A 54,685-nucleotide genomic window follows, 5' to 3' on the forward strand; every position below is an offset into this window, starting at 1 on the left:
GGTGGCGCCGCCCGACTGGGACCTGCCCGCCGTACGGCTCCTCAGCGTGCTGGTCGGCGGAGGGATCGGCGCGGTGGCGAGTCTGCTCGCCTGGCCCCGGGGAGCGGCCGGACAACTCCGGCACGACATCGCCGACTCCCTGACCCGGGCCGCCGCGGCGTGCCCGGCCGTGACCGCCCGGCTGGTCCGCCCGCACGACGGCGGCGTGGAGGAACTGGCGGCGGCGCGGCGGGCCTTGTTCCTCGTGCAGGGGACCTACCTCCAGTACCGCATGGAGGCCGCCTCGCGGGACGGGCGGGGGGACCCTCCCTGGGAGGCTTTCATGCTGCCCGGGTACGCGGCGGCCGGTGGCGGCGCCATGATCCTCGCCCGCCGCCGGGATGGCGACCGCCCGCCACTGCCGGCCGCCGCCGGCGAGGAGCTGACCGGGCTGGCCGGGCTGGCGGCCGCCGGATGCCTGGCGGCGGCGGAGACCCTCCGCTCGGGGCGGGCCCCCGGACGGGACTCCGGCGGTGCCCCGCCCGCCGAGGCGTCCGGCGCTCTGCGCTGGGCGGCCGGCCACGCGGCGTCGGCCTCGGTGGCCGACGTTCTGCTGGTCGCCGAGGTGGAGGCTTGGCTGGCGGGGGTGGTACGGGACGCGGGCGCGGCCCGGGGGTGAGGGTGCCCCGGTCCCGCCCTGTGAAAGAACCCCCGCCTGAGCCTGGCGGGGGCCGGGTACCTGCCTCGACTGCGGACCGTCCTCACAAGGGTGCGATCGAGGCAGGGGCTTGCGGGGGCTTGCTCACCTCATGAGGATTGCCCTCCAGAAGCGGTGGATGATCTCTCGGTAGCCGGTGTGGGAGGGGTTGCGTCCGGTGTGCCGAAAGGCCCAGTCTCGTGTCTCTTCGAAGTCCTCGTCGGCACCGGAGAGGTGTCCGCAGGTAGTGCATTCCATTTCGTGGAGAATGGGCGGAGCCTCTGCTGTCGTGTCCGGGGTGATGGCCCAGTCGGCGTACCGGACCACGGTGTGTGCTCACTGGCCCCACCTCGGTCGGTTGTTCGCGGCCTTCACCTTGGCGCTCAGGACTTCCGCAAGGGTTGCCGGGCGCACGGTGTTCGGTTTGGCGTCCAACTCCAACCCGCCGTTGACCGGTCGGAGTTGGATGAGGTCTCGGTCACTGGCCATGACTTGGCCGATCTCGTTTCGTTCGATGTCGGCGACGTACGAGCCGATCACGGGGGGTTTGGTCACCGGTCCGTCTCCCCGGCCTGTGACTGGCGGACGATGTTGATTCCGTGGACGGAGGGCAGGAGGACGTAGCCGTCACCGGTCGGCGTGGGGACGAGTTGCCCGCAGCCGCAGCGGAGCTTGGGGGTGCGCACGGGGGGCTTGTGCGCGGCGGGCGGGGGCGGGGCGATGGTCCGCCGGCTGGGGGTGTCGAGGGGCTGGACGTCGAGGAAGAGGGCGTCCCTCAGTCGCCGGAGCCCTCGGCGGATAGAGTTGAGCATGTCGGCGCTCCTTGTCAGCGTTGACCGTGCCCCGGGACCGGTAGGACGGTCGCCGGGGTTTTTCGCACCTGCGTACGATCAAGTTCCGGGCATAGGTGGCCCGTTGAGCGGACTCAAGATCACTGAAAGCGACCCTTGAGACCACTCCGCGTAGCATCCACCGCACAGAACGCGCCGCGCAACCTGAACGCACGGAACATGTTCCAAGATTTTTTAGGAGCGGTAGCCTGTCCCAACTCCTCAGCCGGCGAAGGGACCCCGATGCCAGAGACACGCCCGACCGTGCGTCAACGCCGACTCGCGAAGATGCTCGCCAAGCTGCGCGAGGAGGCGGGGAAGACGCCCGAGGAGGCAGCGGAGCGCATCGGATGCCACCGCTCCAAGATCAGCCGGGTGGAGAACGCACGGCTCGGGATCTCCGTCGGGGAGGTGCGGGACCTCCTTCATTTCTACGGCATGGACGATCCCGACTACGTCGAGGAGGTGGCGAACCTTGCCCGCCGACGCAATGAGCGTGGCTGGACGCAAAAGCTTGGGCTCAAGATCCCCTCGTACGTGGACTACATCGACTACGAAGAGACCTCCGACTACATCCGGTCGTTCGAGCCGATGATTGTCTCTGGGCTCCTGCAAACCGCCGAATACGCGAGAGCGCTCCTCAAGGCGGATCCATCGATGCTTTCCGGTGAACGCATTGAGGAGCTAGTCGAGATCCGCATGCACCGCCAAGAGATCCTCGACAGGATTTCACCGCCACGCGTGTGTGTCATCCAGGGTGAAGCGGCCTTGCGGGCAGAGGTGGGCGGTCCGGCGGTCATGGCAGACCAACTTGACCACTTGATGAAGGTCGCCGAGCGTCCAAACATTGAACTACAGGTCTTGCCCTTCAACGCTGGTGCGCATGCCGGAATTCTCGGCACATTCGTGCTGTTTTCATTCCCCACGCCTGCGTTCTCTGACATCGTGTGCGTAGAGCATCGAACGGGAACTCTCTACATGGAGACCCCGGACGACATCCATGCCTATACGATCACGTTCGACTCTTTGAGATCAACAGCCTTGAGTCCAGCGGAGAGTTTGGACATGATCAATCGAGTCAAGCGGGAGTTGTAAGCAGCAACGGGAGAGGTAGCGATGCTTGCCCAGGCGACACACGAACTTCAATGGCAAAAGAGTACATACAGCGGCAACTCGGGCCAATGCATAGAAATCTCAATAGGCCACGGCGACCGTGTGCTCGTGCGGGATTCCAAGTGCCCACACAGATCAAGGATAATGGTCAACGCCGCTGTGTGGTGCTCCTTCGTTGGAGCTGTCAAGGCGGGACCAGAAGGGGATTTCAGGTTCCCTGTGATGGACACGATGCTACGTCTGGAGTATGTGAGCGGGATCGGTGCTCGCTAGTTCATGTCCTTTGCGGTCTGTCATCGCGTATGGGTGCAAGTCATGATGATGGACCTCATTTTGCTGGGTTTGGGCTTTCCTCCCGCAAGATAGCATCCTGGTTGCCTTTCCGAGACGACTTTGTCGCGTTGGCACCGTGGGAAGAAATGCCGCATAGGGCGTTGCCCTCAAGGGCATTGGATTCTTCACCGACTACTCTGGTGGTCGGTTAGCGGATCTCTATCCCCCCATTTCTTGCGGGGGCAAGCCCCCGCACCCCGCAACCGCGCTCCGCGCGCTCGTCCTCAGGCGCCGGACGGGCTGAATTCAGCCCGTCCGGCGCCTGAGGACGAGCGCGCGGAGCCGCGACAAGCGGGGTCTGGGGCGCAGCCCCAGGAAACTGGGGGCACCTCCCAGCGGTAGCTGGGGGAGAAAGGGAGGGACCGGGGCACCTCACACCGGTTCGGTCCCCCGCCGCCGCAGATACACCCCCCACGTGACCACCAAACACACCACGTACCACGCCAGAAAGGCCAGATACGCCGGTTCACCACTCCCACCACTCTGGAACGCCTGCCGAAACGCGACGTTGATCAGAACGCCACCGAGCGCCCCGACCGCACCCGCGACGCCCATGGCGGCATTGGCATGCTGGTGCGCCAGCCGATGCGCCGCCTCGGCCTCCGCACCGCCCGCGACCCGCCGCCGCGCCGCCGCGCGATGCAGCGCGGGAATCATCTTGTAGGTCGAGCCGTTGCCGAGTCCGCTGAGGCAGAAGAGGAGCACGAACCCGGTCAGGAACAGCGGCAGCGACCCCTCCCGCGAGGCCGCGACCACGAGGCCGGTGCTCCCGGCCATCGCGGCGAACGTCCAGAACGTGACGCGCGCCCCGCCCCACCGGTCGGCCAGGACGCCGCCCAGGGGCCGGACCAGCGAGCCCAGCAGCGGCCCCAGGAAGGTGAGGGCGGCCGCCCGGACGGGCGTCGGGAAGTCGTCCGGGAACTGGACGAGCAGCACCTGCCCGAAGGCGAAGCCGAAGCCGATGAACGAGCCGAACGTCCCGATGTAGAGCAGGGAGACGGTCCAGGTGTGCCCCTGCCGGGCCACTTCGCGCAGCGGGCGGCCGGGCGGGCGGGGGCCGGCGAGGTCGTCCATGCGCAGGGCGGCGGCGAGGGCGGCGAGCACGATGAGCGGGATGTAGACGAGGACGATCAGCCGGGGGTGCCCGGCACCCGCCGTGCCGAGCACCAGCAGCCCGAGCAACTGCACGGCGGGTACGCCGAGGTTGCCGCCGCCGGCGTTGACGCCGAGGGCGCGGCCCTTCAGGTGCTGGGGATAGAACGCGTTGATGTTGGCCATCGACGAAGCGAAGTTGCCGCCCCCGACCCCCGCGACGGCGGCCACCAGCACCAACGTCGAGTAGGAGACGCCCGGTTCGAGGACGGCGGCGGCGAGCACGGTGGGGACGAGGAGGACGGCGGCGCTGATCACCGTCCAGGTCCGGCCGCCGAAGACGCCCACGGCGACGGTGTACGGCAGCCGCAGCGCGCCGCCGACGAGCGTGGGCACCGCCGTGAGCAGGAACTTCCCGGCCGGGTCGATGCCGTACTCGGGGCCGAGGAAGAGGACGAGGACGGACCACAGGCTCCACACCGAGAAGCCGATGTGCTCGCAGAGGACGGAGAGGACGAGGTTCCGCCGGGCGGTGCGGGCGCCCCCGGCCGCCCAGAACGCCGGGTCGTCGGGCCGCCAGTCCTCGACGCGCCGCCGGCGGCGGGAGGCCGGGGTGGCGGGCGGTTCGTGGTCCCGTTCGACGGCGGGGATGACGGGGTTCACGGATGCTCCCGGGGCGGGGTGGACGGACGGTCGGCGGACGGGCAGTCGGCGGACGGGCGGACGGCGGACGGAGCGGTGGTCGCGCCGGCGAGACTGTGGCGGTCGTCGGAGGCACCGGCACGGCCGTCGCGGTCGTCGGATCCTTCGACCGGGCCGTCGCCGGGCGCCCCGGCGAGGCGCACCGGCCACACCGGCAGCGCGGCGGGGGCGCCGCCGGGTGCCCCGGACTCGCCGGGCTCGTCGGGGCAGGTGCCCGAGCGCAGGTCGAAGGCCCGGTGGTACATGGGCTCGACCACGACGGGCGCGCCGTCGCGGCTTCCGAGGAGGCCGCGGGAGACCACGTACGCCCCGCTGAACGGGTCCCGGTTGCCGACGGCGTAGAGCCGGCCGGCGCGGTCCCGGAAGACCGCCACCTGGTGGCCGCCGACGAGGGCGGCGACCCCGCGTCCGGGAATCAGGTCGTCGTAGGGGCAGACGGGGGTCCAGCCGGCGCCGGTGTCGACCTCGACGGCGCGGCGGGCGGTCATCGGGCCACCGCCGGGACGGCCGGGACGCTCGGCGCGGGGAGGACGGGCGGGGCGGCCGGGCGGATCCGTCCGGGTTCGCCCTCGAAGCGGACGGCCGGGTCGGGGGTGCCGGGCGCGTTGACGAACGAGACGAAGCGGCGCAGCCGTTCGGGGTCGTCGAGGGTGGCGCGCCACTCGTCCTCGTAGGTGGCGACGTGCTGGGCCATCAGGGCGTCGAGGTCGGCGCAGATGCCGAGGGAGTCGTCGACGACGACGGACCGCAGCCGGTCGAGTCCGCCCTCCATGCGCGCGATCCAGGGGGCGGTGCGCTCCAGCCGGTCGGCGGTGCGGATGTAGAACATCAGGAAGCGGTCGAGGGTGCGGACGAGGGTGTCGCAGTCGGCGTCGGCGAGGAGCAGTTCGGCGTGGCGGGGGGTCGTCCCGCCGTTGCCGCCGACGTAGAGGTTCCAGCCCGCGGCGGTGGCGATGACGCCGAAGTCCTTGCCGCGGGCCTCGGCGCATTCGCGGGCGCAGCCGCTGACGGCGGCCTTGAGCTTGTGCGGGGAGCGCAGGCCGCGGTAGCGGAGTTCGAGTTCGACGGCGAGGGCGACCGAGTCCTGGACTCCGTAGCGGCACCAGACCGAGCCGACGCAGGACTTCACCGTGCGCAGCGCCTTGCCGTAGGCGTGTCCGGACTCGAAGCCGGCGTCGACGAGCCGCCGCCAGATGTGCGGGAGCTGGTCGACGGTGGCGCCGAGCAGGTCGATGCGCTGCCCGCCGGTGATCTTCGTGTAGAGACCGAAGTCGCGGGCGACCTCGCCGATGACGATGAGCTTCTCGGGGGTGATCTCGCCGGCGGGGACGCGGGGGACGACGGAGTAGGAGCCGTTGCGCTGGAGGTTGGCGAGGAAGTGGTCGTTGGTGTCCTGGAGGGCGGCCTGTTCACCGTCGAGGATGTGGACGGAGTTGCCGAGGCGGGGGTTGAGGGTGGCGAGGATGGAGGCGACGACGGGTTTGCAGGTGTCGCAGCCGTCGCTGCCGTGGGCAGCGCTCCCGTGTTCGTCGATGAGGCGGGAGAAGGTGGTGATGCCGGTGACGCTGATGATGTCGAAGAGTTCGGCCCGGGTGTGGGTGAAGTGTTCGCAGAGGCCCTTGGGAGCGGGGGTGGCGCCGGCGGGGGTGGTCGCGCCCTCGACGAGCTTGGTCAGCAGGGAGACGCACGAGCCGCAGCCGGTGCCGGCGTGAGTCTGCCGCTGGACCGCGCGGACGTCCGCGCAGCCGTGGTCGGTGAGGGCGGCACGGATGCAGCCCTTGGTGACGTTGTGGCAGGAGCAGACGATCGTGGTGTCCGGGAGGTTCTCCGGGCCGGGCGCCGCCCCACCCGCCGCGGAGGCCGGCAGCAGGAGCCGTTCCGGAGCGGTGGTGAGCGGGGTGCCCGCCTCGGCGAGCGGCCGGAGCACGTCGTAGGCGTCCGTGTCGCCGACGAGGACGCCGCCGAGCAGCCGGCCGTCGGGGGCGACGACGAGCTTCTTGTACACGCCGTCGCGGCTGTTGGCGTAGGTGACCTCCAGGGCGCCGTCGCCGGTGGCGTGGACGTCGCCGAAGCCGGCGACGGCGACGCCGAGGAGCTTGAGGCGGGCGGCGGGTTCGGCGCCGGTGAAGCTGCCGTCGCCGCCGGTGATCCGGTCGGCGGCGGCCTCGGCCATCGCGTAGCCGGGGGCGACCAGACCGTGCACCCGGCCGTCGGGGGTCAGGGCGCACTCGCCGACGGCCCAGACGCGGGGGTCGGCCGTGCGGCAGCCGTCGTCGACGACGATGCCGCCGCGCTCGCCGACGGGCAGCCCGCAGGCGCGGGCGAGTTCGTCGCGGGGCCGGACGCCGGCGGAGAACACGACGAGCCCGCACGGGACGACCGTGCCGTCCGAGAGCGTCACGCCGGCGACGGTCCCGTCCGGCCCGGCCTCGACGGCACGGGCGCCGACGCCGGTGTGCACGACGACGCCCAGCTCCTCGACCTTGCGGCGCAGGACGGCACCACCCCCGTCGTCGACCTGGGCGGCCATCAACCGGGGCGTGAACTCGACGACATGCGTCTCCAGCCCCAGGGCCCGCAGCGCCCCCGCCGCCTCCAGCCCGAGCAGCCCGCCGCCGACGACGAGCCCGGTACGCGCGCTTCCGGCGCGGGCGCGCAGGGCCTCCAGGTCGTCGAGGGTGCGGTAGACGAAGCAGCCGGGAGTGTCCTGACCGGTGACGGGCGGGACGAAGGGGCGCGATCCGGTGGCCAGCACGAGGGTGTCGTACGCGTGCACCGCGCCCGAGCGGGTGGTGACCTCGCGGGCGGCGCGGTCGATCACCGTGACGGGGTCGTCGAGACGCAGCCTGATGCCGGGACGACGCGCGAACTCCTGTGGCCAGAGCGACAGTTCCTCCTCCGAGACGCCGGAGAGGAACGAGGTGAGCCGGACGCGGTCGTAGGCCGGGCGCGGCTCCTCGGCGAGGACGGTGACGTGCGGGGCATCCGCACCGAGCCCTTCGGCACGCCGGACGAACGCTTCGAGGAAGCGCTGGCCGACCATGCCGTGGCCGATGAGCACGAGGTGGGGCGGGGTGCGGTGGGGCGGGGTGCTGGGGGTGGTCATGCGGTCGGTCCGCCTTTCGGGAACGTCAGCGGGTGCACGGAGGCGGCGGGGGCGGCGCGGCGCGGGAAGCGCCGTCGGGCTCGCGCCCTGGGTGCACTTGCGTGACTGCGGGGCCCCGGCGCCTTCGGCGGGGAGGACGACTCGACTGGTACGACGAGGGTCGAGGGCGTCGCATGACGGGCTCGCGCCCGATGGCTCCCTCGGGTGACTGCATGTCGGTGGAGCCCGGCGCCTTCGGCGGGGAGATCGGTTCAGCTGCTGTGGCGGGCGACGGAGGGCGAACTCGCGTCCTCAGTGCACTTGACCGACCGCGGAGCCCCGGTGCCTTCGGCGGGGAGGACGACTCGACTGGTACGGCGGCGGCGCGCGGCGGGCTCGTGTCCCACGACGCCCCGGGTGTCCTCGCCGGCTCCGCGGCCCCGGTGCCGGCGGCGGGAAGGACGGGTCTCCGGCCGGTGTGGCGGGGAACGGGCGGCCCGGTCCGCGCGGTGGCGGACGACGGCAGAGGAGCCGCCCGGCCGTCGTGGCGCGGCCTCATCCGCAGCCCTCCCCCACGAGCAGGTCCAGCGCGTCCCCCGCCACGGGCTCGCCGCTCGCCACGGCGTCCCCCACGTCGCCCACGGTCGTCAGGTCGCCGACGAGGATCGCGCCGACGGGCACGCCCCCGCGCAGCACCAGCTTCCGGTAGGTGCCGCGCGTCGCGTCGGCCAGGATGACGACCTCGGTGTCGTCGCCCGAGGCCGTCGAGTCGCCGAACGCTGCCACTTCCACCGGACCCCCGCCGAGCCGCAGGAGGCGGACGGGAGGGGCGGGACGACGCGTGCCGGCGGGGGTTCCGGAAAGCTCCGCCGCAAGGGCGGCGGCCAGGGCGTCCGCCTGTTCCCAGGCGGCCTCCGCCCGGCCGTGCACGACGTTCCGGTGCTCGGCGCAGTCGCCGATCGCGTACACGTGCGGCGCGGACGCGGCGAGGGTGTCGTCCACGACGACGCCGGTGGCCACGGCGAGGCCGGCGGCCCGCGCGAGCTCCGTGCGGGGACGCACACCGCAGGCGAGGACGGCGGTCCAGGCGTCGAGCCGCGTCCCGTCCGACAACCGCAGCCCGGCGATCCGGCCGCCGTCGCCGAGCGCCGTGGCGGTGCCCGGCTCGTGGTGCACACGGACGCCGAGCGAGGCGACGGTACGGCGCACGATGGCGGCGGCGCCCGCGTCGAGGTGACGATCCATCAAGTCGGCCCGGTCATGGATCAGATGGACCGGGACTCCCGATCCGGCGAGCGCCTGCGCCGCGCCGACGCCGAGGACTCCCCCGCCGACGACGACGGCCGTCCCACCGCTCCGGACGTCCGCCGCGATCCCGGCGCGGTCGCCGAGGGTTCGCAGGGCATGGACCCCGTCCCTGAGGGCCCCGGCGGCGGTGCGCAGCCCGGGCAGGTCCGGCAGGACGGGCGCGGCGCCGGTGGCCAGGACGAGGGTGTCGTACCCGGCGGTCTCCCCGCCGGCCGTGCGCAGGGTCCGTGCTCCCGGGTCGATCGCGACGACTTCGGTGCCGGTGCGGACGGCCGCCCCGCCGGTGGGCAGGGCGACGGCGCCGGACGCGTACCGGCCGCGCAACAGGCCGGTGAGGAGGGTGCGGTTGTAGGGCGCGTACGGCTCGGCGCCGTAGAGCGTCACCCGCGCGCTCCCGCCCGGCGCGAGCGCGAGCAGTTGCCGCGCGAACCGGGCGGCGGCCATCCCCGCCCCGACGACGGCGACGCGGTGGGGGACGTGGGGACGCGGCACCTGCCGCGCGACGGACGCCGGGACGGGCGGGGGGACGGCGCGCGCTCGGCGCCCGTCCGGTCCGAGGCCGTCCCCGTCGGCGCTCAGGGGGCCCGTCCCCCGCCCTGGCGTCCCCGTCGGCTGTACGCCCGCCGCGCCTGCGGCCGATGATGCCGCGGCCGCCGACGGCTGCCTCCCGGGCGGCGTCCTGGTCCGGGCATCCGGTGCCGGCGGGACCGTGGCGGCGTCCGCGGGCCGTACGGCCCGGCTCCGCCGGCCGGCGGACACCGGGGAAGCGCCGGCGGCCACGCCCGGCCCTCGCGCCCCCGCCATGATCTCGTTCACCGCGCGGCCTCCCGCTCCGCCGCCTCCACCCGTACCGCGCACACCTTGAACTCCGGCATGCGGGAGACGGGATCGAGGGCGGGATTGGTGAGGGTGTTGGCGCGGCCGGGGCCGGGCCAGTGGAAGGGCATGAAGACGGTGTCGGGCCGGATCCGGTCGGTGACCACGGCGGGGGCGGTGACGCTCCCGCGCCGGCTGGTGACGGTCAGCGGGGCGCCGTCGGCGACGCCCAGCCGGGCCGCCAGCCGGGGGTGGACCTCGACGAAGGGGCCCGGCGCCGCCCGGTCGAGCTCCGGGGTGCGGCGCGTCTGTGCGCCGCTCTGGTAGTGGGCGAGGACCCGCCCGGTCGTGAGGCGCAGCGGATAGTCCGCGTCCGGTTCCTCGGCGGCGGGCCGGTGGGAGACGTCGGCGAACCGGGCCCGGCCGTCCGGGGTGGCGAAGCGGTCGAGGAACAGCCGCGGGGTCCCGGGGTGGTGGGGCCGGCCGGCGTCGGTGCGCGGGCAGGGCCAGAAGACGCCGTCCTCGGCCCGGATCCGGGCGTAGTCGATGCCGGAGTAGTCGGCCTGGCCGCCGGCGGACGCCTCCCGCAGCTCCTCGAAGGCTTCCTCGGCCTCCGTGGGGAACCCCTTCTCGACGCCGAGGCGTTCGGCGAGCCCGTGCAGGACGTCGAGGTCGGTCCGGACGCCGGGGGGCGGGGCGAGGGCCTGGCTACGGAGGATGACCCGGCCTTCCAGGTTGGTCATGGTGCCGGTCTCCTCGGCCCACTGGGCGGTCGGCAGGACGACGTCGGCGAGTTCGGCGGTCTCGGACCGGACGACGTCGCAGACGACGAGGCAGTCGAGGGCGCGCAGCCGCTCGGTGACGTGCGAGGCGTGCGGGGCGGAGACGACCGGGTTGGATCCCATGAGCAGCAGGGCGCGTACGCCGCCGTCGGTACCGAGCGTGTCGAGGAGTTCGTACGCGGAGCGGCCGGGGCCCGGGAGGGTGTCGGGGGCGACGCCCCACACGGCGGCGACGTGCGCGCGGGCCGCCGGGTCGGTGATCGACCGGTAGCCGGGCAACTGGTCGGCTTTCTGGCCGTGTTCGCGTCCGCCCTGGCCGTTGCCCTGCCCGGTCAGGCAGCCGTAGCCGCTGTGCGGGCGGCCGGCCCGGCCCGTCGCCAGGCACAGGTTGATCCACGCGCCGACGGTGTCCACGCCCTTGCTGTGCTGCTCGCCGCCGCGCGCGGTGAGGACCATGCCGGTGGGCGCGTCGCAGAACAGTTCCACGGCCCGGCGCATGGCGGCCACCGGGACGCCGGTGATGCGTTCGACCCGTTCCGGCCAGTGCGCCATGGCTGCTGCGCGGGCGTGCTCCCAGCCGGTGGTCCGGGCGGCCACGAACGCCTCGTCCACCCGCCCGTCCGCGACGACGAGGTGGAGCAGACCGAGGGCGAGCGCGAGGTCCGTGCCTGGGGCCGGGCGCAGGTGCAGGTCGGCGGTCTCGGCGGTCCGGGTGCGGCGCGGATCGACGACCACCAGCTTGCCGCCGGCCGCCTGTTGGGCCCGGAAGTAGCGCATGGCGGGCGGCATGGTGTCGGCGGGATTGCCGCCGACCAGGATCAGGCAGCCGGTGCGGGCGATGTCCGCGAGCGGGAAGGGCAGCCCCCGGTCGAGACCGAACGCCGCCCGCTGGGCCGCCGCGGCGGACGACATGCAGAACCGGCCGTTGTAGTCGATGTTGGCCGTGCGCAGCGCGACCCGGGCGAACTTGCCCAGCAGATAGGCCTTCTCGTTGGTGAGGCCCCCGCCGCCGAACACGCCCGCCGCGTCGCGGCCGTACCGCGCGGCGGCGTCCGCCAGCCCTCCGGCGGCCCGGTCCAGCGCCTCGTCCCAGCCGGCCTCCCGCAGCCGGCCGGTGCGCCGGTCACGCACCAGCGGCGCGGTCAGCCGGACCCCGGGCGCGAGCACGGCCGCGGCCGAACGGCCCTTGCCGCACAGCGCTCCGCGGTTGACCGGGAAGTCCGGCCGCTCCTCCACCACGACGGCGGCGCCGCCCGGCCCCGTGCCGGGAGACTCCGGGGAAACGATACGGCGCAGCCGCATGCCGCACTGCAGGGAGCAGTACGGGCAGTGGGTGTCGGCCGGCTGTGCTGCTGAGGTCATGCCGGTAAGCGTCATCCGCCCTCGTTACCACGGTGAAACAGCCGTGTTGCCGTGCGCTCACATGGCACACACCTCGGGCGCTACCCGATGTGCGTCCGCCGACACGTTCTTGTATGAAAGCATGCGGGGTCCTTACGCCCCCGTGACTGCGGCGAAATGACGGCTTAATCCCCGTCGGGGAATCTCGGCCCATGGGAACAGCCGTGCCGGGAGCGCCCGGTGAGCCGATCGGGCCGCTGACGGGCCTCACGGTGGGGGTCACCGCGGACCGGCGCCGCGACGAACTCGCCGCCCTCCTGCTCCGCCGCGGCGCCTCGGTGACCGTCGCCCCCGCCCTGCGCATGGTGCCGCTCGCCGACGACGCGCTCCTCCGCGCCGCCACCGAGGCGTGCCTTGCCCGCCCCATCGACTACGTGGTGGCCACCACGGGCGTCGGCTGGCGCGGCTGGATGAGCGCCGCCGAAGGCTGGGGCCTCGCCGATTCCCTGCTCACGGCCTGCCGGGAGGCCGCCGTCCTCAGCCGTGGCTCGAAGACGACGGGGGCGCTGCGCGCCTGCGGACTGCGCGAGGACCACGCGCCGGAGTCCGAGACCATGGACGCGGTCCTCGCCTGGCTCCTCGCCCGCGACCTGCACGGACGGCACGTCGTCGTGCAGGAACACGGCGCCCCGACCGCCGGCTTCACCGACGCGCTGCGTGCCCGGGGCGCCCACGTGACCGCACTCCCCGTCTACCGCTGGGGCCCGCCCGAGGACCCCGACGCCGTACGCCGACTCGCCGCCCGGACGGTACGTCGGGAGATCCACGCGCTGCCGTTCACGAGCGCACCGGCGATCGAGGCGTTCCTGGCCGCGGCGGGCCCGGGACGGGACGACGTCCTGGCCGCCCTCCGCCAGGACGTGGTGGCGGCCTGCATAGGCCCCCTGTGCGCCCGCCCTCTTGTGGCGGCCGGAGTCCCCTGCACCTGGCCCGACCGCGGCCGCCTCGGCTCCCTCGTCCGCCTCCTCACCGACGAACTCCCCCGCCGCCACCGCCGCGAACTCACCACCCCGGCGGGCCCCCTGACCATCCAGGGCACGGCCGTCCTGACCGGCGACACCCTCCTCCACCTCCCACCCCTGCCCGCCGCCCTGCTCACCGCTCTGGCGGAACGCCCGGGCACCGTCCTCAGCCGCGCGGAACTGGTGCGCCGGCTGTGGCCGGTGGCGGGGGGCGGTGTGCTCGGGCGGGAGTCCGAGCAACAGCAGCACGCGCTGCGCGCGTTGGAGACGACGGTGGGGCGGCTGCGGGGGGCGTTGGGGGCTTATGGGGGTGTGGTGGGGACGGTTACTAAGAGGGGGTATCGGTTGGTGGGGGCGGGGAGGTAGGGGGGAAGCCCTGCGCGCGGGGACCGCCACCAGGGCACACAGGCGGGTGCACTCGGCGAGGGACCACCCCCGCACGCGCGGGGACCACTTCTCCATCGGGTTGGGATCACACGGCGGCCGGGGACCACCCCCGCATGCGCGGGGACCACGCGGGCAACCACTCGTCGACGACACGGGCGGAGGGACCACCCCCGCACGCGCGGGGATCACTTCGCTGTTGGCTATGACGGGAGTTTCGCCCAGGGACCACCCCCGCGCGCGCGGGGACCACGACGGTGGCCCAGTGGCTCAGGACCGAGGGCAGGGACCACCCCCGCGCGCGCGGGGACCACAGGCCTCGACCTGGGACTCTACCCGGACCCACCCCCGTTTTTGCCCACTTCCACAGATCGCGACATAAGGCCTGAAAGCCACACATCACACAGCCGCAGCCCCCCGCTCCACCGCCGTGACCAGCATCGCGCCAATCGGAATCAGCCGGTGATTCAGCGCGTCGAGCGCCTGCCGTTCCGTCTCCGGGATGTGCCACTCCTCCCACCACCCGGCCTCCTCCACCGAGCAGGACTCGAAAGCTTCGGCCTCCCAGGCACGAAGGAGGTCCGCAGCGTAAGGAACAGCCGGACGGGCCTGGTGGGCGTAAGCCTCCAGCAGGGCGATCATGTGGCTGTCCGGGAGGTAGCCGCGCCAGGCGGCGAGGAGAGTGTCGACGATGCCGACGACGTCCTCCAGCCACAGCACGTGCTCGGTCACCCAGCCCTGCGGATCGGGGCAGGCGGGCATGCCGGGCAGCAGGCGCCGCTGGAGCCCTTCGCGACGGTGGAAGAAGTCCTTGCCCAGGGCCACCTCTTCACTCGTGGGCAGCCAGGCGTTCCGGCTCAGGACGGTCACGGCGGCATCGAAGGGATGGGTCGTCATTCCGCCACCCTACGCGGTGCGGAGTGCCGCTCGGGAGGGGAGGTTGTGCCTGTTCAGGGGTGGTTCGACGGCGGTGTGACGGCACGTCGCCGCACCACCCCGCCGCGGCCCGGTCAGCATGCCTCGTGGACGTCCGCGACCACGCAGCTCACATTGTCCGGAGCACCCGACGCGTGCGCCAGGGCGACCAGTTCGCGAACGGTCCGTTTCGGATCCCCGCCGGCGGACGCCACGCGTCGTACCGCCGCGTCCGGGACGACCGCCGAGAGGCCGTCGGAGCACAGCAGGTACCGGTCACCCGTCCGCACCTCGCGCAATCGGACGTCGGCGACGGCCCGTTCCCCCGCGCCCAGCGCCCTGAGCAGCAGCGCCCGTTGTGGATGGGAGGCGGCCTCCTCGGGCGTGAGGGCTCCCTGTTCGACCATCGCGTGGACGAGCGTGTGGTCGTGGGTGATCTGGAAGAACTCACCGCCGCGCAGCAGATAGGCACGGGAATCGCCGATGTGGACGAGGGCCATGCGGGAGCCGGTCACGAGCAGCGCCGTCAGGGTGGTGCCGGAAGCGGCGGAGCCGTCCGCCGTCACGCCGTCCGCCGTCACGCCGTCCGGCGCCGCGACTTCACGCACCGCCCGGTCCGCCCGCTCGACCGCCTCCTGAAGGGCGTTGAGCAGGTCACCGACGCCCGGGTCCTCGAACCCCTTCAGCGCCTCGACCGCCGCGGCGCCCGCCCGTTCGCCGTGATCGCCGCACCCGTCCGCGACGGCGAGGAGGCGGGGGCCGGCGTAGGCGGTGTCCTGGTTGCGCGTCCGGACGGACCCGGTGTCGGAGAGGGCCGCGCAGCGGATGCACGGGGACGAGCTGTCGGGCGTCGTCATCACAAAGTGGTCCTTCGACGAGAGGTGGTCGACGAGGAAGGCGGCGAGTTCGCGCCGGGTGGCGAACGCCGTCTCGGACTCGGACCAGAAGGCGCGGACCTCCTCGGCCGCCGCGGGAGGCGCCGCGTCGTGGAGTTCGCACACCCGGCGGATCCGGGCGAGCGGCATGCCGACCCGCCGCAGCCACGCCACGAGCCGGGCCCGTTGGAGCCGGCCGGGATCGTAGAAGCGGTAGCCCGTGGCCGGGTCCACGCGGGCCGGGGGCAGCAGGCCGAGGTCGTCGTACAGGCGGAGCGCCTTCGGCGGGAGCCGGGACGCCCTGGCGAACGCCCCGATGGTCAGCAGTCCCATGGCCGGTCCTTCGTCCTTCGCCCTTCCTCACGCCGGGCCCGTCGCCCGGCGCCCTCCGATGCTGGGGCTTCCCCCAGGGACAAGGTCAACCGCCGCCTTCCGGTTAGGGCCTGTCTGACGGGTCTGTCACCCCCGTCAGACTGGGCAGCTCACAGTGGTTCTCGTGCGCTCCTGAGAGGCTTCCGGGCGCCCCTTGTGGTGCCGGTGTGCGGGCCGTGGGTGGGGAATGCTGTCGGTCAACTCACCACATGTGCCGACACGCGCACGCCCTTTGGGAGGCATCTCATGAACAGTGTTCGCCGACTGGCCGCCGCTAGTGCGGCAAGTGGCCTTCTTGCGCTGGCAAGCATCGCGCTGGCCACTCCCGCTCAGGCCGCCGATGGCCACGGCGGCCACGGCCTCCTCGGCGGCCTCCTCGGTGGCCTCCTCGGCGGCCTCCTCGGTGGCCTCGGTCTCTGATCCCGACCGCGATGTGCTGAGCGGCCGGGTACGCCAGGCAGGTCACGGGCGTAGCCAGAGGCGGACCGCGGCGAGTGTGACCGTGCCCTGGAATACGTAGGCGCGCTTGTCGAACCTGATGGCTACGGCCCGGAAGCTCTTGAGGGCGTTCATGGTGCGTTCGACTTCGTTGCTGCGTGCGTACTGGGCCCGGTCGAAGCCGGTGGGTCTACCGCCCGCGCTGCCGCGGCTGCGGCGGTGGGCCCGCTGGTCGCGACACTCGGGAATGACGTGCCGGATCTGACGTCGTCGCAGGTAGCAGCGGTTGCGGCGTGACGAATACGCTTTGTCGGCGCTCAAGCACTCGGGGCGGGTACGCGGGCGCCCTCCGCCTGGGCGCGGAACGCGGATGCGGTCGAGGACCGGGATCATCTGCGGCCCGTCACCCCACTGCCCCGGAGTGAGCAGCAAGGCGAGCGGGCGACGCCCGCCCTCACCGGCCAGGTGGATCTTCCCCGACGCCGCTCCCGCGCCCTGCACCGGGCGGCCGCCGAGGGCCCGCCGCGGCTTCGTCCGGATCGCCGCCCACTACTTCGCGCACGGCGCCTGGTTGGAGGAGGGCGCCCTGCTGCGGGACGCGGGCCGGCTGGCGGGGATCCCGGGGGTGCTGCTGCACGGCCGGTTCGACGTCGCCGGGCCGTTGGTCACCGCATGGGAACCGGCCAGGGCGTGGCCGGGCGCCCGGCTGGTCGTCGTCCCCGACGCGGGCACCTGGGCAGCGAGACCTTCCGGTCCGAGGCCCGGGCGGCGCTGGACCGGTTCGCCGCCGGGGAGGGGACGGGGGCCGGAATCAGGTAACGACCACAGGGCGCCCGTGCGTTACGGCCGTCGCCCACCGCTCCCTCACCGGGACACGGGCAGCTCCCGCGGCCCCCGCACCAACAGCCCCGGCCGGTAGGGCAGAAGCGCCGGGTCGGCGGCGAGCCGCAGCCCCGGCAGCGCGTCGAAGAGCAGCGGCAGGGCGACCGTCGCCTCCAGCCGGGCCAGCCGGGCGCCGAGGCAGAAGTGCGGGCCGTGGCCGAACGCGACGTGTGCGGCGGCCCGTTCGGGGCCGGGCAGGTACCGGCCCGGACGGAAGGCGTCCGGTTCGGGGAAACGGCCGGGGTCGCGGCCGGCGGCGGCGAGGACGACGAGGACGGAGGCTCCGGCGGGTATGACCGCTCCCCCGCCGAGGTCCACCTCCTCGGTCGTCCGCCGCCAGGTGGTCCCCTCCAGCGGGCTTGCGTGCCGCAGGGCCTCCTCGGCCACGGCGTCCCAGTACCGCCCGGTGGTGTCCTGCCGGGCGGCCGCGAGCTCGTCGGGGTGGGTGAGCAGCAGCAGGGCAGCGGAGGCGAGGAGGTTCATGGTCGTCTCGTAGCCCGCGAACAGCAACAGGAAGGCCATGGCGAGGAGTTCCCCGTCCGCCAGGCCGCCCTCCCGGGCGTCGTGCACCAGGGAGCTGAAGAGGTCGTCGCCGGGTGTGCGCCGTTTGTCGGCGATGAGCGCGGTGAAGTACGCGTGGAGGGCGGTCCAGGCGTCGTCCACCGCGCCGGGGGCGAGCGCGTCGGCGGGCGATCCGACACGGTACGTCCATGTGCGCAGGTCGGCACGGTCGGCCTCGGGCACGCCGAGCACCTCGCCGATGACGAGGACGGGCAGCGGGAACGCGAACGCGTCGACGAGGTCGGCGGTGCCGTCCCGCTCCAGCCGGGCCGCGAGGTCCCCGGCCAGCCCGGTGGCCAGCCGTGCGATGCGCGGCCGGAGGGCGTCGACGCGGCGCGGGGTGAACGCGGCGGCGGTCAGCCGGCGCAGCCGGGTGTGGTCGGGGGCGTCGGAGTTGAGCATGTGCCGGGCGAGGCATGCCTGGGCGCGGCGGGCGGGCGAGTCGGGCCGGGGGCGGCCGGCGGCCCGCGGGGGCACGTTGGAGAAGCGGGGGTCGGCCAGGACGGCCCGGGCCTCCCGGTAGCCGGTGACCAGCCAGGCGTGCGTGCCGTTGGCGAGTTCCACCCGCGCCGCGGGGCCGCGGGCGCGCAGCCGGGCGTAGTACGGATAGGGGTCGCGCGCGAAGGCGGGGTCCGCCGGGTTGAGGAGATCGGCCACCCGCTCATCCTCACCGACGGAGGGGCCCGGGCACCGGTGCGGCAAGGGTCAGGGCGGACGGGTCCGCCCTGTGGGATCCCTACAACAAGACGGCTGTTGTCAGACCCTGCTGCCATGCTGTCGACATGATCCTTCAAGCGTGTCTCAACGGTCCCCGCGCCCGGCGGGAACATCCGGATCTGCCCGTCACCGCCGCCGAACTGGCGGAGGCGGCCCGGGAAGCGGTCGCCGCCGGGGCGGTGGATCTCCATGTGCATCCGAAGGACGCCACCGGTGCCGACACCCTCGACCCCGCGGCCGTCGCGGAAACCGTGTCGCGCGTACGGGCCGCGGTGCCGGGGGTCCCGGTCGGGGTCACCACCGGCGCGTGGGCGATGCCCGACCCGCGGATACGCGCCGGGCTGGTCCGCTCGTGGACCGTCCTGCCGGACCACGCGTCCGTCAACTGGCACGAGGACGGCGCCGACCTGGTCGCCGCCGCCCTGACCGAGCGCGGCGTCGCCGTCGAGGCGGGCCTGTTCTCCGGCACGGACGCGGTGACCCGCTTCCGCGCCTCCCCCTTCGCGGGCACGGTGCTCCGGATCCTGGCCGAGGTCATGGACACCGGCCCGGCCACCGCCGAGGCGACGGCCGGTGCCCTGCTGGACGAGCTCGGCACGGACCTCCCCGCCCCGGTGCTCCTCCACGGCCAGGACGGCAGCGCCTGGCCCGTACTCCGGCTGGCCCTGCGCCGGGGCCTGTCGACCCGCGTCGGGCTGGAGGACGTCCTCCACCTCCCGGACGGCTCCCGGGCCCCGGGGAACGCGGCGCTCATACGGGCGGCAGCGGCCCTGCGGGTTCCAGCGGCGGGGCAGGGGCCGGGGAGCTCGGGTGGGGCCGACGTCGGACCATCCGCGTGAGTCCGGCGGCATCCGGCGGTCCGCCGGCCGGGTGAGGGCGTAGCGGCCCACATCGGGGACGCCGGCGGCGACCCGCGGCGAGGCGCGCCCGCTCCGCACCGAAGCCGTCGCCCGGGGGAACGCGCGGAGCGTCAGTTACTGCCGGCTCGCTCCCCCGCGAGCTTGGCGTGGAGGTCGGCGCTCGGAGCGTTCAGGCCGGTGATCTCGACGGTCTTGCCGCGCTGGGCGTACCGCGTCTCGACCGCTCCAGCGCGGCCGCCGAGGAGGCGCGAGGCCGCCGCCGAACAGGTGGAGTAGTTGCGCGTCCAGCCGGCCCGCGCCGAGGACTGCGCCGCCGCGCTGGATGCCCGCCTGAACCGGTACGCCCAGGACGCCCCGGCCGCCCGGCCGTAGACCGACGGTCTCACGGCCGGGGCCGCCCTCGCCCGCTCGCGGGCCGGTCCTTGGCGGCGGCCCGCGTCGTGGGCCACAGCAGCCGGGTCGCGAGGAGGGCGACGCAGCCGCCGGCCAGATTCAGGGCGACGCGCACCGCCGTCGCGTACCAGGGCACCGGTTCGTCGAAGTCGCTGAGCAGGAGCAGCAGCACGGGTGAGGCGAGCGCCCAGTACACGTAGTTGGCGGGGCGGAAGGCGTAGGCCGCCGCGCCGACGACGCCGACGAGCGCCGCCACCGCGTACGGGCCCGGCCCGCAGAGCAGGATCAGGGCGGCGGCCACCCCTCCGAGACTGTTGCCCACCAGACGCTTGGCGAACTTCGTCCGGGTCTTTTCGGGTGTGGGGCGCAACGTCAGGAGCAGTGACGTCACGAACCAGTGCCCCTCACCCCAGAGCCCGCCCTGGGCTCCGGTGGCGGCCACGGCCGCGGCGGTGAGCGCGCCGAGGCGGGTGGCGTGCCGCACCCGGTCGGCGGCCGCCCGCGGGGGCGGGGACGCGGGCGGTGGCCGCGGCCCCGCCTCACCGGCCGACTGCCCGCTCCCGGCCGGCGGCGGCTCCGCCGTCCCGGCGTGTTGCGGCCGTCGTGTGCCGCGTGGTTTCCCTTCCGGCCCGTGGCACTCCCCCACGTCGCCGGAAGGTGATCGTGCCGCTCCCTGACGCGGTCCCGCCCCGGGGGCGGAGCCCTCCGTGGCGGGCGGCGGGCGTTCCGGGCCGCCGCCGGACACCGGCCCCGTACCGCCGGACACCGGCCCGGTGCCGCCGGCCCTCGGCCCGGAGCCGGACATCGGCCCGTCCCCGACCCGGTCCCTGTCGGCAGGTGGCCCCTGCCGCAGGGGCAACAGAAGCGCCGACGTCCAGGCGCAGCCCACCAGTTGTGCGAGGCCCGGGACCGGCAGGTCCTCCGGTGGGGCCCCATGGGCGCCGGTGACACCGGTGATGCCGGTGAGGAGGACGGCGAGGGCCGCCGTGGTGCCCACGCGGGGGAAGAGGGCCCCGGTGAAGGCGGTGACGCCCACGCCCAGGGCCAGGGCGAGTACGCCGCTGCCCGTGAGGCCGGTGTAGACGCCGGCGGCGGTCGTCCAGGCGGCGCGCACGGCGAGGCAGCGGGCGCGTTCGGCCCGGCCCGCGCCTTCGGGGAAGGGCATGGCGAGCAGGACCGCCGGCAGGGCGACGGCCGCGCCCGTGCCGGGGTGGCCGGTCGCGGCGCCGACGGCGAACGGTACGGCGAGCGCGCCCCCGGCGGCGGCGCCGTCGGCGTAACGCGGCCGGCCCTCGGGCCGAAGGAGACCGGACCACAGAAGACGGGACCGGAGAAGACCGGACCGCAGGAGACCAGACCGCAGAAGACCGGGCAGCCGGGACGCACCGGAGCGCGGTCCGGTCATGGAGCGGCGGCCGGGACGGCGGGCGGCGGGGGCCCGGGCGCCGCCGAGGGCAGCCGGACCTCGATCGTCGTGCCGGCGCCGGGCGCACTGTCCGCCGTGAACCGCCCGCCCGCACTCTCGACTCGTACGTAGTGGCTGGCCAGGCCGATGTGTCCGGCGCGCAGCCGGTCCTGGACGATCCCCGGGTCGAAGCCGACACCGTTGTCGCGGACGGTCAGCACGGTCTCGTCGCCCTCGGTGGCCAGGGTCAGCCACACGTCGTCGGCCCGCGCGTGCTTGACGATGTTGCGGAGGAGTTCCCGGGCGGTGGAGTAGAGCAGGGCCTCGTGGCCGACGCGGCCGGGCAGCCGTACGTCGTAGTGGACGCGGAAGCCGCCGCGGCGCGCGAACCGCTCCCCCGCGGCCTCCAGCGCGGCACCCAGCCCGGCGGCGGCGAGGATCTGCGGATGGAGGTTGAAGATGATCTCCCGCATCTCCCGGACGGTGCGCCGCACTTCGCCCTGGGCCCGGTCGAGGGCGGCGCGGGCCACGGGGTCGGTGACGGCTTCCTCGGCCTCCTCCAGGTCGTGGAGGGCGGCCAGCAGCGTCTGGACCGCGCCGTCGTGCAGGGCGTCGGCGACCCGGGACCGTTCGCGGGTCTCGGCGGCGAGCGCGTCGTCGAGCAGCAGCTCGCGCGTGTCGAGGAGTTCGGCCACCCGCCGGCTGCGCCGGGCCAGCAGGACGGCGATGAGCACCGCGGCGCCGACCGTCCACAGCAGGTACGCCTCGTCGACGACGATGTCCCAGGAGTCCACCGCCGGGTGTGTCAGGGCGTGCGGCAGGGACATCGCGGCGTAGCACACCACGCAGACGGCGCCGAAGACGGCCGTGACCTTCGGCATCTGCCACAGGACGGTGGCGGTGGACCAGAGGAAGTAGGCGTAGCGGACCGGGGAGTCGGGGCCGCCGGAGACCGCGGCGAGGGCCGTGATCAGCGCGAGGTCCACGACGAGGGCGCCGGCGGCACCGCGCACGTCGGACACCGGGCGGCGCCGGATCCACAGCATCCGCCCGACGGCCCAGAGCAGGTAGGCGACGAGCAGACCGTCGAACCAGTAGCGGTACGAGACGTCGGGCGGCCGGCGGCCCGCCATGAACAGGGGGACGGTCATGGCGAGCCGGATCCAGGCCACGCGGCGGGAGGCGAGCGCCGTGGTGCCGCCCAGTCGTTCCTCGCGGTGGTGGGTGGTCATCGGGGGCCGTCCGGGCGGTCCGGCCGGGAACGCCCGGGCGGCCCGCCTCCGTCCCGTCCTGTCCGGTACCGCACGGTTCCGACCCTAGACCGGCTGCCCCGCCCGCGCCCGGTGGCGCCGGGCCGGGGCCGTCAGGACACCACCGGCCGCACGGGGGCGGCGCACGTCAGCAGTGCCGCGAACGCCAGCGGGGCCGCCGCCTGGTAGCCGAGCCATATCTCGCCCCCGGCGGTGCCGCCCCGCCAGGCCACCAGCAGGGCGGCGAGCGTCGCCAGCGCCCATCCGCCGTCGTAGGCGATCATCAGCCGCAGGTAGCCGGCCAGGGGGCGGCGGCGTACGTACCCGAGCTCGACGCCCCCGCCGGCCAGCAGCGCGACGCCGGAGGCGATCAGCAGCCAGGACGGCGCGCCGAGGGGGCCGTCGAGCCACGAGGCGCCGATGACGAAGGCGGCGCCGAGCACCACCTTGAACACACCGTCACTGACGACCCCCGCCCGCATCCGGGTCTCACTCCGCGCCATGAGCGCTCCTCTCGTTGCCTTGCCCGTCCCACGTCAACTTTCCATAATCTGATTATGAAGATAATAGAGTTATGAGAAAGACGAGAGCCGAGGCCAAGGAGCACAACCGCCGCGCCCTGCTGGACGCCACGTTCGAGGCCGTTTCCCGGGACGGGTACCGCGCCCGGCTCGACGAGATCGCCGAGCGGGCCGGCCTGACCACCGGCGCGGTGTACTCGCTGTTCGGCAGCAAGAGCGGCCTGATGACCGCCATGCTCACCGAGCGCCTGAACCCCCACTACGAGGAGATCGCACGCGCGGTCCCCGACGGCGCCGACCTCCTGGAGGCGGTCGACGCCTTCGCCCGGTACTACCGGCGCGACTGCGACGCCCCCGACGCGCGGGCGGCCATGGCGCTGCAGATCACCCTGCTGGACATGGCCGTGCACGACCCCGAGCTGGGGGCGCGGTTCGCCGCGACGGTCCGGGAGCAGGAGGGCCGGCTGGTCGCGGTGTTCACCGGGCGGCCGCACCGCGGGAGCGTCGTGACGCCGCGTCAGGCGCACCGGCTGACCACCGCGCTCCGCGGCCTGTTCATCGGCCTCAGCCAGGGCGTCGTCCTGGGCCTCGCCCCCCACGCCGACGAGCGGTACTTCGCCGACGCGGCCCGCGCCCTGGTGTCGGACGCGACCCTCGTCGGGGGCGAGGACGAGGTCGAGGACGGGGACGGGGACGAGGGCACGGCCGGCGGCGAGGACCCCGACGGCGACGCCCTCGCCCCCACGTCCCCCTGACCGCCCGCCGCCCCCACCAGCGCGCGCGACGGAGGTCAACCCCCGCGCGCACGGCGCGCGTTGTGCGGGCCGGGGCCCGGGCCCCGGCGCGCGCCGCCGCCTCGCCCGACGGGCGGTGCGCACAGGGGCGGCTCCCGTAGTATTCGACCATGGGCGACGAGCAGACCCCCGACTTCGAGCGGATCAGCATCACGGTCCCCCGCGAGCTGGCCGAGCAGTTGCGCGGCATGAAGGACGCGAACGTGATCGAGTCCGTGTCCGCCTTCGTGACGAGAACGCTGGCCGGCCAGATCGACCGCGACCGCCGGCACCGCGAGACCGAGGAGCGGCTGCGGCGGGACTTCGGCCTGGACGAGGAGTACATCGCCCTGGCCCGCGAGTGGGCGGACGACGCGACCGGCCGCCGCACCCGGCTGCCCCTCGACCAGTACATCGCCACCCGCCGGAGCAGCGCCGCGTGACGGCCGACGCGGTGACGGGCGTCGTCCTCGACGCCGGCTTCCTCTCCGATCTGGCCACCGACCGCCGGATCGAGCACGAGGTCCTCACCGACCGGTGGAGCTGGTACGCCGTCTCGGTCAACGTGCCGCAGACCGAGCTCGTCCTCGCCGAGCGCGAGAAGCCGGGCCGCGCCCGGGCGGCGCTGGAACTGCTGCTGGCCCGCTGCGGCCCCTCGGTGCTCATCCGGCCGCTTGACCTGACGGCCGTCGAGGCCGCCGGGACGATGATGCGGCGGTACGCGCTCGACGACATCGCCCTCGCGCACACGGCCGCCGTCGCGGTGCCCTCCGGGTGGACGGTCTTCACCACGGCCCCCGAGCGCTACCGGCCGCTCGGCGACGCCGTCGACGTCTTCGGTCTCACCTGACCCCGCTGGTCCCGCCCCCCGCGGGCGGCCTTCCGTGCCCCACGGCCGCGCCCCTACCCTGACGGCCATGACGGCCACCCCGCGCCACCCCGACGTCGAGACCGCCGTCCGCTACCACGCGGCGGTGGCCCGCCGGGCCACCGCCGAGGAACTGGCGCTCTTCTTCCATCCGGACGTCGTCCAGCACGAGTTCCCCAACGCCCTGGCCCCCGACGGCGCGGTACGCGACCTGCTCGCGGTCCTGGAGGCGGCGGAGCGGGGCCGCGCGGTGCTGAGCGAGCAGGCGTTCGACGTCGTCGAGGCGGTCGCGTCCGGCGGCACGGTCGCCCTGGAGGTCCGCTGGCACGGCACGCTCGCCGTACCTCTGGGCGCGCTGCCCGCCGGGCACGAGCTGCGGGCGCGCCTCGCCGTGTTCCTGGAGTTCCGCGACGCCAGGATCACCGCGCAGCGCAACTACGACTGCTTCGACCGCCTCGCGTAGCGCTCGGCAGGGACGCCGGCCAGGCGGAGATCGATCCCCCTTGCGGTGCACCCTATGGCACTCTTGAGTGCATTCCAGTGAACTCAAGGAGACGCATGCCCGCCGCCGCCCTCAAGAGCCTGCTCGAGACCGCCGCCGTCGACCCCGCGGTGCACGCGCTGCGGCCCGACTACCGGGCCCTCCTCATCGCCGCCGAAGGCCTCCGGCCCGGGCCGAGTGACGCCGCGAGCGAGCGGCTGCTGGCGGCGGCCGAGGAGACCGCCCGGCGCCGCTTCGGCGCCGCACCGCCCGAGGAGCACCCGCACCTGGCCGCCTGGCGCGAGGCGTTCCGCGCGTTCGGCGCCAAGCCGCAGCGGACCCGGCCGAGCGCCGAGGCCCTGCTCCGCCGCGCCCCGGCGGGCCTGCCGCGCGTGGACCGGCTCACCGACGTCTACAACGCGGTCTCCGTCGCCCACGTCCTCCCGCTCGGCGGCGAGGACCTCGACCACTACGCCGGCGCGCCCCGGCTGGTCCGCGCCACCGGCGACGAGCCGTTCGAGACCACGGCGGGCGGGGAGCCCGTCGTCGAGCACTGCCCGCCCGGCGAGGTGGTCTGGCGGGACGACGCGGGCGTCACCTGCCGACGCTGGAACTGGCGCCAGTGCACGCGCACCCGGCTCACCGGCACCACCACCCGGGCGCTGTTCGTCCTCGACGCGCTCGGGCCGATGAGCGACGCGGAACTCATCGCGGCCGGGGACGCCCTGGCCGAAGCCCTGACGGAGACCAGCCCGGGGGCGGTGCTGGAGTCCCGGCTGCTGACCGGCTGAGAGGCTGACCGGCTGAGAGCCGGGTTCAGGGGCCGGGAACGGCCGACCGGGCGCGCGTCGGCCGGTGGGGCACGCGTGCGGCGCCTCCGCCCGCGCCGGCTCAGTGCCCCTCGGGCGCCCGCTCCAGGACGAAGACCGGGATCTCCCGGTCGGTCTTCTTCTGGTAGTCCGCGTAGTCGGGGTACGCCGCCACCGCGCGCTCCCACCAGCGGGCCTTCTCCTCTCCGTCGACCTCACGGGCCGTCATGTCCTGCCGCAGCGGGCCGTCCTGGAGCTCGGCCCGGGGGTCGGCCTTGAGGTTGTGGTACCAGACCGGGTGCTTGGGGGCGCCGCCCAGCGAGGCGACGACGGCGTACCGGCCCTCGTGCTCGACCCGCATCACGGGCGTCTTGCGGAGCTTCCCGCTCTTCGCCCCGCGCGTGGTGAGGACGACGACGGGCATGCCGCGCAGCGTCGTCCCCTCGGTCCCGCCGGAGCTCTCGTACAGCTCCACCTGGTCCCTGACCCACTGCTCGGGGCTCGGTTCGTACTCGCCTTCCAGCGGCATGTCCGCTGCCTTTCTCTCGGTTCTTCCGGTGCTTACGTCTCGGTCCGTGCCCGGCGGGCCGTCCGGTGGACGCCCTCCGGCCCGCACGGGCTCAGGCATACCCGTGGCGCACGGGAGTTCACGCCGCTCACCTCCGCCTCGGAACGAGCGCGTGGGGCCGGGACGCGTTCCCGGCCCCACGCCCGCCCTGCCTTCCGCGGCGTCAGGCGGCCATGGCGGCGCGGCTCCGGCGGGCGAGGACGGTCAGTCCTCCGGCCGCGGCCGCCACCGCGAGGACCGTCGCGAAGACCGTCGCCCCGGTCGGCAGCCCGGCCGCGTCGCTGAGGAAGCCGGCGGCGACCGGCAGGGTGCCCGCCGGCACGTAACCACCCACGTTCATCGCGGCGTTCGCCTCGGCGAGCCGCCCGGCCGGAACGCCGGCGTTGAGCAGGGAGAGCCCGCCGAGCTGTCCCAGGCCCTGGCCGGCGCCGGCGAGCAGCGCGGCGGCGGCCAGGAGGACGGCCGAGGAGAGGCGCACCGCGCCGACGAGGGCCGCCATGGCGAGAACGGTGCTCACGGCGCCGGCGAGCAGGACGGTTTCGGGGCGCAGCCGGCGGACGGCGAACTGGACGCCGGTGGCGGCGAGGAACATCACGAAGGCCATGGCGCCGGCGACCACCCGGTTGGTGGTGCCGAGGAGGCCGGAGAGCAGGGACGGGCCGAGGGAGAGGACGAACGAGGTGGCGGTGATGCCGGGGGCGAAGACGGCGACCCCTCGCAGCAGGTCGCCGCCCCGGCCGCGCGGCACGCCCGGCACCCGGATCCAGGAGCCGCCGCTGCCGCCGGCCGGGCGCGGGAGGGGCATCCGCAGGACGACGGCCAGGGCGACGACGAGGAGGACGGCCTCGACGCCGAAGACGGTGGCGGTGGGGGCGGGGAGGGTCTCGGAGAGGACGCCGGCCAGCAGTGGGCCGAGGCCCGCGCCGAGCACCATGGCGGTGGAGGCGAGCAGCGCCGCCTGCCGTTTGCGCGCGGGTCCGGCGACGTCGGAGACGGCCGCCATGCCGGCGGAGACGACGGCGCCGACGGCGATCCCGGTGAGCAGCCGGGCGGCCATCAGGGCCACGACGGAGGAGGCGGTGGCGAAGATCCCGCAGGCGACGAGGGCGAGGAGCACCGCCGGGACGAGGACGGGCCGCCGGCCGATCCGGTCGGAGAGGACGCCCGAGACGAGGAGCGAGCCGATCAGGCCGGCGATGTAGCAGGCGAAGACGAGGGTCAGGGTGCCGCGGGAGAAGCCGATGTCCCGCTGCCACAGCGCGTAGAGCGGCGTGGCGGCGTTGGACAGGACGAACACGGCCGTCACGGGCCAGGCGGCCGCCCACAGCCACCGGCCGGGGGCGGTCCCGGGAGTGGCGGCCGTTCGGCGGGCGGGGCGGGCGTCCACGGGGGCGAGCCGGATGTCCGTCACCGGAGCTCCTTTTCGGAAGTCTGGGGGCGCGTCGGGGCAGGGCGACGCGCCGTCGGCGGCACCCGGGGGCGCCGCTGTACGAGTTATTTCGAACTTAGCACGTAGTACGATCAAACTCGTACAGCGAGCGTCCGGCTGTCCGGACGTCCGGCTGTTCGAGCCCGCGGAAACGAGAAGCAGTGGAAACGAGGAAGCAGATGGCCACCTCCCGACCCGCCCCCGCCTTCACCGTCCCCCCGGAGCCGGCCGGCGTGCCGGACCCGCTGCCCGAGCCCGACGTGGCGGACCTGCGGCTGGAGACCGTCCTCGGCGCGCTGAGCGATCCGCTGCGGCTGCGCGTCGTCCGCAAACTGCTGCTGGAGTCCGAGGCGTTCGACCACCCGTGCGGCTGGTTCGGCCTCGACCGGCCCAAGTCCTCGCTGACCCACCACTTCAAGGCGCTGCGCGAGGCCGGCGTGACCCGGCAGCGCCAGTACGGGCTGGAGCGGCGCAGCCAGGTGCGGGTGGCGGACCTGGAGGCCCGGTTCCCCGGGCTGCTCGCACTGGTGGCCGACTGGACGCCCCCGTCCGGGTGACCCCGGCGGCCGGCGGGCCCGGTCGTCCGGCCGGGCCGGGTTTCCCGCGCGGGCATCGGGTCACACGCCTGGCGAACGTCACCGGCCGTCCGGAGGGAACCGATGGACCACGCACAGGCCCCCGTCCTGGAAGCACTCGCCGCCTATCACGAGGTCGGCCGGCTGCCGTTCACCCCGCCCGGCCACAAACAGGCCAGGGGCGCCGACCCGGCCGCCCGCCGGGAGCTGGGCGACGCCGTGTTCCGCGCGGACGTCCTGGCCACCGGCGGCCTGGACGACCGGCGGACCAGCGGGCGGGTCCTGGAGCGGGCGGAGGCCCTGATGGCCGACGCCGTCCACGCCGAGCACACGTTCTTCACCACCTGCGGCAGCTCGCTGTCGGTCAAGGCGGCGATGCTGGCCGTGGCCAGTCCGCACGAGGAACTGCTGATCGGCCGGGACGCGCACAAGTCGGTGGTCGCCGGGCTGATCCTGGCCGGCATCCGCCCGGTGTGGGTGGACCCGCAGTGGGACGCGGAGCGGCACCTCGCCCATCCGCCGTCCGCCGAGGCGTTCGAACAGGCCTTCGCGGCGCATCCGGACGCGCGCGGCGCGCTGGTCACCAGCCCGACCCCGTACGGGTCCTGCGCGGACCTGGAGGGCATCGCCGAGGTCTGCCACCGGCGGGGGCGCCCGCTCATCGTGGACGAGGCGTGGGGCGCCCACCTCCCCTTCCACCCCGACCTGCCGGCGTGGGCCATGGACGCCGGCGCGGACGTGTGCGTGACCAGCATCCACAAGATGGGCAGCGGCCTGGAGCAGGGCTCGGTGTTCCACCTCCAGGGCGACCTCATCGACCCCGCCGCGCTGAAGTCCCGCGCCGACCTGCTGGGCACCACCAGCCCGTCCGTCCTCATCCTGGCCGGGATCGACGGCTGGCGGCGGCAGATGATGCTGCACGGCCGCGAACTGCTGGACCAGACGCTGGAACGGGCGGCGTCGGTGCGCAAGGGGATCGAGCGGATCGACGGGCTGCACGTGAACGACCGCGCCGACTTCACCGGGACCGGACTGGCGGCGGACCTGGACCCGCTGCCCGTGATCATCGACATGGCGGAGCTCGGCACCACCGGCTACCGGGCGGCGGACTGGCTGCGCGACAGGCACCGCATCGACCTGCACCTCGTCGACCACCGGCGGATCAGCGCCCAGCTCACCCACGCCGACGACGACGAGACCGTACGGGCCCTGCTCGACGCGCTGCGCGACCTGTCCGAGCAGGCGTCCGGGCTGCGTCCCGCGCCCGCCGTCGCCGTACCGTCGCCGCGCGAGCTGCGCATGGAACAGGTCCTGCCGCCCCGCGACGCCTACTTCGGGCCCGTCGAGGACGTCCCCCACGACCGGGCCGAGGGGCGGATCGCCGCCGAGATGCTGACCCCGTACCCGCCGGGCATCCCCGCGGCCCTGCCCGGCGAACGCCTCACCGGGCCCGTGCTGGAGTACCTGCGCACCGGGATCGAGGCGGGGATGAACCTGCCGGACGCGGCCGACCCCGAGCTGCGGACGGTCCGGGTGGCGCGGGAGACGGACGGTTCCTGACCGGCCCCGGCCCCGGCCCCGGGCCGGCCCGCCGCGCGCGAAGGTCCCGGACGACGGGCGTCCGGGACCTCGGTGACGATTCTCGCCGCGGGGCGGGCGGCGGTCCGCCGCCCGCCCCTTGATCACTTCTTCAGGGTGCGCCGTACGTCCTCCGCCGTCTCGCGAATGTCTCCCTTGGCCTTCTCGGTGCGGCCCTCGGCCTGCGTCCGCCGGTCGCCGGCCGCGCGTCCGGCGGCCTCCTTCACCCGGCCCTTGACCTGCTCGGCCTTGGCTTTGGCCTTGTGCTTGGCGCTCATCGCGCGCCTTCCTTTCAGAACCGTGACGCCCCCCTCACCGCCGAGTGTCGCGCGCCGTTCCACCCCGCGCACGTCCCGTACGGCCGAACGGATCAGGGCCGGCACCCCGGGTTTCCCCCGGGCCGCTCAGGGCACTCGGGGGTGCATGGTGCACATCGGCTACACAATGATGACCGAGCAGGCCGGGCCACGGGAGCTGGTCGAGCACGTGGTGGGCGCCGAGAAGGCGGGCTTCGACTTCTCCGTCACCTCCGACCACTTCTTCCCCTGGCTCGCCTCCCAGGGCCACGCCCCGAACGCCTGGGCCGTTCTGGGCGCCGCGGCCCAGGCGACCTCGCGGATTCCGCTGATGACGTACGTGACGTGTCCGACGACGCGCTACCACCCGGTCGTCGTGGCCCAGCAGGCGGCGACGGTGCAGCTGCTGTCCGAGGGCCGGTTCCGGCTGGGGCTGGGGTCGGGAGAGAACCTCAACGAGCATGTGGTGGGCGGCGGTTGGCCGTCGGCGGACGTCCGGCTGGAGATGCTGGAGGAGGCCACCGAGATCATCCGGGCCCTCTTCGAGGGCCGCACCCTGACCCACCACGGCCCGCACTACGACGTCGAGCACGCCAAGCTGTGGGATCTGCCGGAGACCGCCCCGCCGATCGGCATCGCGGTGTCCGGCGAGCGCTCGTGCCGGCTGGCCGGGCACCTGGCCGACCTGGTCATCGCCACCGAGCCGAAGAAGGAGCTGCTGGACGCCTTCGACCGGCACGGCGGCTTCGGGAAACCCCGTGTGGGGCAGCTGCCCGTCTGCTACGACACGGACCGTGACGCGGCCATCGAACGGGCCCACGACCAGTTCCGCTGGTTCGGCCTGGGCTGGAAGGTCAACTCCGAGCTGCGGGACGACCGCGGGTTCACCGCCGCCACCCAGTTCGTGACCAAGGACGACATCGCGGAGAGCATCGCCTGCGGGTCGAAGGTGGAGGACTTCGTCGAGGCGGTCCGGCCGTACGCGGAGGCCGGGTTCGAGGAGATCGCGCTGGTCCAGATCGGCGGCGGCCACCAGGAGCCGTTCCTGAAGTGGTCGGCCGGCGAACTGCTGCCCGCGCTGCGGGAACTGTGACGGCCCCGGAGGGCACGTCCGTCGTGCACGGCACCGTGAAGCCCGCCGTCGGAACGGCACGGACCCGCCGGATACGGCGGCTGGTCCGGCCGCCCGGGGTGTACGCGCCGCAGGACGACTCGTTCCTGCTGGCCGAGGCGCTCGAACGGGAGCCGCTGCCCGCCGGTGCGCGGGTGCTCGACGTCGGGACCGGCACCGGCGCCCTGGCCATCGCCGCGGCCCGCCGGGGGCGCGGTGTCCGGGTGACGGCCGTCGACGCCTCGCTCCGGGCGGTGCTCACGGCCCGGGTGAACGCCCTGCTCGCCGGGTGCCGCGTCGAGGTGCGGCGGGGCGACCTGCTCGCCCCGGTCGCGGACCGGCGCTTCGACCTCGTCCTCGCCAACCCCCCGTATGTCCCTTCCCCCGACGGCACGTTCCCCGGGCGGGGCCCGGCGCGCGCCTGGGAGGCGGGGGACGACGGACGGGCGGTGCTCGACCAGCTGTGCGCGGAGGCACCGCCGTTGCTGCGGCCGGCCGGGGTGCTGCTGCTGGTGCAGTCGGCGCTGAGCGGCGAGGACCGGACGCTGGAGCTGCTGCGGCGGGCCGGGATGGAGGCCGAGGTGGCGGACCGCAGGGCCGTGCCGTTCGGGCCGGTGCTGCGCGCCCGCGCCGGCTGGCTGCGGGAGCGCGGGCTGCTGGCGGCCGGGCAGGACAAGGAGGAACTGGTGGTGATCCGTGGCCGGTACCTACCCTGACGCGCCGCGGCGACCGGCGGAGGAGGTGCGGGAGCGGCCCGGAACCGACGGCCCGGCGCCGAAGCCCGCCCGCCGCGTCTCCCGCGAGCCGAACGGCCCGTTCCTCGTCGAGGGGCCGGTGGAAGTGGTCATGGAGGACGGTTCGATCGTGCGCTCGGACCGTCCGGTGGTGGCCCTCTGCGCCTGCCGGCGCAGCGCGGAGTTCCCGTGGTGCGACACCAGCCACCGCCGCCGTCGCAGGCCCCCGGCGTGACGGGCCCGGCGCCGGGTAACCGTTCCTCCCGCGAATCCCGCGGACCTCGGAGGCTTACGATGCACTGTCCGGCCGCGCGCGGCGAACTGTCCGGCGCGCTCCTGGAATTGTTCCGCGGCGACCCCGGCGACGGCCGGGACCCGCTGCCCGGCGCGCCCGCCGTGGCGGCGGCCGACCCCTACGGGGAGGACGTCCAACTGGCCCTCCACCTCTGCTACGAGCTGCACTACCGCGGCCTGCCGGGGGTGTCCGACGCCTGGGAGTGGGACCCGCGCGCGCTGCGGCTGCGGGCCGTGCTGGAGAGCGCCTTCCTGGCCGCGCTGCGGGCCGACGCGCCGATCGGGGAGGGCGTGGACGCCGTGCTGGAGGAGCTGGTCACGGAGCCGCCGGACGGCGAGGCGGACGGCGCCTCGTCCTTCCTGCGCGACCACGGCACGCTGGAGCAGCTGCGCGAGTACGCGGTGCACCGCTCGGTCTACCAGCTCAAGGAGGCCGACCCGCACGCCTGGGCCATCCCCCGGCTCACGGGCACGGCCAAGGCCGGCCTGGTGGCGGTGGAGTACGACGAGTTCGGCGCGGGCCGGGCGGACCGGGTGCACGCGAAGCTGTACGCGGACCTGATGCGGGACCTGGGCCTGGACGACACCTACGGCCGCTACGTCGACGCCGTGCCCGCGGCCACCCTGGCGACCGGCAACCTGATGTCGCTCTTCGGCCTGCACCGGGCGCTGCGCGGCTGCCTGGTGGGCCACTTCGCGACGCTGGAGTGCACCTCGCCGCCCGGCTCGCGGCGGTTGGTCCGGGCCATGGAGCGGCTGGGGGCCGGCCCCGCCGCCATCCGTTTCTACGCCGAGCACGTGGCGGCCGACGCGGTGCACGAGCAGCTGGTACGGCGCGACGTGGTGGGCGGGCTGCTGCGGGAGGAGCCCGCGCTGGCGGCGGACGTGGAGTTCGGTGTCACCGCCACCCAGTGGGTGGAGGGGCGGTTCGAGCGCCGGGTGCTGGAGGCGTGGCGCGCGGGCCGGTCGTCGCTGCGGCGTCCGCCGGCCGGCGAGGGGGAGCCGGCGGGGGCGGCCGGCCCGGCCGGCGCCGGAGCGGGCCCGGGGCGGCGGGACGGCGCCGCGGGGCTCTGACGGGCCGACGCCTCCGGAATTCGGGAATCCCCTGTTCCCCTCTCCCCTGTTCATGGCCATTCGGGCCCGTTTCGGAGGGGCCGTCGTCCAGATTTCACTTTTTTACCTTCCGATGGCCGGACCCGCTGTGTACGGTCGGTGCCGTCCGACGAGGGGGACGCCATGGCGTTTCACCCTGTGGTGATCACCCCTGGGTCCTTTTCCCGGAGAGGTTTGGAACATTGTCCGAATTGGCTGATGAGTCCGGCGGTCCGATACCGGGACGCGCGGCGGCGGCGCGGCACTGGCTGCACGACTACGTGTGCCGGCCGGACGCGCGGCTCGCCCGGGAGGGGGCGGTCTGCCCGTTCGTCCCGCCCTCGCTGGAGGCCGGCACCCTGCGCTTCGAGGTCTGGCCGGTGACGGCCTCCCCGACGGGTCTCGACGCGCTGATCGCCCGCATGCTGGAGGTGTTCGACACCACCCGGTGGGCGCACCGCAACCGCACGCTGCACGCCCTTCTGGTGGTCCTCGACGGCCTTCCGGGCGACGCCGGGAGCCTGGCCGCGCTGGACGCGGCGCAGGCCCGCGCGAAACCGGGCATCGTGGAAAAGGGGCTGATGATCAGCCAGTTCCACCCGCTCTGCGACGAGTCCGCCGCCCGGAATCCCGAATTCAAAGCCCTCCGCGCACCGGTGCCGATGCTCGCCCTCCGCCACATGGCCTTGCACGACATCGTATTCCTGAATACCGACGCGCGATGGTTCTCCGAATACGAGAGCAGGTTCGGCGTCCGTTACGACCGCGGCTCGGTGCAGGACCCCCTTTTCCGGGAGGTGTTCGACCGGGCCCGGGAGCGGTTCTCCCGGCCCGCGCCCGTCCCCGGGGCCCGCTGAGGGCCGCCGTACGACGGCTCTCACTCCCCCGTCCGCCGCCGCACGTCCTCCACCACGTCCCGGTCCAGGGCGGCGCGGACGAGGGCGGCGGCCAGCGCCGGGGTGCGCTCCGGGTCGACCAGGCGGGCCAGGGGTCCGGGCCGGTCCGGGAGGCCGAGGCGGGCGGCGCCCTGGAGGGCCTTGTCGTCGAGGTACGGCAGGAGTTCCGGCCAGACGCCCTGGACCTCGCGGAGGAAGATGCCCGCCCCGGCGGGGCCCAGGCCGGGGATCTCCTGAAGGATCTCCGGGAGGCGGCCGGGGTCGCCGTCGGCGGCGGCGCGCATCCGGCGGACGTCGCCGCCGTACCGGTCGAGCAGCAGCCCGGCGCCGTCGCCGAGCTGGGTCGCGGTGCGCTCGTCGTAGCGGCGGTAGCCGCCCGCGCCGAGCGCGTCGACGCGCCGCTGCCAGGTGGCGCCGGCCATCCGGCGCGGGTCCTTCAGCCCGGCGTCGGCCAGGCTGCGGGCGGTGGCCACGGCGACCGACGCCCGGATGCGGGCGCTGAGCAGGCAGGCCAGGACGAGGAGGCGGTACAGCGGCTGCGGGGCGTCCCGCAGCCGGATGCCCGCCTCCTCGGCGTAGGTGCGGCCGTGCGCGTCCAGCAGCGCCCGTACCGTGCGCCGGTCGTCGGCGGCGTTCACCGTGCCTTCCCCCGCCGTCAGTTGAGCAGGCCCGGACGACGGGGGAAGCGGTGCAGGGCGATCGCGGCGGCGAAGGCGTCGGCGACGTCCTCGACGGAGGCGGTGCCGTCGCCGGCGAACACGCCGTAGGAGGGCGCCGATTCGCCGAGGACGACCTCCTCGGGCAGCCGGGCCGCCGTCAGCAGGCGCGTCCCCTCGCCGAAGACCGCGAGCGGCTTGCCGTGCCGGTACGCCTCCTCGACGAACCGTACGGCCGCGGGGTCGGCGGCCAGCACCGACACCGCCTGGGCGCCGTCCGGCACGAGGACCGCGTCGTAGAGGACGGACGCCATGGTGGGCATCGCCCGGTCCACGTCGAGGACTTCGCCCCCGGCGCCCTGCACCGAGCCGTCGCGGGCGGCCAGCACCTCGACGATCGCCCCCTGCGCCACGAGCCGGCCGCGGGCGGCGGCCACCTGCCCGGCGTCCGTCCCGTCCGCCACCAGCACGGCGACCTTGCGGGTGCGGATGCCCTCGCCCATCAGGTTCTCCTGGCTCAGGGCGGGGGACGCGGCGGTGGAGACGTTCGCGTCGGGCGCCGGCGCGGGCAGGCCCAGGCCGTCGGCGACCAGGGCGGCCAGTCCGCCGTTGACGTGGGCCAGGTTCCCCACCATGCGCTCGCGCACCTCGACGGACATGACCTTGCCCAGCTCGAAGCGGAACGCCTCGACGATGTGCCGCTTCTCCCAGTCGGCCATGCTGTTCCAGAAGAGCGACGCCTGGCTGTAGTGGTCCTGGAAGCTCTCGCTGCGCACCCGGATCTTCTCGCCGTCCACCCGTTCGGCGTAGTGCCGGAAGACGCCCGCGCCGCCGCCCGCGCCCGCGTGCGCCGGGCAGCCGCCGCCGAGGGAGTTGGGGAAGTAGTTCGTCCCGGGGTGGATGACCTGCTGGCCGAAGCCGTCGCGGTGGTTGTGGTGGACGTCGGCGATCGGCCGGTTGACCGGCAGCTGGCTGAAGTTGGGGCCGCCGAGCCGGATCAGCTGGGTGTCCAGGTAGGAGAAGTTCCGGCCCTGGAGCAGCGGGTCGTTGGTGAAGTCGATGCCGGGCACGACGTTCGCCGTGTGGAAGGCGACCTGCTCGGTCTCGGCGAAGAAGTTCTGCGGGTTCCGGTTCAGGACCAGGCGGCCGACCGGCCGGACGGGCACCTGCTCCTCGGGGATGATCTTCGTGGCGTCGAGGAGGTCGAAGTCGAAGTCGAACTCGTTCTCCTCCGGCACCAGCTGGACGCCCAGCTCCCACTCTGGGTACTCGCCGGCCTCGATGGACTCCCAGAGGTCCCGGCGGTTGAAGTCGGGGTCACGGCCCGCGATGATCTGCGTCTCGTCCCACACCAGGGAGTGCACGCCCAGCTTGGGCTTCCAGTGGAACTTCACGAACGTGCCCCGTCCGTCCGCCGTGACGAAGCGGAACGTGTGCACGCCGAAGCCCTGCATCATCCGGTAGCTGCGCGGGATGGCCCGGTCCGACATCAGCCACATCAGCATGTGGGTGGACTCGGGCTGGAGCGAGCAGAAGTCCCAGAACGTGTCGTGGGCCGAGGCACCGGTGGGGATCTCGTTGTGCGGCTCCATCTTCACCGCGTGCACGAAGTCCGGGAACTTGATGGCGTCCTGGATGAAGAAGACCGGCATGTTGTTGCCGACCAGGTCGTAATTGCCCTCGCGGGTGTAGAACTTGGTGGCGAACCCGCGAACGTCCCGCACGGTGTCGGCGGACCCGCGCGGCCCCTGGACCGTGGAGAAGCGGACGAAGACGGGCGTCCGGCGGCCGGCCTCGGCGAGGAAGTCGGCGCAGGTGTACTCGCTCAGCGACTGGTACGGCTCGAAGTAGCCGTAGGCGCCGGCGCCCCGGGCGTGCACCACGCGTTCCGGGATGCGCTCGTGGTCGAAGTGGGTGATCTTCTCCCGGTTGTGGAAGTCCTCCAGCAGCGTCGGCCCCCGCCGGCCGGCCCGCAGCGCGTTGTCGGTGTCGTCGACGCGCACGCCCTGGTCGGTGGTGAGCGCGTCGTGCGCGGGAGCGGCACGGAACCGTTCCAGCTGCTGGTCCTTGGCATCCTGCGCCGCCGGGTCGATGCCCCGGCCTGACTCGTGAGCGGGCACGCGCGTACGTCCTTCCTGGTCGATGCCTCGTCGCGGCGGCCGCCGGCCGGGCCGTCCCGCGTGCCGCGGTTCCCGGCGACGGCGCGACCGCCCCGGAGGGCCGGCGTCCGTACGGCGCCGATCGCCTCCTCAGGCTCACCCGCCTGCCCCGGGCGGGCAAGCCGAAACGGGCGGGGCGGGCGGTGCCGCCGGGCCCGGGTTGCCCCAGGTGGCCCAACCGCCGGGGCTGTGCGACGCTTCTAGCCGAGCCGCATTCGCTACGGCGGGTCACGACCGCGAGCCCCGGGTGAACCGGGCCGGCCGACCGCCCCCGCGCCGGGCCCTCGGAGGCCGGCGAGCAGAGCAGAACTCCATTCCGCGTCGTCCCCGGGCCCCGCGCCGGACGGTCCGGCGCCGCGGCAGCCCTCCCGACGGGACGACGACAGCCGGTCCCTCACCGGCGGGCCGTACCGCACCGAAGGACCGGTGCCCGTACGCGAAGGAGTGTGATCATGGACGAACGACGCTGGACCCGTGCGGTGATCACCGGAGGAGCGGGTTTCGTCGGATCCCACCTGTGCGAACGGCTGCTGGCCGAGGGCACCGAGGTGTGCTGCGTGGACAACCTCGCCACGGGATCGCGCGACAACATCGCCCATCTGGAAGGGGATCCGCGGTTCTCCTTCGTCCGTGCCGACGTCTCCGACCCGGCCGCCCTGGCCGCCGTCCCCGGCCCCGTGGACCTGGTCCTGCACCTCGCCTGCCCGGCCTCGCCCGCCGACTACCTGCGGCTGCCGATCCAGACCATGGAGGTGGGCAGCAACGGCACCCGGGCGGCCCTGGAGCTCGCCCGCCGGAACGCCGCCCGCTTCCTGCTGACCTCCACCTCCGAGGTGTACGGCGATCCGCTCGAACACCCTCAGCGCGAGGACTACTGGGGCAACGTCAACCCGATCGGCCCGCGCAGCGTCTACGACGAGTCCAAGCGCTACGCCGAGGCCCTGGTCGCCGCCTACCGGCGCACCCACGGCACGGACACCGCCATCGTCCGCCTCTTCAACACCTACGGCCCCCGGATGCGGGCCGACGACGGGCGGGCGGTGCCCAACTTCATCCGGCAGGCGCTCGACGGCGAGCCGCTGACGGTGGCCGGCGACGGCGGCCAGACGCGGTCCCTGACGTACATCGACGACACGGTGGACGGCATCCTGGCGCTCGCCGCCCGCGGCCACCCGGGCCCGGTGAACATCGGCGGGACGGACGAGACCACCGTCCTCGAACTGGCCCGGTTCATCGTGGACCTGACCGGCTCCGCCTCGGTGATCGAGTTCGTGGACCGGCCGGCCGACGACCCCGGCAAGCGCCGTCCCGACACCACGCTGGCCCGCCGCCTCCTCGGCTGGTCGCCCCGCGTGGACTGCGCGGAGGGCCTCAAGCGGACCGTGGAGTGGTTCGCGCGGACGGCCCCCGCGGCGTAACCCCCTCCCCGGTCCCCGCGGCGTCCCGGCGTCCGACCCCCACCAGAGACGGAGCACGGCATGCGCATCCTCGGTATCAACGCCCTCTTCCACGACCCGGCCGCGGCGCTGGTCGCCGACGGGCGGATCGTCGCCGCCGCCGAGGAGGAGCGGTTCTCCCGGCGCAAGCACGGCAAGCGGCCGGTGCCGTTCGCGGCCTGGGAGCTGCCGGTGCTCTCCGCCCGCTGGTGCCTGGAACACGCCGGGCTGAGCCCCGGCGACCTGGACGCCGTCGCCTACTCCTACGACCCGGCGCTCGCCCTGCCCGCCGCGGAGATGGGGCTCGACGACCCGTGGGACCACCTGCGGCAGACCTACGCCCGCGAGGCGCCGGCCTTCCTCGCCGACGCCCTGCCCGGCCTGGACCCCACGCGCGTCCGGTTCGTCGCCCACCACGTGGCGCACGCCGCGTCCGCCGGCCTCGCCGCCCCGCACGCCGACAGTGCCGTCCTCGTCCTGGACGGGCGCGGCGAGTGCGCCTCGCACCTGGCCGGCCGCTACACCGGCGGCGACCTGGAGGTACTGGCCACCCAGCGGCTGCCGCAGTCCCTGGGCCTGGTCTACGAGGAACTCACCGCGCACCTGGGCTTCCTGCGCAGCAGCGACGAGTACAAGGTGATGGCCCTCGCGGCGTACGGGAAGCCGCGCTTCCTGACCGAGGTGCGGACATACCTGCACGCCACGGAGGACGGCGGGTTCCGGGCGAGCGCGGTGCCCTGGGCGGCGCTCACCGAGCCGCGCGCGCCCGGCCAGGACTGGACACAGGACCACGCCGACCTCGCCGCCAGCACCCAGCAGTGCCTGGAGGAGCTCCTGTTGGACCTGGCGCGCTGGCTGCACGCCCGGACCGGCGCCGAGTCGCTGGCCATGGCCGGCGGCGTCGCCCTCAACTGCGTCGCCAACTCCCGTATCGCCGTGGAGGGTCCGTTCCGCCGGGTGTGGGTGCAGCCCGCCGCCGGCGACGCGGGCACGGCCCTGGGCGCGGCGCTTCAGCTCGCGGCGGACGGCGGCGCCCCCACCGCGCCGATGGACGGCGCCGACCTGGGCCGCGGCTGGTCCGACGAGGAGCTGCGCGGGTGGCTGGAGCGGGCCCGGGTGCCGTACGAGCGGCCGCCGGACATCGCGACGGCGGTCGCCGAGACGCTGGCCGCGGACGGGATCGTCGCCTGGTTCCAGGGCCGGAGCGAGTACGGGCCCCGGGCGCTCGGCCACCGGTCGCTGCTGGCCCACCCCGGCCGGGCGGAGAACCTGGAACGGCTCAACCACGTCAAGGGGCGCGAGGAGTTCCGGCCGGTCGCGCCGATGGTCCTCGCCGACCGGGCGGCCGAGATCTTCGAAGGGCCGCTGCCCAGCCCGTACATGCTGTTCGTGCACGGCGTGGCCCGGCCGTGGCGGGACCGGATCCCGGCGGTCGTGCACGTGGACGGCACGGCCCGGATCCAGACCGTGGAGCCGCGGCGGGAGCCGCTGGTGGCCCGGATGCTCGCCGAGTTCGAACACCGCACCGGACTGCCCGTCGTCGTCAACACCAGCCTCAACACGGCCGGCCGGCCGATGGTCGACGACCCGCGCGACGCGCTGGAGTGCTTCGGCTCCGCGCCCGTGGACCTGCTGGCCATCGGCCCGTACGCGGTCCGGCGCGGCGGGGCGTACGCCGGAGGGAGGGCGTCGTCATGAACTCCTCTCCCGGAACGGTGAGTTCCTTCGGCTACGCGGTGGTGATCCCCACCGTCGGGCGGCCCTGCCTCGCCGACTGCCTCGACGCGCTGGCGTCGTCGGCGGGCCCCGAGCCCCGCGAGGTGGTCGTCGTCGACGACCGCCGGGGCCCCCGGCACGCCCGGCCGCCGCTGCCGCTGGCGGCCCTGGGGACGCTGCGGCCGCGCGCGTCGGTGCTCAGCGCCGGCGGCCGGGGGCCGGCCGCGGCCCGCAACACCGGCTGGCGCGCGGTGGACAGCCCCTGGGTCGTCTTCCTCGACGACGACGTCCGGGTCGGGCCCGCGTGGCGCGACGACCTGGCCGGCGACCTGCTGCGGGCGGGCCCCGACGTGGCCGGCGTCCAGGGCGTCATCGAGGTGCCGCTGCCGTCCGGACGGCGCCCCACCGACTGGGAGCGCAACACCGCCGGACTCGCGGACGCCCGGTGGGCCACGGCCGACATGGCGTACCGCACCTCCGCCCTGGAGGCGGTGGGCGGCTTCGACGAGCGCTTCCCGCGCGCGTTCCGCGAGGACGCCGACCTGGCGCTGCGCGTCCTGGCGGCCGGCCGGCGGCTGGAGCGCGGCACCCGGACGACCCTGCACCCGGTACGGCCGGCCGGCCCCTGGGTGTCGGTGCGCACGCAGGCCGGCAACGCCGACGACGCGCTGATGCGGCGGCTGCACGGCTCCGACTGGTGGGAGCGGGCCGGGGCGCCGCGCGGACGGCTGCGCGGACACGCCATGGTGACCGTGGCCGGCACGCTGGCGGCGGCCCTGGCCGTCTCCGGCCACCCGGGCGCGGGTGCGGCGGCGGCCGTCGGCTGGGCGCTGGGCACGGCCGAGTTCGCCTGGTCCCGGATCGCGCCGGGGCCGCGGACCGCGCCCGAGGTGGCGGCGATGCTCGCGACCAGCGCGGTCATCCCACCGCTCGCGGTCTGTCACCGGCTGCGCGGCACCTGGCGGCACCGCGGCGTCCGGCCGGTACGGCCGGCGGCGGGCGGCCCGCTCGTCGTCCCGGTGCCGTTGCGGACCGCCCCGCGCAAGGGGGTGCGGCCATGACCGCCCGCCGGCTCCCGGCCGCCGTGCTGTTCGACCGGGACGGCACGCTGGTCCGCGACGTGCCCTACAACGGCGACCCGGCCCGGGTGGTCCCCGCCCCCGGCGCCCGGCAGGCCGTGTCCCTGCTGCGGCGGCTGGGCGTGCCCCTCGGGGTGATCAGCAACCAGTCGGGCGTGGCGCGCGGACTGTTGACGCCGGCCCAGGTCGACCGGGTGAACGCACGCGTGGAGCGGCTGCTCGGCCGGTTCGACGTCTGGGCGGTCTGCCCGCACGGCCCCCACGACGGCTGCCCCTGCCGCAAGCCCGCCCCGGGCCTGGTCCTGACGGCCGCCCGCACGCTGGGTGTCGACCCCGAGGACTGCGTCGTCATCGGCGACATCGGCAGCGACATGGACGCCGCGGTGGCGGCGGGCGCCTCCGGTGTGCTCGTCCCGACGCGGGCGACGCGCCTGGAGGAGGTGGCCCGCGCCGCGTGCTGGGCGCCGGACCTGCCGGCGGCGGTCCGCGCCGTGCTCGCCCGCCGCACGGGCGGCGGCACGACCGCCGCCGAGGTCCCGGCCGCCTCCCCCGCCACCACCGGCACCCCGGGCCCCGCCCGCACGGCGTCCGGCAGCGGCATCCCGCCCGGGGCGGGGGCCCGGCCCGCGGGCGGCGGTGCGGACGGCGCGGGCGGGGCCGGCCGCGTCCGGGCCGTCCGCAGAGCGCTGCCGGCCACGGTGGGCCGTGGACGGCGCCGCGCCGCAAGCGTCCGTGAGCCGTCCGGAGCCCCGCTCCGCCGGGCCGCTCACCCGACCACGCCGGGCGTGGCCGGCGCCCCTGACACCGGGATGGCCGGCCCCGCCCGGCCGGCGCCGCCGGTCAGGACAGCGGGACGGCCCGCCGGCGCGGGCGCCCCCGTTCCGGACCCGGCGGAAGGGGGGCGGCCGTGAAAGCGCTCGTAGCCCGGCTCGACAGCTTCGGGGACGTCCTGCTCGCCGGTCCCGCCGTGCGGGCCGTGGCCGCGGGGGCCGGCCGGACGACGCTGCTGTGCGGGCCGCGCGGCGCGCCCGCCGCGCGGATGCTGCCCGGCGTGGACGAGGTGGTGGTGTGGGACGCGCCGTGGGTGGGGTTCGAGCCGCCGGCGGTGGAGCGGGCGGACGTCGAGGCGTTCGTCGGGCGGATCGCCGCGGACCCGCCGGACGTCGGCCTGATCCTCACCTCGTTCCACCAGAGCCCGCTGCCGCTGGCCCTGCTGCTGCGGCTCGCCGGGGTGCGGCGCCTCGCGGCGGACTCCGTCGACTACGCGGGCGCGCTCCTGGACGTACGCCACCGGCGGGGCCCGCGCCGGCACGAGGCGGCCGCCGCGCTGGACCTCGCCGAGGCGGCCGGCTTCCGGCTGCCGGAGGGTGACGACGGGCGGCTCGCCGTCCGCGAACCCCCGCCCCTGCCAAAGGAAGTGCCCGAGCCCGGCTACATCGTCGTGCACCCCGGCGCCGCCGTGCCCGCCCGCCGCTGGAGCGCCGACCGGTGCGCGGCGGCGGTCCGGGCGCTGGCCCGGGCCGGCTACCGGGTGGTGGTCACCGGCGGCGCCGGGGAGCGCGAGCTGACCGCGGCCGTCGCCGGCGGCGTGGCGCTCGACCTGGGCGGGCGGACCGGTCCGGCCGAGCTGGCCGGGGTGCTGGCGCGGGCCGCCGCCGTCGTGGTGGGCAACACCGGACCGGCGCACCTGGCGGCGGCCGTGGGCACGCCGGTCGTCTGCCTGTTCGCCCCCGTGGTGCCGGCCGAGCGCTGGGCGCCGTACGGGGTGCCGCACGTGCTGCTCGGGGACGAGCGGGCGCCCTGCGCGGGCAGCAGGGCCCGGGACTGCCCGGTGCCCGGCCACCCGTGCCTGAACGGGGTGTCCCCCGAGGACGTGCTGGCCGCCGTGGAGAAGCTGACCGGGCGTACGCCCGGCCTGGAGCCCGGACCCGCCGCGACGGGCCGGCCGGAACGGACGGAGCGCACGCCATGAGGATCCTGCTGTGGCACGTGCACGGCTCGTGGACGACGGCGTTCGTCCAGGGCCCGCACACCTACCTGGTGCCGGTGACGCCGGACCGCGGCCCGGACGGGCTGGGCCGGGCGGCCACTTTCGACTGGCCGGAGTCGGTCGTCGAGGTGCCTCCGGAGGAACTCCGGGACACCGACGTGGACCTGCTGGTCCTCCAGCGCCCGCACGAGATCGAGCTGGCCGGGGAGTGGCTGGGCCGCCGCCCGGGCGTCGACGTCCCCACGGTCTACCTGGAGCACAACGCGCCGGGCGGCCCGGTCCCGGACACCCGGCACCCGGCCGCCGACCGCCCGGAGCTGACGGTCGTCCACGTCACGCACTTCAACCGGCTGATGTGGGACTGCGGGACGACGCCCACCGCCGTGATCGAGCACGGCATCGTCGACCCCGGCCCGCTGTGGACGGGCCGGCTGGAGCGGGCCGCCGTGGTCGTCAACGAGCCGCTGCGGCGCGGCCGGACGACCGGCACGGACCTGCTCCCGTACTTCTCGGAGGCCGCGCCGCTGGACGTGTTCGGCATGGGCACGGAGGGGATCGCCGCGGAGCTGGGCGTCCCGGAGGACCGCTGCCGGGGCCGGGAGCTCGTCCAGAGCGCCCTGCACCACGCCCTGGCCGAGCGGCGGGTGTACCTGCACCCGGTGCGCTGGACCTCGCTGGGCCTGTCGCTGCTGGAGGCGATGCACCTCGGCATGCCGGTGGTGGCCCTGGCCACCACGGAGGCGTGCGAGGCGGTGCCGCCGGGCGCGGGGGTGCTGTCCAACCGGCCGGACGTGCTGCACGACGCCGTCCGCGGCTTCGTCGCCGAACCCGAGTCGGCCCGCGAGACGGGCCGCGCGGCCCGGAAGGCGGCCCTGGCCCGGTACGGACTGCCCCGGTTCCTGGACGACTGGGACCGGTTGATCAAGGAGGTGACGCGATGAGGATCGCCATGGTGTCCGAGCACGCGAGCCCGCTCGCCGTGCTCGGCGGCCCCGACGCCGGGGGCCAGAACGTCTACGTGGCGCGGCTGGCGGACCTGCTCGCCGAGCGCGGCCACGAGGTGACCGTCTACACGCGGCGGGAGGACGCGACATCACCGGACCGGGTGCCGCTGCCGTCCGGTGCGGTGGTGGAGCACGTCCGCGCCGGCCCCGACCGGTACGTGCCCAAGGACCGGCTGCTGGCCCATATGCCGCACTTCGGCGGGCACTTGGCCCGGGCCTGGCGGCACGACCGGCCGGACGTGGTGCACGCCCACTTCTGGATGTCCGGCCTGGTGGCGCTGATGGGCACGCACGGGCTGGGGGTTCCCGTCGTCCAGACGTACCACGCGCTGGGCACGGTGAAGCGGCGGCACCAGGGGAAGGCGGACACCAGCCCGCCGGAGCGGCTGGAGGTGGAGCGGACCATCGGCGCGTCCTGCGCGCGGGTGCTGGCCACCTGTTCCGACGAGGTGGACGAGCTGACGTTGATGGGCGTCGCCCGGGACCGCTGCTCGGTGGTGCCGTGCGGCGTGGACACCGAGCACTTCTCGGCCCGCGGCCGGGTCGCGCTGTCCCCGGCCCGCCGGGCCCGGCACCGGCTGCTGGTGGTCGGCCGGCTCGTCCCCCGCAAGGGCGTCGACCTGGCCCTGAAGGCGCTCCAGCGCATACCCGACGCCGAGTTGGTGGTAGCCGGCGGGCCGCCCGTCGACGGGCTGCTGAAGGATCCGGAGGCGGTACGGCTGCTGGGGCTGGCCCGCCGGCTGCGGGTCGCCGACCGGCTCGTGCTGCTCGGCTGCGTGCCGCACGAGGAGATGCCCGCGCTGATCCGCAGCGCCGACGTGGTGCTGTGCACCCCGGTGTACGAGCCGTTCGGCATCGTGCCGCTGGAGGCGATGGCCTGCGGCGTCCCGGTGGTGGCCACGGACGTGGGCGGGCACCGCGACACGGTGGCGCACGGCGAGACCGGGCTGCTCGTCCCGGTCGGCAAGCACGTCGAACTGGCCGACGCCGTGACCGGGTTGCTCGCCGATCCCGAGCGGATCGCGGCGTACGGCCGCGAGGGGCGGGCCCGGGCGGTGGCCCGGTACGGCTGGGAGACCGTCGCGGAAGGCGTCGAACGGGTCTACGAGCGGGTCGCGGAGCCGGCCCCCGTCGCCTCGGGATCGGGAGGTGTGCGATGACCGTCACCCGTACCGTACGGCCGCCGGACACCACCGGCGGCGACCACTGCGGCCGGCTGCTGTCGGCCCTGGAGCTGTTCCGCGCGGAGCAGGCGGCCGTCGCCGAGCGCTGGGGCCGGCGGCTGGCCGGGGTGCTGTCCGCAGGCGGCCGGCTGCTGGCCGCCGGCAACGGCGGCAGCGCCGCCCAGGCGCAGCACCTGACGGCCGAGCTGGTCGGCCGCTACCGCGAGGACCGGCCGCCGTTCTCGGCCATCGCGCTGCACGCCGACACGTCCAGTTGCACGGCGATCGTCAACGACTACGGTCCGGACGAGCTGTTCGCCCGCCAGGTGCGGGCGCACGCGCGCCCCGGCGACGTGCTGGTCCTGCTGTCGACGAGCGGGGCCAGCACCAACCTGCTGGCCGCCGCGGCGGCGGGCCGCGCCTCCGCCATGGAGGTGTGGTCGCTGACCGGCCCGGCCCCCAACCCGCTGGCGGAGGCGGGCCACGACCGGCTGTGCGTGGCGGCGGGGACGACGGCGAACGTCCAGGAACTGCACCTGGTGGCGGTGCACCTGCTGTGCGCCTCCTTCGACGCGGCGCTCGCGGCGGGCCCGTAGACCCTCGTACGGAACGACAGTTGGGAGCCCCCATGACGCCCCGGACCCCCCTGCTGGTCGTCGGCGACGCGCTGCTCGACCGCGACCTGGCCGGCACCGCGGACCGGCTCGCGCCGGACGCGCCCGTCCCGGTGCTGGACGACTGCGAGGAGCGGCTGCGGCCGGGCGGCGCCGCGCTGGCCGCCTACCTGGCGGCGCGGGCGGGCCGGCCCGTCACGCTGGTGACCCCCCTGGGCACGGACCCGGCCGCCCGCCAGGTGCGCGAACTCCTCGAACCCTGGCTCCGGTTGGTCCCGCTGCCGGCGGACGGGCCGCTGCCGGAGAAGACCCGGGTGATGGCGAGCGGCCGGCCCGTGGTCCGGCTCGACCGGGGCGCCGGCCGCGCGGACGGCGTCACCGAGCGGGCCCTGGAGGCCGTCGCGGAGGCCCGCGCCATCCTCGTCGCCGACTACGCCCGGGGCACGGCCGACGTCCTCCGGGACGCGCTCGCCGCCCGGGCCCCGCACACCGCCCTGGTCTGGGACCCGCACCCGCGCGGCCGGCCGCCGGTGCGCGGCGCGCGGCTGGTGACGCCGACCGGCGAGGAGGCGCGCCGTTTCGCGACGGACGCCGCGGATGCCGACGGTGACGGCGACGCACTGGGCGCGATCGCCCGCACGGCGGCCGAACTGGTGCGCCGCTGGCACGCGGTGAGCGTGGCGGTCACCCTCGGCGGGCGCGGCGCGCTGCTCTCGCAGGGCGACAGCCCGCTGCTGGTGCCGGCCGCCGCCCGGCACAGCGGTGACGCGTGCGGCGCCGGCGACTGCTTCGCCGCGACGGCCGCGGGCCTGCTCGGCGACGGCGCCCTGCCCGCCGAGGCCGTCCAGGAGGCCGTGGCGGCGGCCACCCGCTATGTGGCGGAGGGCGGCCCGCGCGCGGTGTCCGGCGGCCCCAGCCCGGCCCCGCCGTTCGCCGGCGGCACGGACACCGACGCGCTGCGCCTGGCCCGCCGGGTCCGCGCGGCGGGCGGCACGGTCGTGGCCGCGGGCGGCTGCTTCGACCTGCTGCACGCCGGCCACGTCAGCCTGCTCCAGCAGGCCCGCGGCATCGGCGACTGCCTGATCGTCTGCCTCAACTCGGACGCCTCCGTCCGCCGCCGCAAGGGCGACGGCCGTCCGATCAACCCCCTGCACGACCGCATCAGAGTCCTCCGCGCCCTCCAGTGCGTGGACGCGGTGGCCGTCTTCGACGAGGACACCCCCGAGGCCCTCCTCTCCGGACTCCGCCCGCACATCTGGGTCAAGGGCGGCGACTACGCCGTCGAGCAACTCCCGGAGGCCCCCCAACTCGCCTCCTGGGGCGGCCAGGCCGTCCTCCTCCCCTACCTGGACGGCCGCTCCAGCACGCTGCTGGCGACGCGGGCGGCCTCGTGCGCGGAGCGCGGGCCGACGACGGTCGGCACGGCGAACGAAGGCCCGCGTCCGGTCCGGACCGCGTCGGACGGGCCCGCGGCCACGGGCGCGAACCCGATCGCGAACGTGGGCACGACGGCCGTACGGGACACGGGCACCGACACCTCTCCGGCGTGCCGCGCACAGGCCGGCTCCACAGCCGGAGGCGCGGGAGCCGAGGCCGGTCCGGCTCCGGCCGGCGCCCGCGCCGGCACACCGGGCGGTTCCACAGCCGGAGGGACGAAGCCGGGCACCGGCTCCCCGCCGGTTCGGAACACACCGGCCGGGCCGACGGCCAGGGGGGCGGAGCCGACCGCGAACCCGGCGGCCGTACGGGACACGGGCACCGCCCCCGCCACGGCTCGTGGCACGCGGAGTGGCACCACGGCCGGAGGCGCGGAACCCGGTGCGGGGGTACGCACGACGGCGGTTCGTGGCACGGGCCCGGCCTCCGTCGCCGGCGCGGAGGGCGGCTCGGATGCGGTTCGACGTGTGGGAGGGGGCCCGGCCGCCGGCGCCTCGCGTGCCGGACGCGGCCCCCGCGCCGATGTCTCCCGGCGGGCGGCGGGCGAGGGCCCCGCGCCCGCCACGCGGCCGGCGGGGGAAGCCGACCCGACGCGCACCGCCCGGCCACCGCGGGCCGCGGAATCACCGCGGTCCGCCCGCGCCTCGCGGGGCGAGCGGCGGTGAGGGGCAGGGCGGCCGGGGACGCGTCGCCGGACCGTCCCCGCGTGCTGGTGCTGCGCGCCCTCGGGCTCGGGGATCTGCTCGCGGGGATACCCGCGCTGCGGGCGCTGCGCGGGGCGTACCCGGGGCACGAGATCGTGCTCGCCGCACCGGCGGACCTCGCGCCCGTCACCGCCGTCACGGGCGCCGTCGACCGCCTGCTCCCGGCGTCCGCGCCCGGACGGGCCGTTCCGCGCGCTCTGGCCTGGACCGGCCGCCCGCCGGAGCTGGCCGTCGACCTGCACGGCAACGGGCCGCCGAGCCACCGGCTGCTCTCCGCGCTGCGGCCGGGGCGGCTGCTGGCGTTCGCCCACCCGGACACCCCCGAGATCGACGGGCCGCCCTGGCGGGCGCACGAACACGAGCGCGAGCGCTGGTGCCGGCTGCTGCGCTCCTACGGCGTCCCGGCCGACGCCGGTGACCTGGCCCTGCCGCGTCCGGACACCCCTTCCCCGGCCCCCGGGGCGGTGGTCGTGCACCCCGGCGCGGCCTCGCCCGCCCGCCGCTGGCCGGCGGAGCGGTACGCGGCGGTGGTGCGCGCCCTCGCCGTGGCGGGCCGCGACGTGGTGGTCACGGGCGGGCCCGGGGAGGAGGAGCTCGTACGGGAGGTGGCGGTGGCGGGCGCGCGTCCGCTGGCCGGCGGGCTGCCGTTCGCCGCTCTGTCGGCGCTCGTCGCGGAGGCGGAGGCGGTCGTCAGCGGGGACACGGGCATCGCCCATCTGGCCGTGGCCCATGCCACGCCGAGCGTCACCCTCTTCGGTCCCGTCTCCCCCGCGCTCTGGGGCCCGCCGCCGGCCCCGCGCCACCGGGCGCTCTGGCACCCGGGCGCGCCGGGCGACCCCCACGGGCGCGCCCCGGACCCGCTGCTGCTGCGGATCGGGGTGGACGAGGTCCTGGAGGCGGTGGGATCGGCGACGGGCCGTGGGAGGGAGGGACACGGCGGATCCGGGGCACACGCCCCGCGTGGCCCCCGCCCCCGCCACGCGGCACCCTGAAGACGAAGGCGACAGCCACCGGAACACCACGGGGGACGTCACGACAGGAAGGCGAACCGCCATGACCGGCAGCAACCCCGATCCGGACCCGGCCCGCACCCCCGGCCTGGAGCCCGGCGGCGGCGTACCGCCGGGCGAGACGCCGCCCGGCGAGGACAGCACGGGCGGCGCGGGCCCCCGGGAGACCTACAACCCGACGCGGGGCTGGGCGAAGGGGCCGCTCGTCGCGATCGGCGTCCTCGTCCTGGTTTTCGTGGTGACGGTGATCGTCTGGGCCGCGCTGGTGTGAGGCGCCCCGGGGGAAGAGGCGTTCCGCTGGTTCCCGGGGGACGCTGACCCGTCCGCCCGGCCGGCGGCGCTCAGGCCGCCGTCTGGAAGGCCGGCTCGGCGACCGGCGCCACCGCCGGGCGAACGGCCGGTGCGCCCCGGCGGCGGCGGAACAGCATGCCCGCGCCGATGACGGCCGTGATGGCCACGCCGCCGATCACGAGCGCGCCGCGCTCGCCCGCGCCCTGCACGAGGAGGCCCAGCAGCGGCGGCCCGGCGAGGCCCCAGGCGGTGCTGACGCTGCGCCAGACGCCGAGGACGCGGCCGCGCATGTGCGGCGGCGGGTCGGTCTGCAGGACGGTCGTGGTGGCCGTGTCCGAGACGGACTCGACGATCGCCATCGGCACCACCATCACCAGCAGCATCATCAGCATCGGGCTCACGCCCGCCGCGATCTGGAGCACCGCGCCCGCCGCGGCGAGCAGCGCGACCAGCCGCACGGTCGGCTTCCGCAGCCGGCCGGCCACCACGGCACCCACGATGCCGCCGACGGCGAGCAGCGCGGAGACCAGGCCGTAGGCGCCGGCGCCGCCGTGCAGCGGCCCGGTGACGAGGGTGGCGAGGGTGAGCTGGTAGTTGCGGCCGAGGACGGCGCTGACGGCGGCGATCACCGCGAGGGCGACCAACGTGCGCCGGCTGAGGAAGAACGCCAGACCACCGCGCCCGCCCCCGGCCGCGGCGTCGGCCGGCGCGGCCTCGGCCGCCGCGCGGGCGTCCGGGTGCAGCTTGAGGAACGGGATGACCGCGGTCACGAACAGGAACGACGCGCCGTTGAGCGCGTACGCGCCCGCCGTGCCGATGGTGGCGATGCCGACGGCCGCGAGGGCGGTACCGGCGAGCCGGCCGACACTGTGCACGACCGAGCCCAGGGCGATGGCCGAGGGCACGTCCTTCTCCGGGACGAGGTCGTTGCCGAGCAGCGAGGTCGCCGGGCCGTCGACGGTGGCGATCAGGCCGGTGACGGCGGCGAGGATCATCAGGACGGGCACGGTGAGCATGCCGCACCCCACCAGCACGGCGGTGGTGAAGGCCACGACGGCCAGCAGCGCCTGGCTGACGGCGGCGGTGACCTTGCGCGGCAGCCGGTCCACGACGGCACCGCCGAGCAGACCGAACAGCAGACCGGGCGCGGCCTGGACGGACAGCGAGAGACCGGTCGCGGCGGCGGAGCCGGTCAGCTGGAGCACGAGCAGGTTCTGCACGGTCAGCTGCATCCAGGTGCCGAGGTTCGACACCAGATTGGCGGCCGACCACCAGCGCATGCTGCGGCTGCGCAGACAGCGCCAGGGCGACCGGTCACCCTGGCCACCGGCCGGACGGCGGGCGAGCAGGGCGCGGACCGGGCGCACGCGGGGGGCGGCATCGGTCGTGAGGGCGGCGGGCTGGGCTGGCGTGGGGCGCAAGGGTCCGTCCGTGGGTGATTAGGCGGGTCGGGCGGGCCGGCACGTTCGGGCCCCACGTGTCCGCGCGCCGTCTGCCGGGCGCGTGCGGATCGGTCGTCCGGGCGTCGAAGACCCCGCCGCGTTCCGCGGCGGGGGCCGGGGTGCGCCGGTGGGCGGCCCTGTGCGGTGGGCGGCGCTTCGGCGACCCCGATATCGTCACAAGCGGTTCCCCGCCGGGAGAAGCGTGGGGGGTGTGCGGTGGGTCACCACGAGTGAAGCCGCAGGTGGGGGGCGTGATCGCGGGCCCGTGGGCCCGGTCACAGGGTGGGGTGCCCCGGTCCCGCCCTTTCGCCGTTTCTTGCGGGGCTCCGCCCCGCACCCCGAAGCGCGCTGCGCGCGCTGACCTCAAGCGCCGGACGGGCTATTTCAGCCCGTCCGGCGCTTGAGGACGAGCGGCGAAGCCGCGAAAAAGGGGGTCTGGGGCGCAGCCCCAGGAAACGGCGAAAGGGCGGGACCGGGGCGCCCTCACCCCAGCAGCCGCCCCGCCACCCGCAGATCCGCCACCAGCCCCCCATAAAGCTCCGCCCGCCCCGCCTCATCCGCCCGCAGAACCGCCGACGGATGAACCGTCGCGACCAGCGCCCCCTCCCCCGAGGGCAGCGGCAAGGGAAGCGGGACTCCCCGGTCCCGGCCGACCCGGAACCCCGACCCCAGCAACGCCTTCCCCGCGGACGCGCCCAGCGCGACGACCACCTCGGGCTCCACCAGCCGCAGCTCCTCCACAAGCCACGGCTTACAAGCACTGATCTCCCGAAGGCTCGGCGCCTTGTGGATCCGCCGCTTGCCCCGAGCCGCGGGCTCGAACTTGAAGTGCTTGACGGCGTTGGTCACATACGTCTCACCGGGCGAGATGCCCGCCTCGGCGAGCGCCCGGTCGAGCACGCCACCAGCCGGCCCGACAAACGGATGCCCCTTGCGATCCTCCTGGTCGCCGGGCTGCTCGCCGACGAGGAGGACACGAGCCGAAGCGTCACCGGCGCCGAAGACGGTCTGCGAGGCGTCCCGGTACAGCGGGCAGCCGTGACAGCCGGCCGCCGCGTCCCGCAGCGCGCCGAGGTCCGCGCCGGCGGGGACGAAGGGCGCCGCGTCGTAGGCGTCCTCGCCACCCGCTCCGGCGGCGGCGCCGCGCCTCACGGCCCGGTCCGCTGGTTGTAGCGGCGGGCGGCCCGGTCGTTGAGGACGGTGAGGCGGGCGACCGCGGCGGAGCCGAGCCGGCGGGCGGCCTGCCGGCCGGGCACGTCGTGCGCGGGGCCGGGCCCGCCGCGCGGCAGCAGCCGGGCGCCGAGGGTGAGGGCGCGGGTGGTGGTGGCGGGGGCCAGGCCGTGCAGCCGGACGGCGGCCTTGGCGACGGGGGTGAGCACCAGCTCGGGGCGGCGGCGCTCGGCGGCGCGGACGATGGCGCGGGCGGCCCGCTCGGCGTCCATGGACAGCAGCGGCAGCCCGGAGGAGACCGCGAACCAGGCGTACTCACGGGTGGGTTGGCCGCTGAAGCGGGCGGCCGTGTGCGATCCGGTGCGCATCAGGCCGGGCAGGACGGTGGTGACGCTGATGCCGTCGGCGGCGAGTTCGGCCCGCAGGCCCTGGGAGAGGCCGGTGAGGGCGAACTTGGCGCCGGCGTAGGGCAGCAGGTGCGGTGCGGCGACCCGGCCGCCGAGCGAGGCGATGGTGACGATGCGCCCGCCGCCGCGTTCGCGCATCTCCGGCAGGGCGGTCAGGACGAGCCGCAGCGGGGCGAAGTACATGGTCTCCATCGCGTCGCGGAAGTCCGTCTCGGTCATCGCGGCAACGGGGCCCACCTGGATGTTGCCGGCGTTGTTGACGAGGATGTCGAGGCCGCCGAACGCGGCGGTCGTGGCGTCGACGAGCCGCCGGGCGGCCGAGGTTCCGGTGACGTCGCAGGCGAGGGCGCGGACTTCGGCGCCCTCGGCGCGCAGCATGCGTTCGGCCCGGCACAGTTCCTCGCCATCGCGGGCGCAGATGAGCACCTTGCAGCCGCGGCGGGCGAGTTCGCGGGCGATGAGCAGGCCGAGCCCCCGGGAGGCGCCGGTCACCAGCGCGGCGCGGCCTTCCAGGCGGTCGTGGGACGGATGCGTCATGGAACCTCCTCGACGGTCACTCGCCGACGGCCTGCTGCATCCGGACCCGTGCGAACTGCAGCAGGTCGGAGCCGGTGAGCGCGGTGAGGGCGGCGGCGGCCAGCCGGGTGGGCCGGGGGGCGAAGACCAGCCCGGCCGCGAGCCCGCTGACGATCCACAGACCGGTGCAGAACGGGCAGGTCAGCAGCTCGCCTACGACCTTGCGGGCGCCGTGGCCGCGCACCTCCTCCTGGACTTCGCCGGGGCCGCCGGCGCCGCGGAAGCGGGCGAACGGGACCCGCAGCGGGCTGGTCACGGAGTCCTTGGTGATCAGCCGGGACAGCCGGTGGGTGGCGCCCGCGCACAGCAGCACGTCCCACGGTCCGGGCTCGGGCACCCGGCGGCCGGCGAGCCGGGCGGCGCCGGCCAGGGCGGCGATGCCCGCGACGTACACGCCCATGGCTCCGGCGTACGCGCCGACGGGGTGGTCCTCGCCTCCGTAGGCGTCCCGTTCCTCGTCGGCGGCCCGCCGCAGGCGGTTCTCGGCGTCCTCGGGGCTCGGCATGGTGCCTCCTGCTGCGCGCGTCGGTGGTCGGTCCGGGTCCGTGCCGCGCCCCGCCCACCGTGCCACGGGGTGGCGGTGCGCGCACGTCGGCCGGGGACGGCCGTTTTCCCGGCGGGGCCGTGGGTACGCTTCCCGGCCTCGTCCCGCCAGGAAGGGTTCTCCCGATGTCCTTGCGCAAACCCCCTCTCCGTCCGGTCGTCTGGCACCCGCCGCGCCGCCCCCGGGGCCCCGTCCCCGGCGCCGCGCCGGCCGGACTGCCCCCGGTGCGGCGGCTGCCGCTGGGCGCCGCCGGCCCGGAGGACGTCCGGTGGGACGCCGTCTCGGGCCGGCTGCTGACCGGGGTGGCGGACGGGCGGATCCTCTCCGTGGACCCGGCGGGCGGCGGCCCGCCCCGGACGCTCGCCGCCACCGGCGGCCGTCCGCTGGGCCTGTGGCCGCTCCCCGACGGGCGACTGCTGGTGTGCGACGCCGCACGCGGGCTGCTGCGCCTCGACCCGGCGTCCGGGCGCACCGAGCCGCTGCTGGGGGCGGACGGCGATCCGCTGTGGGTGTGCAGCAACGCGGTCGTCGCGCCGGACGGCGCCGTGTACGTCAGCGACGCCTCCGCCCGCTTTCCGCTGGAGCACTGGATGGGCGACCTGCTGGAGCACTCCGGCACCGGCCGGCTGCTGCGGTACGAGCCCGGGGCCGCGCGCCCCGAAGTGGTGCTGGACGGGCTGCAGTTCGCCAACGGCGTGGCCGTGACCGGCGACGGCTCGTCCGTCGTGGTCGCCGAGTCGGGGGCGTACCGGCTGACGCGCCTGTGGCTGACGGGCCCGCGGTCGGGCCGCCGCGAGGTGTTCGCCGACGACCTCCCCGGCTTCCCCGACAACCTCTCCACCGGCCCGGACGGCCTCGTCTGGGTGGCCCTGGCGGGTCCGCGCGAGCCCGCGCTCGACCTGCTGCACCGGTCACCGCCGCTGCTGCGGCGCGCCGTCTGGGCGCTGCCGTCCGGGCTGCTGCCGGATCCCCGGCCGGTCGTCCGGCTGCTGGCGCTGGACGCGGCGGGCCGGGTGGTCCGGGACCTGCGGCGGCCGTCGCCCGGCTTCCGCATGGTGACCAGCGTGTGCGCCCACGCCGGGCGGCTGTATCTGGGGAGCCTGGTGGAGT

General features: G+C 75.4%; 51 protein-coding genes and 3 pseudogenes (2 of these 54 running past the window's edge). 30 read left to right on the plus strand and 24 right to left on the minus strand.

What is annotated here, in order from left to right; genetic code table 11:
- A protein-coding gene (locus tag ACH4PU_RS04355; protein ID WP_398265756.1) for an FUSC family protein crosses the window boundary here: on the plus strand, positions 1–658 show its end. 1,517 nt of this gene lie to the left of the window's left edge; only the last 658 of its 2,175 coding nucleotides appear in the window; the start codon falls outside the window, past its left edge; the stop codon is at positions 656–658.
- Positions 659–1,012: 354 nt separating this feature from the next.
- Here ACH4PU_RS04355 and ACH4PU_RS04360 read toward each other — a convergent pair whose 3' ends face one another.
- Positions 1,013–1,231, minus strand: coding sequence for a hypothetical protein (locus tag ACH4PU_RS04360; RefSeq protein WP_398265759.1), 219 nt, complete (start codon positions 1,229–1,231; stop codon positions 1,013–1,015).
- Complete coding sequence (locus ACH4PU_RS04365; protein ID WP_398265762.1) at positions 1,228–1,488, minus strand: hypothetical protein; 261 nt, start codon at positions 1,486–1,488, stop codon at positions 1,228–1,230. Before ACH4PU_RS04365 ends, ACH4PU_RS04360 begins: the two co-directional genes overlap by 4 nt.
- A 306-nt stretch (positions 1,489–1,794) precedes the next feature.
- On the opposite strand from ACH4PU_RS04365, the gene ACH4PU_RS04370 reads away from it, so the two are divergent.
- Together ACH4PU_RS04370 and ACH4PU_RS04375 are read left to right on the plus strand one after the other, a co-directional pair.
- Entirely contained in the window at positions 1,795–2,601 is an 807-nt protein-coding gene (locus ACH4PU_RS04370; protein ID WP_398265765.1) for a helix-turn-helix domain-containing protein, read from the plus strand.
- A gap of 21 nt (positions 2,602–2,622) precedes the next feature.
- Positions 2,623–2,892: a DUF397 domain-containing protein gene (locus ACH4PU_RS04375; RefSeq protein ID WP_398265767.1), complete on the plus strand. Its 270-nt coding sequence runs from the start codon at positions 2,623–2,625 to the stop codon at positions 2,890–2,892.
- 432 nt (positions 2,893–3,324) lie between these two features.
- On the opposite strand, the gene ACH4PU_RS04380 is transcribed toward ACH4PU_RS04375, so the two are convergent.
- The 5 genes from ACH4PU_RS04380 to ACH4PU_RS04400 form a co-directional block, all read right to left on the minus strand.
- A complete protein-coding gene (locus ACH4PU_RS04380; RefSeq protein WP_398265770.1) occupies positions 3,325–4,707 on the minus strand; it encodes an MFS transporter in 1,383 nt (460 codons plus the stop codon).
- Complete coding sequence (locus ACH4PU_RS04385; RefSeq protein WP_398265773.1) at positions 4,704–5,234, minus strand: nitrite reductase (NAD(P)H) small subunit; 531 nt, start codon at positions 5,232–5,234, stop codon at positions 4,704–4,706. The genes ACH4PU_RS04380 and ACH4PU_RS04385 overlap by 4 nt, the downstream gene beginning before the upstream one ends.
- Positions 5,231–7,852 (minus strand): nitrite reductase large subunit NirB, encoded by a 2,622-nt coding sequence (gene nirB / locus ACH4PU_RS04390; RefSeq protein ID WP_398265776.1) that lies wholly within the window; start codon positions 7,850–7,852, stop codon positions 5,231–5,233. The genes ACH4PU_RS04385 and nirB overlap by 4 nt, the downstream gene beginning before the upstream one ends.
- 534 nt (positions 7,853–8,386) lie before the next feature.
- A complete protein-coding gene (locus tag ACH4PU_RS04395; protein WP_398265779.1) occupies positions 8,387–9,631 on the minus strand; it encodes an NAD(P)/FAD-dependent oxidoreductase in 1,245 nt (414 codons plus the stop codon).
- A 320-nt stretch (positions 9,632–9,951) separates the two neighbouring features.
- Entirely contained in the window at positions 9,952–12,099 is a 2,148-nt protein-coding gene (locus tag ACH4PU_RS04400) for a molybdopterin oxidoreductase family protein (protein ID WP_398265782.1), read from the minus strand.
- 191 nt (positions 12,100–12,290) lie between these two features.
- Here ACH4PU_RS04400 and ACH4PU_RS04405 point away from each other — a divergent pair, with 191 nt between their 5' ends.
- A complete protein-coding gene (locus ACH4PU_RS04405) occupies positions 12,291–13,466 on the plus strand; it encodes a uroporphyrinogen-III synthase (RefSeq protein WP_398265785.1) in 1,176 nt (391 codons plus the stop codon).
- A 417-nt stretch (positions 13,467–13,883) separates the two neighbouring features.
- On the opposite strand, the gene ACH4PU_RS04410 is transcribed toward ACH4PU_RS04405, so the two are convergent.
- From ACH4PU_RS04410 to ACH4PU_RS04420, 3 genes and pseudogenes are all read right to left on the minus strand, one after another.
- Complete coding sequence (locus ACH4PU_RS04410) at positions 13,884–14,381, minus strand: hypothetical protein (protein ID WP_398265788.1); 498 nt, start codon at positions 14,379–14,381, stop codon at positions 13,884–13,886.
- Positions 14,382–14,494: 113 nt separating this feature from the next.
- On the minus strand, positions 14,495–15,607 hold the full coding sequence (locus ACH4PU_RS04415; RefSeq protein ID WP_398265791.1) for a MerR family transcriptional regulator: 1,113 nt from the start codon (positions 15,605–15,607) through the stop codon (positions 14,495–14,497).
- A gap of 501 nt (positions 15,608–16,108) precedes the next feature.
- Positions 16,109–16,621: pseudogene (locus ACH4PU_RS04420) on the minus strand (IS5 family transposase); the annotation flags it as partial.
- Between ACH4PU_RS04420 and ACH4PU_RS04425 the strand changes: the two are divergent.
- Positions 16,572–16,903, plus strand: a pseudogene (locus tag ACH4PU_RS04425) (prolyl aminopeptidase); the annotation flags it as partial. The pseudogenes ACH4PU_RS04420 and ACH4PU_RS04425 overlap by 50 nt on opposite strands.
- Before the next feature lie 45 nt (positions 16,904–16,948).
- On the opposite strand, the gene ACH4PU_RS04430 reads toward ACH4PU_RS04425, so the two are convergent.
- Positions 16,949–18,184 carry a cytochrome P450 gene (locus ACH4PU_RS04430; RefSeq protein WP_398265794.1) on the minus strand — a complete coding sequence of 412 codons (1,236 nt, stop codon included), beginning with the start codon at positions 18,182–18,184 and terminating at the stop codon, positions 16,949–16,951.
- A 125-nt stretch (positions 18,185–18,309) separates the two neighbouring features.
- Here ACH4PU_RS04430 and ACH4PU_RS04435 point away from each other — a divergent pair, with 125 nt between their 5' ends.
- Positions 18,310–19,083 carry a 3-keto-5-aminohexanoate cleavage protein gene (locus ACH4PU_RS04435; RefSeq protein WP_398265797.1) on the plus strand — a complete coding sequence of 258 codons (774 nt, stop codon included), beginning with the start codon at positions 18,310–18,312 and terminating at the stop codon, positions 19,081–19,083.
- Positions 19,084–19,214: 131 nt separating this feature from the next.
- On the opposite strand, the gene ACH4PU_RS04440 is transcribed toward ACH4PU_RS04435, so the two are convergent.
- From ACH4PU_RS04440 to ACH4PU_RS04455, 4 genes are all read right to left on the minus strand, one after another.
- Complete coding sequence (locus tag ACH4PU_RS04440) at positions 19,215–19,490, minus strand: hypothetical protein (RefSeq protein WP_398267006.1); 276 nt, start codon at positions 19,488–19,490, stop codon at positions 19,215–19,217.
- On the minus strand, positions 19,487–20,902 hold the full coding sequence (locus ACH4PU_RS04445; RefSeq protein ID WP_398265800.1) for an FUSC family protein: 1,416 nt from the start codon (positions 20,900–20,902) through the stop codon (positions 19,487–19,489). Before ACH4PU_RS04445 ends, ACH4PU_RS04440 begins: the two co-directional genes overlap by 4 nt.
- Positions 20,899–22,134: a sensor histidine kinase gene (locus ACH4PU_RS04450; protein WP_398265803.1), complete on the minus strand. Its 1,236-nt coding sequence runs from the start codon at positions 22,132–22,134 to the stop codon at positions 20,899–20,901. Before ACH4PU_RS04450 ends, ACH4PU_RS04445 begins: the two co-directional genes overlap by 4 nt.
- 131 nt (positions 22,135–22,265) lie before the next feature.
- Positions 22,266–22,655, minus strand: coding sequence for a hypothetical protein (locus tag ACH4PU_RS04455; protein WP_398265806.1), 390 nt, complete (start codon positions 22,653–22,655; stop codon positions 22,266–22,268).
- Positions 22,656–22,726: 71 nt separating this feature from the next.
- Between ACH4PU_RS04455 and ACH4PU_RS04460 the strand changes: the two genes are divergently transcribed.
- The 5 genes from ACH4PU_RS04460 to ACH4PU_RS04480 all read left to right on the plus strand — a co-directional run bounded on the left by ACH4PU_RS04460 (position 22,727) and on the right by ACH4PU_RS04480 (position 25,586).
- Entirely contained in the window at positions 22,727–23,428 is a 702-nt protein-coding gene (locus ACH4PU_RS04460) for a TetR/AcrR family transcriptional regulator (protein ID WP_398265809.1), read from the plus strand.
- A 149-nt stretch (positions 23,429–23,577) separates the two neighbouring features.
- Positions 23,578–23,889 (plus strand): hypothetical protein, encoded by a 312-nt coding sequence (locus ACH4PU_RS04465; RefSeq protein WP_398265812.1) that lies wholly within the window; start codon positions 23,578–23,580, stop codon positions 23,887–23,889.
- The gene (locus tag ACH4PU_RS04470; protein ID WP_398265815.1) at positions 23,886–24,296 is read left to right on the plus strand and encodes a hypothetical protein; all 411 of its coding nucleotides are present in this window, start codon (positions 23,886–23,888) and stop codon (positions 24,294–24,296) included. Before ACH4PU_RS04465 ends, ACH4PU_RS04470 begins: the two co-directional genes overlap by 4 nt.
- 67 nt (positions 24,297–24,363) lie before the next feature.
- Entirely contained in the window at positions 24,364–24,777 is a 414-nt protein-coding gene (locus ACH4PU_RS04475; protein ID WP_398265818.1) for a nuclear transport factor 2 family protein, read from the plus strand.
- A 95-nt stretch (positions 24,778–24,872) separates the two neighbouring features.
- Positions 24,873–25,586: a B3/4 domain-containing protein gene (locus tag ACH4PU_RS04480; protein ID WP_398265821.1), complete on the plus strand. Its 714-nt coding sequence runs from the start codon at positions 24,873–24,875 to the stop codon at positions 25,584–25,586.
- A gap of 100 nt (positions 25,587–25,686) precedes the next feature.
- On the opposite strand, the gene ACH4PU_RS04485 is transcribed toward ACH4PU_RS04480, so the two are convergent.
- Positions 25,687–26,133 (minus strand): nitroreductase family deazaflavin-dependent oxidoreductase, encoded by a 447-nt coding sequence (locus tag ACH4PU_RS04485; RefSeq protein WP_398265824.1) that lies wholly within the window; start codon positions 26,131–26,133, stop codon positions 25,687–25,689.
- A 202-nt stretch (positions 26,134–26,335) separates the two neighbouring features.
- Positions 26,336–27,583, minus strand: a complete 1,248-nt coding sequence (locus ACH4PU_RS04490) for an MFS transporter (protein ID WP_398265827.1) — start codon at positions 27,581–27,583, stop codon at positions 26,336–26,338.
- Positions 27,584–27,780: 197 nt separating this feature from the next.
- On the opposite strand from ACH4PU_RS04490, the gene ACH4PU_RS04495 reads away from it, so the two are divergent.
- A complete protein-coding gene (locus ACH4PU_RS04495; RefSeq protein WP_398265830.1) occupies positions 27,781–28,158 on the plus strand; it encodes an ArsR/SmtB family transcription factor in 378 nt (125 codons plus the stop codon).
- 102 nt (positions 28,159–28,260) lie between these two features.
- Complete coding sequence (locus tag ACH4PU_RS04500) at positions 28,261–29,736, plus strand: aminotransferase class I/II-fold pyridoxal phosphate-dependent enzyme (RefSeq protein ID WP_398265833.1); 1,476 nt, start codon at positions 28,261–28,263, stop codon at positions 29,734–29,736.
- Between the two features lie 122 nt (positions 29,737–29,858).
- Here ACH4PU_RS04500 and ACH4PU_RS04505 read toward each other — a convergent pair whose 3' ends face one another.
- Complete coding sequence (locus tag ACH4PU_RS04505; RefSeq protein WP_398265836.1) at positions 29,859–30,032, minus strand: CsbD family protein; 174 nt, start codon at positions 30,030–30,032, stop codon at positions 29,859–29,861.
- 145 nt (positions 30,033–30,177) lie between these two features.
- Here ACH4PU_RS04505 and ACH4PU_RS04510 point away from each other — a divergent pair, with 145 nt between their 5' ends.
- The 5 genes from ACH4PU_RS04510 (at position 30,178) to ACH4PU_RS04530 (ending at position 34,138) form a co-directional block, all read left to right on the plus strand.
- Positions 30,178–31,143 (plus strand): LLM class F420-dependent oxidoreductase, encoded by a 966-nt coding sequence (locus tag ACH4PU_RS04510; RefSeq protein WP_398265839.1) that lies wholly within the window; start codon positions 30,178–30,180, stop codon positions 31,141–31,143.
- Positions 31,144–31,241: 98 nt separating this feature from the next.
- The gene (locus ACH4PU_RS04515) at positions 31,242–31,877 is read left to right on the plus strand and encodes a HemK2/MTQ2 family protein methyltransferase (protein WP_398266947.1); all 636 of its coding nucleotides are present in this window, start codon (positions 31,242–31,244) and stop codon (positions 31,875–31,877) included.
- Positions 31,858–32,130, plus strand: coding sequence for a CDGSH iron-sulfur domain-containing protein (locus ACH4PU_RS04520; protein ID WP_398265842.1), 273 nt, complete (start codon positions 31,858–31,860; stop codon positions 32,128–32,130). Before ACH4PU_RS04515 ends, ACH4PU_RS04520 begins: the two co-directional genes overlap by 20 nt.
- Before the next feature lie 59 nt (positions 32,131–32,189).
- Positions 32,190–33,263, plus strand: a complete 1,074-nt coding sequence (locus ACH4PU_RS04525; protein WP_398265844.1) for an iron-containing redox enzyme family protein — start codon at positions 32,190–32,192, stop codon at positions 33,261–33,263.
- A gap of 230 nt (positions 33,264–33,493) precedes the next feature.
- A complete protein-coding gene (locus tag ACH4PU_RS04530; protein ID WP_398265847.1) occupies positions 33,494–34,138 on the plus strand; it encodes a DUF6875 domain-containing protein in 645 nt (214 codons plus the stop codon).
- Between the two features lie 20 nt (positions 34,139–34,158).
- Here the strand turns inward: ACH4PU_RS04530 and ACH4PU_RS04535 are convergent, their stop codons facing one another.
- Both ACH4PU_RS04535 and ACH4PU_RS04540 read right to left on the minus strand, forming a co-directional pair.
- Positions 34,159–34,815, minus strand: coding sequence for an endonuclease (locus tag ACH4PU_RS04535; protein WP_398265850.1), 657 nt, complete (start codon positions 34,813–34,815; stop codon positions 34,159–34,161).
- Positions 34,816–34,832: 17 nt separating this feature from the next.
- Positions 34,833–36,953: a catalase gene (locus ACH4PU_RS04540; protein ID WP_398265854.1), complete on the minus strand. Its 2,121-nt coding sequence runs from the start codon at positions 36,951–36,953 to the stop codon at positions 34,833–34,835.
- A 491-nt stretch (positions 36,954–37,444) separates the two neighbouring features.
- On the opposite strand from ACH4PU_RS04540, the gene ACH4PU_RS04545 reads away from it, so the two are divergent.
- The 11 genes and pseudogenes from ACH4PU_RS04545 to ACH4PU_RS04595 all read left to right on the plus strand — a co-directional run bounded on the left by ACH4PU_RS04545 (position 37,445) and on the right by ACH4PU_RS04595 (position 49,416).
- On the plus strand, positions 37,445–38,410 hold the full coding sequence (locus ACH4PU_RS04545; protein ID WP_398265857.1) for a UDP-glucuronic acid decarboxylase family protein: 966 nt from the start codon (positions 37,445–37,447) through the stop codon (positions 38,408–38,410).
- Between the two features lie 60 nt (positions 38,411–38,470).
- Complete coding sequence (locus tag ACH4PU_RS04550) at positions 38,471–40,126, plus strand: carbamoyltransferase (RefSeq protein WP_398265860.1); 1,656 nt, start codon at positions 38,471–38,473, stop codon at positions 40,124–40,126.
- Positions 40,123–41,205: a glycosyltransferase family 2 protein gene (locus ACH4PU_RS04555; protein WP_398265862.1), complete on the plus strand. Its 1,083-nt coding sequence runs from the start codon at positions 40,123–40,125 to the stop codon at positions 41,203–41,205. The genes ACH4PU_RS04550 and ACH4PU_RS04555 overlap by 4 nt, the downstream gene beginning before the upstream one ends.
- The gene (locus ACH4PU_RS04560) at positions 41,202–42,134 is read left to right on the plus strand and encodes an HAD-IIIA family hydrolase (protein ID WP_398265865.1); all 933 of its coding nucleotides are present in this window, start codon (positions 41,202–41,204) and stop codon (positions 42,132–42,134) included. Before ACH4PU_RS04555 ends, ACH4PU_RS04560 begins: the two co-directional genes overlap by 4 nt.
- Positions 42,131–43,195 (plus strand): glycosyltransferase family 9 protein, encoded by a 1,065-nt coding sequence (locus ACH4PU_RS04565; RefSeq protein ID WP_398265868.1) that lies wholly within the window; start codon positions 42,131–42,133, stop codon positions 43,193–43,195. The genes ACH4PU_RS04560 and ACH4PU_RS04565 overlap by 4 nt, the downstream gene beginning before the upstream one ends.
- Positions 43,192–44,154, plus strand: coding sequence for a glycosyltransferase (locus ACH4PU_RS04570; protein WP_398265871.1), 963 nt, complete (start codon positions 43,192–43,194; stop codon positions 44,152–44,154). Before ACH4PU_RS04565 ends, ACH4PU_RS04570 begins: the two co-directional genes overlap by 4 nt.
- A complete protein-coding gene (locus ACH4PU_RS04575; RefSeq protein WP_398265874.1) occupies positions 44,151–45,377 on the plus strand; it encodes a glycosyltransferase in 1,227 nt (408 codons plus the stop codon). The genes ACH4PU_RS04570 and ACH4PU_RS04575 overlap by 4 nt, the downstream gene beginning before the upstream one ends.
- On the plus strand, positions 45,374–45,976 hold the full coding sequence (locus ACH4PU_RS04580) for an SIS domain-containing protein (protein ID WP_398265877.1): 603 nt from the start codon (positions 45,374–45,376) through the stop codon (positions 45,974–45,976). Before ACH4PU_RS04575 ends, ACH4PU_RS04580 begins: the two co-directional genes overlap by 4 nt.
- 32 nt (positions 45,977–46,008) lie before the next feature.
- Positions 46,009–47,391 (plus strand): annotated as a pseudogene (rfaE2, locus tag ACH4PU_RS04585) (D-glycero-beta-D-manno-heptose 1-phosphate adenylyltransferase); the annotation flags it as partial.
- A 746-nt stretch (positions 47,392–48,137) separates the two neighbouring features.
- Positions 48,138–49,127 carry a glycosyltransferase family 9 protein gene (locus tag ACH4PU_RS04590; RefSeq protein WP_398265880.1) on the plus strand — a complete coding sequence of 330 codons (990 nt, stop codon included), beginning with the start codon at positions 48,138–48,140 and terminating at the stop codon, positions 49,125–49,127.
- A 61-nt stretch (positions 49,128–49,188) separates the two neighbouring features.
- Entirely contained in the window at positions 49,189–49,416 is a 228-nt protein-coding gene (locus tag ACH4PU_RS04595) for a DUF6480 family protein (protein ID WP_398265884.1), read from the plus strand.
- 70 nt (positions 49,417–49,486) lie between these two features.
- Here the strand turns inward: ACH4PU_RS04595 and ACH4PU_RS04600 are convergent, their stop codons facing one another.
- The 4 genes from ACH4PU_RS04600 to ACH4PU_RS04615 all read right to left on the minus strand — a co-directional run bounded on the left by ACH4PU_RS04600 (position 49,487) and on the right by ACH4PU_RS04615 (position 53,536).
- Positions 49,487–50,716, minus strand: a complete 1,230-nt coding sequence (locus ACH4PU_RS04600; RefSeq protein ID WP_398266950.1) for an MFS transporter — start codon at positions 50,714–50,716, stop codon at positions 49,487–49,489.
- 645 nt (positions 50,717–51,361) lie between these two features.
- Positions 51,362–52,030, minus strand: a complete 669-nt coding sequence (locus tag ACH4PU_RS04605; protein ID WP_398265887.1) for a UdgX family uracil-DNA binding protein — start codon at positions 52,028–52,030, stop codon at positions 51,362–51,364.
- Positions 52,027–52,992, minus strand: coding sequence for an SDR family NAD(P)-dependent oxidoreductase (locus tag ACH4PU_RS04610; protein ID WP_398265890.1), 966 nt, complete (start codon positions 52,990–52,992; stop codon positions 52,027–52,029). The genes ACH4PU_RS04605 and ACH4PU_RS04610 overlap by 4 nt, the downstream gene beginning before the upstream one ends.
- Positions 52,993–53,008: 16 nt before the next feature.
- Complete coding sequence (locus ACH4PU_RS04615) at positions 53,009–53,536, minus strand: DUF1360 domain-containing protein (protein WP_398265893.1); 528 nt, start codon at positions 53,534–53,536, stop codon at positions 53,009–53,011.
- Between the two features lie 164 nt (positions 53,537–53,700).
- On the opposite strand from ACH4PU_RS04615, the gene ACH4PU_RS04620 reads away from it, so the two are divergent.
- A protein-coding gene (locus ACH4PU_RS04620; protein WP_398265896.1) for an SMP-30/gluconolactonase/LRE family protein crosses the window boundary here: on the plus strand, positions 53,701–54,685 show its 5' portion. 29 nt of this gene lie beyond the right edge of the window; only the first 985 of its 1,014 coding nucleotides appear in the window; it begins with the start codon at positions 53,701–53,703; the stop codon falls past the right edge of the window.

Origin of the sequence: Streptomyces sp. NPDC021100 (assembly GCF_044333095.1) — a bacterium.
GTDB lineage: Bacteria > Actinomycetota > Actinomycetes > Streptomycetales > Streptomycetaceae > Streptomyces.

What these genes read in the sequence shown, in the direction of transcription:
- ACH4PU_RS04365 (WP_398265762.1), bottom strand. Translation starts at nt 1,488, where the DNA reads ATGCTCAACTCTATCCGCCGAGGGCTCCGGCGACTGAGGGACGCCCTC.
- ACH4PU_RS04370 (WP_398265765.1), top strand. Translation starts at nt 1,795, where the DNA reads ATGCTCGCCAAGCTGCGCGAGGAGGCGGGGAAGACGCCCGAGGAGGCA.
- ACH4PU_RS04375 (WP_398265767.1), top strand. Translation starts at nt 2,623, where the DNA reads ATGCTTGCCCAGGCGACACACGAACTTCAATGGCAAAAGAGTACATAC.
- ACH4PU_RS04385 (WP_398265773.1), bottom strand. Translation starts at nt 5,234, where the DNA reads ATGACCGCCCGCCGCGCCGTCGAGGTCGACACCGGCGCCGGCTGGACC.
- nirB (WP_398265776.1), bottom strand. Translation starts at nt 7,852, where the DNA reads ATGACCACCCCCAGCACCCCGCCCCACCGCACCCCGCCCCACCTCGTG.
- ACH4PU_RS04400 (WP_398265782.1), bottom strand. Translation starts at nt 12,099, where the DNA reads ATGACCTCAGCAGCACAGCCGGCCGACACCCACTGCCCGTACTGCTCC.
- ACH4PU_RS04405 (WP_398265785.1), top strand. Translation starts at nt 12,291, where the DNA reads ATGGGAACAGCCGTGCCGGGAGCGCCCGGTGAGCCGATCGGGCCGCTG.
- ACH4PU_RS04410 (WP_398265788.1), bottom strand. Translation starts at nt 14,381, where the DNA reads ATGACGACCCATCCCTTCGATGCCGCCGTGACCGTCCTGAGCCGGAAC.
- ACH4PU_RS04415 (WP_398265791.1), bottom strand. Translation starts at nt 15,607, where the DNA reads ATGGGACTGCTGACCATCGGGGCGTTCGCCAGGGCGTCCCGGCTCCCG.
- ACH4PU_RS04435 (WP_398265797.1), top strand. Translation starts at nt 18,310, where the DNA reads ATGATCCTTCAAGCGTGTCTCAACGGTCCCCGCGCCCGGCGGGAACAT.
- ACH4PU_RS04445 (WP_398265800.1), bottom strand. Translation starts at nt 20,902, where the DNA reads ATGACCGGACCGCGCTCCGGTGCGTCCCGGCTGCCCGGTCTTCTGCGG.
- ACH4PU_RS04450 (WP_398265803.1), bottom strand. Translation starts at nt 22,134, where the DNA reads ATGACCACCCACCACCGCGAGGAACGACTGGGCGGCACCACGGCGCTC.
- ACH4PU_RS04455 (WP_398265806.1), bottom strand. Translation starts at nt 22,655, where the DNA reads ATGGCGCGGAGTGAGACCCGGATGCGGGCGGGGGTCGTCAGTGACGGT.
- ACH4PU_RS04460 (WP_398265809.1), top strand. Translation starts at nt 22,727, where the DNA reads ATGAGAAAGACGAGAGCCGAGGCCAAGGAGCACAACCGCCGCGCCCTG.
- ACH4PU_RS04465 (WP_398265812.1), top strand. Translation starts at nt 23,578, where the DNA reads ATGGGCGACGAGCAGACCCCCGACTTCGAGCGGATCAGCATCACGGTC.
- ACH4PU_RS04475 (WP_398265818.1), top strand. Translation starts at nt 24,364, where the DNA reads ATGACGGCCACCCCGCGCCACCCCGACGTCGAGACCGCCGTCCGCTAC.
- ACH4PU_RS04480 (WP_398265821.1), top strand. Translation starts at nt 24,873, where the DNA reads ATGCCCGCCGCCGCCCTCAAGAGCCTGCTCGAGACCGCCGCCGTCGAC.
- ACH4PU_RS04485 (WP_398265824.1), bottom strand. Translation starts at nt 26,133, where the DNA reads ATGCCGCTGGAAGGCGAGTACGAACCGAGCCCCGAGCAGTGGGTCAGG.
- ACH4PU_RS04495 (WP_398265830.1), top strand. Translation starts at nt 27,781, where the DNA reads ATGGCCACCTCCCGACCCGCCCCCGCCTTCACCGTCCCCCCGGAGCCG.
- ACH4PU_RS04500 (WP_398265833.1), top strand. Translation starts at nt 28,261, where the DNA reads ATGGACCACGCACAGGCCCCCGTCCTGGAAGCACTCGCCGCCTATCAC.
- ACH4PU_RS04505 (WP_398265836.1), bottom strand. Translation starts at nt 30,032, where the DNA reads ATGAGCGCCAAGCACAAGGCCAAAGCCAAGGCCGAGCAGGTCAAGGGC.
- ACH4PU_RS04510 (WP_398265839.1), top strand. Translation starts at nt 30,178, where the DNA reads ATGGTGCACATCGGCTACACAATGATGACCGAGCAGGCCGGGCCACGG.
- ACH4PU_RS04525 (WP_398265844.1), top strand. Translation starts at nt 32,190, where the DNA reads ATGCACTGTCCGGCCGCGCGCGGCGAACTGTCCGGCGCGCTCCTGGAA.
- ACH4PU_RS04545 (WP_398265857.1), top strand. Translation starts at nt 37,445, where the DNA reads ATGGACGAACGACGCTGGACCCGTGCGGTGATCACCGGAGGAGCGGGT.
- ACH4PU_RS04550 (WP_398265860.1), top strand. Translation starts at nt 38,471, where the DNA reads ATGCGCATCCTCGGTATCAACGCCCTCTTCCACGACCCGGCCGCGGCG.
- ACH4PU_RS04555 (WP_398265862.1), top strand. Translation starts at nt 40,123, where the DNA reads ATGAACTCCTCTCCCGGAACGGTGAGTTCCTTCGGCTACGCGGTGGTG.
- ACH4PU_RS04560 (WP_398265865.1), top strand. Translation starts at nt 41,202, where the DNA reads ATGACCGCCCGCCGGCTCCCGGCCGCCGTGCTGTTCGACCGGGACGGC.
- ACH4PU_RS04570 (WP_398265871.1), top strand. Translation starts at nt 43,192, where the DNA reads ATGAGGATCCTGCTGTGGCACGTGCACGGCTCGTGGACGACGGCGTTC.
- ACH4PU_RS04575 (WP_398265874.1), top strand. Translation starts at nt 44,151, where the DNA reads ATGAGGATCGCCATGGTGTCCGAGCACGCGAGCCCGCTCGCCGTGCTC.
- ACH4PU_RS04580 (WP_398265877.1), top strand. Translation starts at nt 45,374, where the DNA reads ATGACCGTCACCCGTACCGTACGGCCGCCGGACACCACCGGCGGCGAC.
- ACH4PU_RS04595 (WP_398265884.1), top strand. Translation starts at nt 49,189, where the DNA reads ATGACCGGCAGCAACCCCGATCCGGACCCGGCCCGCACCCCCGGCCTG.
- ACH4PU_RS04600 (WP_398266950.1), bottom strand. Translation starts at nt 50,716, where the DNA reads ATGCGCTGGTGGTCGGCCGCCAATCTGGTGTCGAACCTCGGCACCTGG.
- ACH4PU_RS04610 (WP_398265890.1), bottom strand. Translation starts at nt 52,992, where the DNA reads ATGACGCATCCGTCCCACGACCGCCTGGAAGGCCGCGCCGCGCTGGTG.
- ACH4PU_RS04615 (WP_398265893.1), bottom strand. Translation starts at nt 53,536, where the DNA reads ATGCCGAGCCCCGAGGACGCCGAGAACCGCCTGCGGCGGGCCGCCGAC.